Origin of the sequence: Bradyrhizobium betae, from assembly GCF_004123905.1 — a bacterium.
Taxonomy (GTDB): domain Bacteria; phylum Pseudomonadota; class Alphaproteobacteria; order Rhizobiales; family Xanthobacteraceae; genus Bradyrhizobium; species Bradyrhizobium betae_A.
In genome coordinates this window covers 56080-109625 of sequence record NZ_MZXW01000016.1, presented here as the reverse complement: position 1 = coordinate 109625, position 53546 = coordinate 56080, and the positions used below count along the sequence as shown (strand labels likewise).

Annotated in this window: 59 protein-coding genes (2 of these 59 only partly in view); 28 read left to right on the top strand and 31 right to left on the bottom strand. The window is 64.5% G+C overall.

Annotated elements, in window-relative coordinates:
* Both B5V03_RS10675 and B5V03_RS10670 read right to left on the bottom strand, forming a co-directional pair.
* Positions 1-409: the 5' portion of a CopD family protein gene (locus tag B5V03_RS10675; RefSeq protein WP_129269920.1), read on the bottom strand. 5 nt of this gene lie to the left of the window's left edge; only the first 409 of its 414 coding nucleotides appear in the window; it begins with the start codon at positions 407-409; the stop codon falls past the left edge of the window.
* Positions 406-744: a DUF3817 domain-containing protein gene (locus B5V03_RS10670; protein WP_129269918.1), complete on the bottom strand. Its 339-nt coding sequence runs from the start codon at positions 742-744 to the stop codon at positions 406-408. The genes B5V03_RS10675 and B5V03_RS10670 overlap by 4 nt, the downstream gene beginning before the upstream one ends.
* Before the next feature lie 115 nt (positions 745-859).
* Here B5V03_RS10670 and B5V03_RS10665 point away from each other — a divergent pair, with 115 nt between their 5' ends.
* A complete protein-coding gene (locus B5V03_RS10665) occupies positions 860-1897 on the top strand; it encodes a GlxA family transcriptional regulator (protein ID WP_245502193.1) in 1038 nt (345 codons plus the stop codon).
* Positions 1898-1944: 47 nt separating this feature from the next.
* Here B5V03_RS10665 and B5V03_RS10660 read toward each other — a convergent pair whose 3' ends face one another.
* Positions 1945-2700, bottom strand: coding sequence for an SDR family NAD(P)-dependent oxidoreductase (locus tag B5V03_RS10660; RefSeq protein ID WP_129269916.1), 756 nt, complete (start codon positions 2698-2700; stop codon positions 1945-1947).
* 192 nt (positions 2701-2892) lie between these two features.
* On the opposite strand from B5V03_RS10660, the gene B5V03_RS10655 reads away from it, so the two are divergent.
* Both B5V03_RS10655 and B5V03_RS10650 read left to right on the top strand, forming a co-directional pair.
* Positions 2893-3786, top strand: coding sequence for an AraC family transcriptional regulator (locus tag B5V03_RS10655; protein ID WP_129269914.1), 894 nt, complete (start codon positions 2893-2895; stop codon positions 3784-3786).
* 11 nt (positions 3787-3797) lie between these two features.
* A complete protein-coding gene (locus B5V03_RS10650) occupies positions 3798-4571 on the top strand; it encodes an N-acyl homoserine lactonase family protein (protein ID WP_129269912.1) in 774 nt (257 codons plus the stop codon).
* 9 nt (positions 4572-4580) lie between these two features.
* Here the strand turns inward: B5V03_RS10650 and B5V03_RS41415 are convergent, their stop codons facing one another.
* Positions 4581-4868, bottom strand: coding sequence for a hypothetical protein (locus B5V03_RS41415; protein WP_164987916.1), 288 nt, complete (start codon positions 4866-4868; stop codon positions 4581-4583).
* On the opposite strand from B5V03_RS41415, the gene B5V03_RS10645 reads away from it, so the two are divergent.
* Positions 4852-5091 (top strand): hypothetical protein, encoded by a 240-nt coding sequence (locus B5V03_RS10645; protein WP_129269910.1) that lies wholly within the window; start codon positions 4852-4854, stop codon positions 5089-5091. The genes B5V03_RS41415 and B5V03_RS10645 overlap by 17 nt on opposite strands.
* 70 nt (positions 5092-5161) lie before the next feature.
* Here the strand turns inward: B5V03_RS10645 and B5V03_RS10640 are convergent, their stop codons facing one another.
* From B5V03_RS10640 to B5V03_RS10625, 4 genes are all read right to left on the bottom strand, one after another.
* Positions 5162-5581, bottom strand: coding sequence for a hypothetical protein (locus B5V03_RS10640; RefSeq protein ID WP_129269908.1), 420 nt, complete (start codon positions 5579-5581; stop codon positions 5162-5164).
* 227 nt (positions 5582-5808) lie between these two features.
* Entirely contained in the window at positions 5809-6594 is a 786-nt protein-coding gene (locus B5V03_RS10635; RefSeq protein WP_129269906.1) for a hypothetical protein, read from the bottom strand.
* Between the two features lie 80 nt (positions 6595-6674).
* Positions 6675-7280 (bottom strand): 3-isopropylmalate dehydratase small subunit, encoded by a 606-nt coding sequence (gene leuD / locus B5V03_RS10630; RefSeq protein WP_129269904.1) that lies wholly within the window; start codon positions 7278-7280, stop codon positions 6675-6677.
* 167 nt (positions 7281-7447) lie between these two features.
* Positions 7448-7846 carry a metallopeptidase family protein gene (locus B5V03_RS10625; protein ID WP_129269902.1) on the bottom strand — a complete coding sequence of 133 codons (399 nt, stop codon included), beginning with the start codon at positions 7844-7846 and terminating at the stop codon, positions 7448-7450.
* Between the two features lie 158 nt (positions 7847-8004).
* Here B5V03_RS10625 and B5V03_RS10620 point away from each other — a divergent pair, with 158 nt between their 5' ends.
* Positions 8005-8280, top strand: coding sequence for a hypothetical protein (locus tag B5V03_RS10620; protein WP_164988024.1), 276 nt, complete (start codon positions 8005-8007; stop codon positions 8278-8280).
* Positions 8281-8282: 2 nt separating this feature from the next.
* Here the strand turns inward: B5V03_RS10620 and B5V03_RS41410 are convergent, their stop codons facing one another.
* A complete protein-coding gene (locus B5V03_RS41410) occupies positions 8283-8495 on the bottom strand; it encodes a hypothetical protein (protein ID WP_245502192.1) in 213 nt (70 codons plus the stop codon).
* Positions 8496-8738: 243 nt separating this feature from the next.
* Between B5V03_RS41410 and B5V03_RS10610 the strand changes: the two genes are divergently transcribed.
* The 3 genes from B5V03_RS10610 to B5V03_RS10600 all read left to right on the top strand — a co-directional run bounded on the left by B5V03_RS10610 (position 8739) and on the right by B5V03_RS10600 (position 9987).
* On the top strand, positions 8739-8954 hold the full coding sequence (locus B5V03_RS10610; RefSeq protein WP_129269898.1) for a hypothetical protein: 216 nt from the start codon (positions 8739-8741) through the stop codon (positions 8952-8954).
* 69 nt (positions 8955-9023) lie between these two features.
* The gene (locus tag B5V03_RS10605; protein ID WP_129269896.1) at positions 9024-9305 is read left to right on the top strand and encodes a hypothetical protein; all 282 of its coding nucleotides are present in this window, start codon (positions 9024-9026) and stop codon (positions 9303-9305) included.
* A 133-nt stretch (positions 9306-9438) separates the two neighbouring features.
* A complete protein-coding gene (locus tag B5V03_RS10600) occupies positions 9439-9987 on the top strand; it encodes a hypothetical protein (RefSeq protein WP_129269894.1) in 549 nt (182 codons plus the stop codon).
* 51 nt (positions 9988-10038) lie between these two features.
* On the opposite strand, the gene B5V03_RS10595 is transcribed toward B5V03_RS10600, so the two are convergent.
* The 7 genes from B5V03_RS10595 to ffh all read right to left on the bottom strand — a co-directional run bounded on the left by B5V03_RS10595 (position 10039) and on the right by ffh (position 15877).
* Positions 10039-10251, bottom strand: coding sequence for a hypothetical protein (locus tag B5V03_RS10595; RefSeq protein ID WP_129269891.1), 213 nt, complete (start codon positions 10249-10251; stop codon positions 10039-10041).
* A 94-nt stretch (positions 10252-10345) separates the two neighbouring features.
* The gene (gene leuC / locus B5V03_RS10590; protein ID WP_129269889.1) at positions 10346-11752 is read right to left on the bottom strand and encodes a 3-isopropylmalate dehydratase large subunit; all 1407 of its coding nucleotides are present in this window, start codon (positions 11750-11752) and stop codon (positions 10346-10348) included.
* Between the two features lie 325 nt (positions 11753-12077).
* Positions 12078-12458 carry a 50S ribosomal protein L19 gene (gene rplS, locus B5V03_RS10585; protein ID WP_129269887.1) on the bottom strand — a complete coding sequence of 127 codons (381 nt, stop codon included), beginning with the start codon at positions 12456-12458 and terminating at the stop codon, positions 12078-12080.
* A 109-nt stretch (positions 12459-12567) separates the two neighbouring features.
* Complete coding sequence (gene trmD / locus B5V03_RS10580) at positions 12568-13335, bottom strand: tRNA (guanosine(37)-N1)-methyltransferase TrmD (RefSeq protein ID WP_129269885.1); 768 nt, start codon at positions 13333-13335, stop codon at positions 12568-12570.
* Positions 13336-13368: 33 nt separating this feature from the next.
* Positions 13369-13905, bottom strand: coding sequence for a ribosome maturation factor RimM (rimM, locus tag B5V03_RS10575; protein WP_206736150.1), 537 nt, complete (start codon positions 13903-13905; stop codon positions 13369-13371).
* Positions 13906-13911: 6 nt separating this feature from the next.
* Positions 13912-14244 (bottom strand): 30S ribosomal protein S16, encoded by a 333-nt coding sequence (gene rpsP, locus B5V03_RS10570; protein ID WP_014438992.1) that lies wholly within the window; start codon positions 14242-14244, stop codon positions 13912-13914.
* A gap of 85 nt (positions 14245-14329) precedes the next feature.
* The gene (gene ffh, locus B5V03_RS10565) at positions 14330-15877 is read right to left on the bottom strand and encodes a signal recognition particle protein (RefSeq protein WP_129269881.1); all 1548 of its coding nucleotides are present in this window, start codon (positions 15875-15877) and stop codon (positions 14330-14332) included.
* Positions 15878-16326: 449 nt separating this feature from the next.
* On the opposite strand from ffh, the gene B5V03_RS10560 reads away from it, so the two are divergent.
* Positions 16327-17391 carry an MBL fold metallo-hydrolase gene (locus tag B5V03_RS10560; protein ID WP_164987924.1) on the top strand — a complete coding sequence of 355 codons (1065 nt, stop codon included), beginning with the start codon at positions 16327-16329 and terminating at the stop codon, positions 17389-17391.
* A gap of 162 nt (positions 17392-17553) precedes the next feature.
* On the opposite strand, the gene B5V03_RS10555 is transcribed toward B5V03_RS10560, so the two are convergent.
* Both B5V03_RS10555 and B5V03_RS10550 read right to left on the bottom strand, forming a co-directional pair.
* Positions 17554-18273 carry an SIMPL domain-containing protein gene (locus tag B5V03_RS10555; RefSeq protein ID WP_164987923.1) on the bottom strand — a complete coding sequence of 240 codons (720 nt, stop codon included), beginning with the start codon at positions 18271-18273 and terminating at the stop codon, positions 17554-17556.
* Positions 18274-18278: 5 nt separating this feature from the next.
* Positions 18279-19046 carry a GyrI-like domain-containing protein gene (locus B5V03_RS10550; protein ID WP_129269877.1) on the bottom strand — a complete coding sequence of 256 codons (768 nt, stop codon included), beginning with the start codon at positions 19044-19046 and terminating at the stop codon, positions 18279-18281.
* A gap of 201 nt (positions 19047-19247) precedes the next feature.
* On the opposite strand from B5V03_RS10550, the gene dapF reads away from it, so the two are divergent.
* The gene (gene dapF / locus B5V03_RS10545) at positions 19248-20123 is read left to right on the top strand and encodes a diaminopimelate epimerase (RefSeq protein WP_129269875.1); all 876 of its coding nucleotides are present in this window, start codon (positions 19248-19250) and stop codon (positions 20121-20123) included.
* Positions 20123-21376, top strand: a complete 1254-nt coding sequence (gene mtaB, locus B5V03_RS10540) for a tRNA (N(6)-L-threonylcarbamoyladenosine(37)-C(2))-methylthiotransferase MtaB (protein ID WP_129269873.1) — start codon at positions 20123-20125, stop codon at positions 21374-21376. The genes dapF and mtaB overlap by 1 nt, the downstream gene beginning before the upstream one ends.
* A gap of 135 nt (positions 21377-21511) precedes the next feature.
* Here mtaB and B5V03_RS10535 read toward each other — a convergent pair whose 3' ends face one another.
* Positions 21512-22621 (bottom strand): DUF2336 domain-containing protein, encoded by a 1110-nt coding sequence (locus tag B5V03_RS10535; RefSeq protein ID WP_129269871.1) that lies wholly within the window; start codon positions 22619-22621, stop codon positions 21512-21514.
* 164 nt (positions 22622-22785) lie between these two features.
* Positions 22786-23487 (bottom strand): RluA family pseudouridine synthase, encoded by a 702-nt coding sequence (locus B5V03_RS10530; RefSeq protein ID WP_164987922.1) that lies wholly within the window; start codon positions 23485-23487, stop codon positions 22786-22788.
* Positions 23488-23547: 60 nt separating this feature from the next.
* Between B5V03_RS10530 and ftsY the strand changes: the two genes are divergently transcribed.
* Both ftsY and B5V03_RS10520 read left to right on the top strand, forming a co-directional pair.
* Complete coding sequence (gene ftsY, locus B5V03_RS10525) at positions 23548-24495, top strand: signal recognition particle-docking protein FtsY (RefSeq protein WP_129269869.1); 948 nt, start codon at positions 23548-23550, stop codon at positions 24493-24495.
* Between the two features lie 3 nt (positions 24496-24498).
* Positions 24499-25101 carry a septation protein A gene (locus tag B5V03_RS10520; protein ID WP_129269867.1) on the top strand — a complete coding sequence of 201 codons (603 nt, stop codon included), beginning with the start codon at positions 24499-24501 and terminating at the stop codon, positions 25099-25101.
* A 156-nt stretch (positions 25102-25257) separates the two neighbouring features.
* On the opposite strand, the gene B5V03_RS10515 is transcribed toward B5V03_RS10520, so the two are convergent.
* The 5 genes from B5V03_RS10515 to ccmA all read right to left on the bottom strand — a co-directional run bounded on the left by B5V03_RS10515 (position 25258) and on the right by ccmA (position 28395).
* Positions 25258-25851, bottom strand: a complete 594-nt coding sequence (locus tag B5V03_RS10515) for a DsbE family thiol:disulfide interchange protein (RefSeq protein ID WP_129269865.1) — start codon at positions 25849-25851, stop codon at positions 25258-25260.
* On the bottom strand, positions 25848-26033 hold the full coding sequence (gene ccmD / locus B5V03_RS10510; protein WP_129269863.1) for a heme exporter protein CcmD: 186 nt from the start codon (positions 26031-26033) through the stop codon (positions 25848-25850). Before ccmD ends, B5V03_RS10515 begins: the two co-directional genes overlap by 4 nt.
* Complete coding sequence (locus B5V03_RS10505; protein WP_129269861.1) at positions 26030-26815, bottom strand: heme ABC transporter permease; 786 nt, start codon at positions 26813-26815, stop codon at positions 26030-26032. Before B5V03_RS10505 ends, ccmD begins: the two co-directional genes overlap by 4 nt.
* Before the next feature lie 76 nt (positions 26816-26891).
* Positions 26892-27560 carry a heme exporter protein CcmB gene (gene ccmB / locus B5V03_RS10500; protein ID WP_129269859.1) on the bottom strand — a complete coding sequence of 223 codons (669 nt, stop codon included), beginning with the start codon at positions 27558-27560 and terminating at the stop codon, positions 26892-26894.
* A gap of 232 nt (positions 27561-27792) precedes the next feature.
* Entirely contained in the window at positions 27793-28395 is a 603-nt protein-coding gene (gene ccmA / locus B5V03_RS10495; RefSeq protein ID WP_129269857.1) for a heme ABC exporter ATP-binding protein CcmA, read from the bottom strand.
* A 245-nt stretch (positions 28396-28640) separates the two neighbouring features.
* Here ccmA and acnA point away from each other — a divergent pair, with 245 nt between their 5' ends.
* The 3 genes from acnA (at position 28641) to B5V03_RS10480 (ending at position 33179) form a co-directional block, all read left to right on the top strand.
* Entirely contained in the window at positions 28641-31361 is a 2721-nt protein-coding gene (acnA, locus tag B5V03_RS10490; protein WP_129269855.1) for an aconitate hydratase AcnA, read from the top strand.
* 222 nt (positions 31362-31583) lie between these two features.
* Positions 31584-32360: a DUF1223 domain-containing protein gene (locus B5V03_RS10485; protein WP_129269853.1), complete on the top strand. Its 777-nt coding sequence runs from the start codon at positions 31584-31586 to the stop codon at positions 32358-32360.
* Positions 32361-32810: 450 nt separating this feature from the next.
* Entirely contained in the window at positions 32811-33179 is a 369-nt protein-coding gene (locus B5V03_RS10480; protein WP_129269851.1) for a DUF2794 domain-containing protein, read from the top strand.
* A 110-nt stretch (positions 33180-33289) separates the two neighbouring features.
* On the opposite strand, the gene B5V03_RS10475 is transcribed toward B5V03_RS10480, so the two are convergent.
* The 4 genes from B5V03_RS10475 to B5V03_RS10460 form a co-directional block, all read right to left on the bottom strand.
* Positions 33290-33820 (bottom strand): GNAT family N-acetyltransferase, encoded by a 531-nt coding sequence (locus tag B5V03_RS10475; RefSeq protein ID WP_129269849.1) that lies wholly within the window; start codon positions 33818-33820, stop codon positions 33290-33292.
* Between the two features lie 223 nt (positions 33821-34043).
* Positions 34044-34835, bottom strand: a complete 792-nt coding sequence (locus B5V03_RS10470) for a Bax inhibitor-1/YccA family protein (RefSeq protein ID WP_129269847.1) — start codon at positions 34833-34835, stop codon at positions 34044-34046.
* A gap of 270 nt (positions 34836-35105) precedes the next feature.
* A complete protein-coding gene (locus B5V03_RS10465) occupies positions 35106-37676 on the bottom strand; it encodes an ABC transporter permease (RefSeq protein WP_129269845.1) in 2571 nt (856 codons plus the stop codon).
* Positions 37673-38392 carry an ABC transporter ATP-binding protein gene (locus B5V03_RS10460; protein WP_129269843.1) on the bottom strand — a complete coding sequence of 240 codons (720 nt, stop codon included), beginning with the start codon at positions 38390-38392 and terminating at the stop codon, positions 37673-37675. The genes B5V03_RS10465 and B5V03_RS10460 overlap by 4 nt, the downstream gene beginning before the upstream one ends.
* A gap of 55 nt (positions 38393-38447) precedes the next feature.
* On the opposite strand from B5V03_RS10460, the gene B5V03_RS10455 reads away from it, so the two are divergent.
* The 12 genes from B5V03_RS10455 (at position 38448) to B5V03_RS10400 (ending at position 52525) form a co-directional block, all read left to right on the top strand.
* A complete protein-coding gene (locus tag B5V03_RS10455) occupies positions 38448-39083 on the top strand; it encodes an arylesterase (protein ID WP_164988021.1) in 636 nt (211 codons plus the stop codon).
* Positions 39084-39259: 176 nt separating this feature from the next.
* Positions 39260-39796, top strand: coding sequence for an RNA 2',3'-cyclic phosphodiesterase (gene thpR, locus B5V03_RS10450; RefSeq protein WP_129269841.1), 537 nt, complete (start codon positions 39260-39262; stop codon positions 39794-39796).
* Between the two features lie 165 nt (positions 39797-39961).
* A complete protein-coding gene (zapE, locus tag B5V03_RS10445) occupies positions 39962-41146 on the top strand; it encodes a cell division protein ZapE (RefSeq protein WP_129269839.1) in 1185 nt (394 codons plus the stop codon).
* A gap of 247 nt (positions 41147-41393) precedes the next feature.
* Entirely contained in the window at positions 41394-42362 is a 969-nt protein-coding gene (mdh, locus tag B5V03_RS10440; protein ID WP_027533317.1) for a malate dehydrogenase, read from the top strand.
* Positions 42363-42583: 221 nt separating this feature from the next.
* The gene (gene sucC, locus B5V03_RS10435; protein WP_129269837.1) at positions 42584-43780 is read left to right on the top strand and encodes an ADP-forming succinate--CoA ligase subunit beta; all 1197 of its coding nucleotides are present in this window, start codon (positions 42584-42586) and stop codon (positions 43778-43780) included.
* Positions 43781-43784: 4 nt separating this feature from the next.
* The gene (locus tag B5V03_RS10430) at positions 43785-44264 is read left to right on the top strand and encodes a DUF1579 family protein (protein WP_129269835.1); all 480 of its coding nucleotides are present in this window, start codon (positions 43785-43787) and stop codon (positions 44262-44264) included.
* 34 nt (positions 44265-44298) lie between these two features.
* A complete protein-coding gene (gene sucD, locus B5V03_RS10425; protein ID WP_129269833.1) occupies positions 44299-45183 on the top strand; it encodes a succinate--CoA ligase subunit alpha in 885 nt (294 codons plus the stop codon).
* A 137-nt stretch (positions 45184-45320) separates the two neighbouring features.
* Positions 45321-48287: a 2-oxoglutarate dehydrogenase E1 component gene (locus B5V03_RS10420; protein WP_129269831.1), complete on the top strand. Its 2967-nt coding sequence runs from the start codon at positions 45321-45323 to the stop codon at positions 48285-48287.
* 159 nt (positions 48288-48446) lie between these two features.
* Positions 48447-49685 (top strand): 2-oxoglutarate dehydrogenase complex dihydrolipoyllysine-residue succinyltransferase, encoded by a 1239-nt coding sequence (odhB, locus tag B5V03_RS10415; protein ID WP_129269829.1) that lies wholly within the window; start codon positions 48447-48449, stop codon positions 49683-49685.
* 55 nt (positions 49686-49740) lie between these two features.
* A complete protein-coding gene (locus B5V03_RS10410) occupies positions 49741-50502 on the top strand; it encodes an SDR family oxidoreductase (RefSeq protein ID WP_129269827.1) in 762 nt (253 codons plus the stop codon).
* Between the two features lie 57 nt (positions 50503-50559).
* Complete coding sequence (gene lpdA, locus B5V03_RS10405; RefSeq protein WP_129269825.1) at positions 50560-51960, top strand: dihydrolipoyl dehydrogenase; 1401 nt, start codon at positions 50560-50562, stop codon at positions 51958-51960.
* A 34-nt stretch (positions 51961-51994) separates the two neighbouring features.
* Positions 51995-52525 carry a hypothetical protein gene (locus B5V03_RS10400; RefSeq protein WP_129269823.1) on the top strand — a complete coding sequence of 177 codons (531 nt, stop codon included), beginning with the start codon at positions 51995-51997 and terminating at the stop codon, positions 52523-52525.
* A 153-nt stretch (positions 52526-52678) separates the two neighbouring features.
* Here B5V03_RS10400 and B5V03_RS10395 read toward each other — a convergent pair whose 3' ends face one another.
* Positions 52679-53269 carry a DUF4337 domain-containing protein gene (locus B5V03_RS10395; protein WP_129269821.1) on the bottom strand — a complete coding sequence of 197 codons (591 nt, stop codon included), beginning with the start codon at positions 53267-53269 and terminating at the stop codon, positions 52679-52681.
* A 111-nt stretch (positions 53270-53380) separates the two neighbouring features.
* Positions 53381-53546, bottom strand: the final stretch of a protein-coding gene (locus B5V03_RS10390; protein WP_129269819.1) for a tyrosine recombinase XerC. Its footprint extends 800 nt past the window's final position; the window shows 166 of its 966 coding nt (coding positions 801-966); its start codon lies beyond the right edge, outside the window — the gene reads right to left on this strand; it ends in the stop codon at positions 53381-53383.

Below are 53546 nucleotides of genomic sequence, written 5' to 3'. Positions count from 1 at the left end.
GCTTTGCAACAGCAAGAACCGCAATAGCAATCGCGGCGAAAAGAACGAGCGGCAGGGACCTTACCGTCACGGGTGAGGCGCCCGCTCCCAGTCGCCGAAGACGGCCGCTCTGGACGCCGTGCAGACCTGAGATCAGCACGACGAATCCAAGCTTGGCGCTCAGCCAGCCCTGGCCGAACCATGACCCGGACACGGCAAGCCCCGTTCCGAACAGCCAGACCGCGATCATGGCCGGAACTGTCACCCACCGGTCGTAACGGCGCATGCCCGCGACGAATTTCTCGCTCTCCCGGGGCATCGTCGATAGCAAGGCAAGCGTCAACGAGGTTGCAACAACGCCGCTGACGAAAAGCAGCGCGACAGCGACGTGGACGGCTTTCAGCCAAATGTAATAGTCCGCGAGGCTCATTTCGCAGCATATTCCCGATCCAGAGCTTCGATGTGTCGCCGGATGTAGCGAGACGCGAAAAAGCCGGCGAACGGCACGAAGGCCGAGGCGGCAAGCAGGGCGATCTGGCGCCGCGGCCAAACTCCAGCGCCGACGGTTTGCAGCAGCACCCAGCCGTAGAAGATGAAAGCAAGGCCGTGGAGCGGGCCCATCGCCCGCACCGCGCCCGGCCAGTCCCAAAGATGCTTGAGGGGAACGGCAACGCAAAGGAGCAGAGCCAGGGTCGAGGCCTCAATGACGGAGGCGAGCTTGAGTTGGCCGAGCAGAGCGATGTTGATCTTGATCTCTTTTTTCATGGTCTGACCGTTCGCGGCGGGTAATCGCGTTCCCGGAAGTGGTTAGCGGATTTGGTCACGAGCCCAGGAGTGGCGCTTCTGCCTATTAGTGATCGATTCCTGCCAAAGCGTGATATTGAAGGTCGAGGAAACCCGCCGGGAAAAAGACGTCATGGTTCACAGGGTTTGCATTGTCGCGATGGATCAGGTGATTCCCTACGATTTGACGCTTGCTTATGAAGTGTTCGGGCGGCTCAGGGACGATCGCGGCAAGCCGTTCTACGACGTCCGCGTTTGTGCCGAGGCGGCCCGCGTCGATGCCGGCGCATTTGGTCTGGTGGTGCCGTTCGGACTTGAGGTCCTCACTCGTGCCCGCACCGTGATCGTACCGGGAATAGAGAATCCTCTCGCTCCAAGATCGAAAACCATTCTCCGCGCGTTGCAGAGGGCTCACCGCCGCGGAGCGAGAATTGCCTCGATCTGTTCCGGCGCCTTCGTCCTCGCAGAGGCCGGCCTTCTGGACGGGCGCCGGGCCACCACTCACTGGCTGTGTGCCGATCATCTCGCCAGCCGCTATCCGCAAGTGAAGGTCGATCCGAATGTCCTCTATGTCGATGAGGGGGAGATCGTGACATCGGCCGGAGCATCGGCAGGGATGGACATGTGTCTTCACCTCGTGCGGCGTGATCTCGGCCAGGCCGTTGCAACTCATGCCGCGCGGCTGGCTGTTGCTCCCGTCAACCGGGAAGGTGGTCAGGCACAATTCATCCGGCGCGATCCGCCGCGTTCGAGCGGTTCTCTCGCGCCGCATCTCGAATGGATTGCGGCTCATCTGGCGAAGCCGCTCACGGTGGCGCGGATGGCGACTCAGGCCGGCATGAGCGAAAGAAGTTTTGCGCGCCATTTCCGGGAGCAGATCGGGACTACTCCGATGCAATGGCTGCTGAACGCGCGGATCCGTCGGGCACAGGAGCTGCTGGAGAGCAGCACAGCCTACGTGGACCAGATTGCCGCTGCTTGCGGCTTTCAGTCGAGCGTCACGTTCCGTTCGAGCTTTCGCCGGATCGCCGGGGTCAGTCCTGCTGACTACCGGCGCCGGTTCAACGACGCGCAGACATCCGACGCGCCGGGATTAAAAGGGAGTGTCTTGGGGGCCGCAGTGGGCGCGGCATAGCCGCGCCCGGCTCCTAACCCCATTGCGCACTCCAACGGTCGCCGCACTCAGATCGTCTGACCGCCGGACACTTCGATGCGCTGGGCCGTCACCCAGCGATTGTTGGGGCCGAGCAGGCTCGCAACCATTGGCCCGATGTCGTCGGGCAGGCCGACGCGGCCGAGCGCAGTCATTTGCGCAAACTGCTGGTTGAGATCCGGCATGTCCCGAACGGCGCCGCCGAGGAAGTCGGTCTCGATCGCGCCCGGCGCGACGACGTTGGCGGTGATGCCGCGTCCGCCGAATTCCTTGGCCATGTAGATCGTCAGAACCTCGATGGCGCCCTTCGCGGCGGCATAGGCGGAGAAGCCTGGGAACGACACACGCGTCAGTCCGCTCGAGAAATTGATGATCCGGCCCTTGTCGGCAAGTAGCGGCAGCAAGGCCTGTGTCAGAAAGAATGGCCCTTTGACATGCGTGTCGAACAGCGCGTCGAATTGCTGCTCTGTCGTGTCGGCGATCGAAGCCATCTCGCCCTGGCCGGCATTGTTGACGAGATGATCGAACGTTGGAGCGCCCCAATGCCTGGAGAGCGCCTCTCGAACGTTTGCGGCGAACGCCGGAAAGGTCGACACCGATGTGACGTCGAGCTGGAGCGCGACGGCCTTTCGGCCGAGCGCCTCGATCTCGGTGACGACCTCGCGGGCGGCGGTGGCGCCGCTGCGATAGGTCACGATGACGTCACCGCCGTGACGCGCGATGGCGATCGCGGTGTTGCGGCCAAGGCCCCGGCTGGCGCCGGTGACGAGCGAAATGGTGGGCATCGGAAATTCCTCGTGGAGTTGCGGTGAGGTGCTTCTGCCCGCGATCGATCGTCCGATGTTGCCGGATCCTCGGATCGTCTTGCCCAACCCTCCGGAATGCGGCCGGCGGCAGGCTTGCCCAAAATTCCTGTCTTCTTGCCCGATCGCCCGGCGGCGATTGCCCGCGTGCCTGGCTCGGCCTAGAATGGGCCCGTGACAGAAACGCTGCACCAGATCGCCAGCCGTTACTCCGTAGCGCACGCCGACGACAAAGGCCTGGCGTCCACGCCTTTCGCCGGCATCTCGATCATCCGTGAGACCGCGCCGAGTGCGCTGCAATTTGCGGTCTCAAAACCTCTGGTCGCGTTGGTGCTGCAAGGTGCCAAGCGCGTTGCGACCGGCGCCACGTCCTTCGACTTCGGTGCGGGCGATTCGCTGGTGATCGCGAGCGACGTCCCGACGGTCAGCCAGATCACGCGCGCGACGGTCGTTGCGCCCTACCTGTCGCTCGTCGTCGAGCTCGACCCCATTGTCATCGAGGGGCTGGTCGTCGAGATGGGGTCAGCTCCTTATGTTCCATCCCGGCCGCTGCGGGTCGAGCCGACGGAGCAGGAGGTCGCGGACGCGGCGCTGCGGCTGCTGCGTCTGATCGACCGGCCCTCATCCGCGTTGATCCTGCAGAGCCAGCTGGTGCGGGAGCTGCACTACTGGCTGTTGGCCGGCCGGCATGGTGGCGCCATCAGGGCGCTCGGCATTGCCGACAGCCATGCGCAGCGAATCGGCCGTGCGGTTGCGATCATTCGCGCCGATTATGCCAAGCCGTTGCGTGTCGACCGGCTCGCCAGGGCCGCGGGGATGAGCCAGTCGGCATTTCATCTGCACTTTCGCAGCGTCACGTCTCTGACCCCGCTCCAGTTTCAGAAGCAGCTTCGCCTGATCGAAGCCCGCCGCGCGATGCTCGCCGATGGTGCGCAGATCGCAATCGCGGCGCATCAGGTTGGCTATGAAAGCGTCACGCAGTTCACGCGGGAATATTGCCGGCTGTTCGGCATGCCGCCCGGGCGCGACATGCGCGAGGCGAAGCGGCGCGTCGTGTCGGCGGCTTGAAGAGTTCTCCAATGGCGACAATTGACAGGATCTACATCCTCGACGGCGGCATGGCGCAGGTCGACGACGGCTCGATCTACTCGCCGGGCATCAATGTCGGCGTCCCCATGACGTTGAGCTGCAATGCCTATCTCATCAGTCATCGCGGCGAGTGGCTGATCTGGGATACGGGCATCGAGGATGAGCTGGCGAAGCATCCGGAAGGACGCATCATCGCGCATGGCATACGCGGTGTCGTCCATCGTCCCATCGCGGACCAGCTGGATGAAATCGGGGTGCGGCCCCACGATGTCAGCACGATCCTGCTCTCCCATGCGCATTTCGATCATATCGGAAATGTCGATCTGTTCGAAAATGCGAGATGGATCGCCCAGCGAGCCGAGTTCGAGGCGATGTTCGGGCTGGAGCCTGAAGAATTCGGCTATTCGTTGCCGCACTACAAAATGTTGAAGGAGCGGCCTTACGAGATCGTCGAGGGTGACCACGACATCTTCGGTGACGGCGCGGTGCGCATGATCTTCACGCCGGGCCATACGCTCGGGCATTGCTCGTTGATGGTAAGGCTGCCGCGGCGCGGCGCCGTACTGTTGAGTGGCGACGTCGCGCACAACAGGGAGAACCTCAAGCACATGCGGGTCCCGTCGTTCAATGCCGATCCGCAGGCGACGGTCGCGTCGATGGCCAGGGTGGCCGAGCTGCTGCGCGTCGAGAACGCCGAAATCTGGATCAATCATGATACGGCGCAAAGCGAGGGGCTGACATACGCGCCGAAATGGATCGCGTAACGCGCCGTCTCAGCGCGGCGCAAGGTCCGCGCGATCGAGCGATTCCCACGTCGAGGCGTTGCCGCGATAGCCGTGATAGTTCGCCGCTGCTGTGCGGGTCGGCGAGATCACGGTCGCGATTGCCGCAATGGGGAAGGGCCGGGGTGCGCGCTCCGATGTGACTGCGCGTTCTACAGGTTGACCTTCCGCTTTGTGACATCGGGCACATTCATCCGGGGCGAAATCGAGCATTGTCTCGTTCACGCGCTGCATGGTGCAGCCAACAAACTGGAGAACAACCATGACGACCTCCCGCATCGCCCTGTTCGCCCTCACCGCCATCCTCGGCCTCGGCTCGCTGGTCGGCTCCACCACCAGCTCGCACGCCTACACCACCGATTTTCGCTGGGCCAACAATACAGGCTATGTCAATTGCGTGCAGGGCGTGAACCAGCGCGGGCAGGCGATGCGCCCCCAAATGCGCGGCCCGTACGTGGCGGACAACACCGCCCGCTGCAACCGGATGTTCTACGGTCGCTAAGCTCGGTCTCGTTCCCTGGTTCAGAACATCGATCGCCCGCCTCGCGCGGGCGATTCGTTTTGCAGATCGCTCAACGCGGCGCCACGTCCGCGCGATCGAGCGATTCCAGCGTCGAGGCATTGCCGCAATAGCCGTGGTAGTTCTCCGCGGCGGTGCCGTCGGCGAGATCGCGGTCGCACTGGCCCTTGTGATGGCAAAGCGAGCAGACCCGCTCCATGTCGCGCAGCAATAGCGGCTGCGCGCGTCCGAGCCGTTCGGCGCTAATGCCGAGCTGCTCGAGCATCTTCGGCAGTTCGTTGGCGGCGTGCTTGCCGTGGCGGACCAGCTCCTCCAGATCGTCAGGCGCGATCCTGAGATCGTTCGCGATCCGGTCGAAATCGGCGCGGCCGAGCCGCCGCATCTCGTTCAGCTCGCGGCGATACTTCAGCCAGCTCGCGAAGGTATCGATGAGATCCTGGACGCGAGGGTATGGCCTGCTTGCGGTGCTCATTGCGAGGCTCCGTTGGTGATCGTGAATTGGAGCCAGACTAGGCACAATGGTGCAGGAGCGCGTTGCGCTGGATCAAATTGGGAATGAGCCAAGGAAACAGTCTCGTGTCCCGGACGCGCTGCAGCGTGCAACGCTGCTGCGCAGAGCCGGGACCCAGCAATGCGGCGAGATGGGTCCCGGCTCTGCGGAGCGGCACTGCGCGCCGCACCGCGTCCGGGACACGAGAGCTACGGAAACCGCTCCGCCGCCCAGGCATACAGACTGCCGGCAATCGGCTTCTCGCCGCCGCGGCCCTTCGGCGAGATGTGCAGGCCAATGATCTCGGGGTTGGTGACGAGACCGAGATAGCTCGAGGGATCGAAGAACAATTTTGGCTCCGCATGCACGGCGTAGAACGACTGCTTCGGCAGCGCATTCTGCAATTCGCCGGTGCGGCGGGCGAGCGCCGTGAGTGCCGCCGGTCCAAAGATTGCGATGCGAATGTCGGAAAGACGATTCGAGCCGCCGCGCAGACGGCGCATCGCAAACGTGATGCGATGGCGCAGTGACAACCAGTTCGGCGTCAGCTCTTCCTGCTCCATCAGCTCTTCGAATGCGGTGACGATGCCGTGCTCGGGCGGCAGATAGATCACGGAATTGCCGAGCTGGCGCGGCCGCTCCCAGGCGAAATAGGGTTTCGCCGGATCGATCTCGACGGCTTTGAGCAAGAGCACGTCGGCGTCGAGCCAGAGGCCAAGACCCTTCGCCATCAGCTTCATGCGGAAGAAGTCGCTGAACTGCAGCGTGGTCCAGTCGCGCCAGCTGCCGTCCGGCTGCGGCGGCCGCAAGCGTTCGGAGAAGGCGTGTGGCAGGATCGCCTCGGCATCCGCATTGCTGATGCCCGCGGGCAGGCCGGGAATGGTGTCAAAACTGTAGACCGTGACCTTGTGGCCGGCAGCCAGCTGCGAGCGCAGACAGGTCTGGCGCAGTGCGTCCATCGGGCCATGCCAGAAGGTGACGATGTCGGGCAGCATGCGCGAAGCTCTACGGGATAACCAGGGCAAAGAAAAAGCCCCGGCGCTGTCAGCACCGGGGCTCCAAACGAGACTCGAGATCAGGCCCAGGCGCGTTCGCGCTGGAGCTTCTCTTCATAAGTGTCGATCGAGGCCTTCTTCTCCATCGTGAGACCGATGTCGTCGAGGCCGTTGATCAGGCAGTGCTTGCGGAACGGGTCAATCTCGAACTTGACCTTGCCGCCGTCGGGACCGCGGATCTCCTGGTTCGGCAGGTCGATCGTCAGCGTCGCATTGGCGCCGCGCTCGGCGTCGTCGAACAGCTTGTCGAGGTCTTCCTGCGACACGCGGATCGGCAGAATGCCGTTCTTGAAGCAGTTGTTGTAGAAGATGTCGCCGAACGAGGTCGAGATCACGCAGCGGATGCCGAAATCGAGCAGCGCCCAGGGCGCGTGCTCGCGGCTCGAGCCGCAGCCGAAATTGTCGCCGGCGACCAGCACCTTCGCATTGCGATAGGCGGACTGGTTGAGAACGAAATCCGGGTTCTCGCTGCCGTCGTCCTTGTAGCGCTGTTCGGAGAAGAGCCCCTTGCCAAGGCCGGTGCGCTTGATGGTCTTGAGGTACTGCTTCGGAATGATCATGTCGGTGTCGACATTGATGATCTTCAGCGGCGCCGCGACGCCTTCCAGCGTGGTGAACTTGTCCATGGTTGCGCTTTCCCGGGTGGTTCTGGGGGAGGCTCTATTTATCGCGGTCGGGCCCCGAATCCTAGGCCGAATTCGGCAGGTCTCGTTTGCTTTGCTGGATCAAGCCACAGAGGAGGTGCGCTCCCTCCCCCGCAAGCGGGGGAGGGAGCGCACTGCCGTTGCGGCGACTACTCTGCCCGCGCCTCAATCGCGGCCATATCGTCGTCCGAAAGACCAAAATGGTGGCCGATCTCGTGGATCAGGACGTGGCGGACGATGTGGCCGAGGCTTTCGTCGTGCTCGGCCCAGTAGTCCAGAATCGGCCGCCGGTAGAGCCAGACCATGTTGGGCAACCGGGCCACATCGCCAAAACTCTGCTGGGGCAGGCCGACGCCCTGGAACAGGCCGAGCAGGTCGAACTCGCTCTCGCATTCCATCTCGTCCAGAACCTCCTCCGTCGGGAAGTCGTCGACGCGGAGGATCACGCCCTCGCACAGCCCGCGAAACTCCGCCGGCAGGCGTTCGAAGATGTCATGAGCCGTCGCTTCCATCTCGGCCAGCGAGGGGGCCTTCAATTCCGTCCACATGGGCCTGTCTTATCGCGGGTTTCCCGGCGATGCATCCGGCTTTATAAGCGCGGCGAGGTTGACGGGCGCCGCCAAAACGGGGAGCGTACGGCAACCTCCATGGGGACGTTTAGGTGGGCGGTAAAATGCTAGCAAAAACAGCGCTGACGCTACTGTGCATGGGGTTGTTTTCGCCGTTTTGTGGTGGCGCGGAAGCCCAGACGGTCAGCACTGAGGTCCGCATGGCCCAGGCAGGCCCGCCCGACGTCCCGCCGCCGCGCAAGCGACCGGCCCGTTTGCGGGTCACGCCCTATTACAGCCCCGACGGCGTCTATCCCCGCTACAATCCCGGTCCCGATGCGGTCCGCGAGTGCAACGCCACCTATGTGCAAGAATACCGGCCGAGCGGCACGGTGATCGTGCCGCATATGAGCTGCTACTGGCGCCGGGGCTGACCTTACTGTCCGCATAACGCGCCGATCAGGCCGGCGCCAACGACCGCTGCGGACGCGCCATAGACCAGGATCGCCATCACGAGCTGCGTCAGCGGGGTTGCGGTGCCGCCTTCGACGCCTGGTCCTTGCGAGGCAAGCGCCGAGCTCTCGTTGAGCAGGCTTGCCGTGATCGCGAGGCTGGATATGCGCAGTCCGTTTGGCAAGAAACTTGGCATGACCATCTCCCTTAGTCGCTCGACCAGAAGATACGTTCGCCGTTGATCGCCGGTTTTTGTCGGGGTGCGCAATGTTGCGCCGATGCTTTGGGGAACTTCGCCCGTGCCCTCTGCATTCATGTCCGGGGCGCGTTCATCCATACCCGATTCAGGCGCGAGGCTCTAGGGCTCAGCTCTAGTCCTTGCGTCGTAGCGTCCGGTCAGTGCGTGCACCGCAAGAACGATGTCAGGAGATCCAACGAAATGCAGTCCTTGAAAATGCTCGGCCTTGCGGCCGCCGGTGCGCTGTTCGTCCTCGCCGCGCCGGTCGAGCGCGCGCAGGCGGTGTCGCTGATCAATCCGGGTGCCGCGCAATCGGTGCAGGACGAAGTCGCGCCGACCACCGAGGTGCGCTGGCATCGCCGTCACTGGCGCCGTCATCATTGGCGCGGACACCGCTGGCATCACCGCCGCTGGTGATCGGTCGCGTTGAGAACAGGCCCGGATTCCGGGCCTGTTTTAACTTGCAGACGGCCGTGCGATGCCCGCATGTTCGCAGCGGAGGTCGTCATGGCGAAATGGATTGCATTGGCCGTTGTTGTTGGGCTCGCCGCTGCTTCGCCTCGCGCTTCCGCGGCACCGCGTGCAACGAAGCCGGAAGCCTCTGCCGGCACCGCGGTTTTCGATGCGCGGCGGCACCCGCGATACGACGACTTTGCGCGGCCCGCTGCGCGCCATGATCCACGCTACTACGTGCGACCCGTCTACTACCGTCCCTATCCTTACGCCGTGCCTGCACCGTTCGTGTTTGGCTATGGGCCGTGGTGGTGACGCCGCCCTTCATTCATGATGCGTTCACGTCGCTGTCCCTAATTTAATCTTGGGAGCGACTGTAAATGAACAGCGAGGACGCGGGGCGGGAACGCGCGGCGCAACTCCGCTGTCTGGATTCAGGGAGAACGCAATGCTGAGGATGTTGGGTCCCGGTGCAAGCCCGATACGCTTGCTCGGGCTTGCGGCCGTTGCCACGCTGATATTGTCGACCGGGGCTGCGCGTCGCGCCGAAGCGATGACACCGATCAATCCGACGGCGTTGCCGGCGGCGAACGCCGCCAATGACGACATGATCCAGGTTCGTGGCGGCCATGGTGGTGGCGGCCATGGCGGAGGTTTCCATGGCGGAGGTGGTTTCAACGGAGGCGGCTTCCACGGTGGCGGTGGACATTTTGGCGGCTTCCGCGGTGGCGGTTTTCACGGCGGTGGCTTCCGTGCCGCACCGGCCTTTCACGGCGGCGGCTATCGCTACGGCGGATTTCGCCACTATGGCGGTTATCATCGCTACGGGATTTATCGCCCGCATTACGGCTACCGCCACTTCCACCGGCGCTATTATTACGGCGGCTATTATCCCACCTATCACTATCCGCGCCGCTGCCGGATCATCTGGACCTATTACGGCCCGCGCCGCATCTGCCGCTGGCATCGCTGGCACCATCCGTATCGCTATTGGTAAGCACGATCGACATGAAAAGGGCGCCCCGACGGCGCCCTTTGTTGATGTGGCCTAAAGCCAATCCTTCAGCTTCCCCGACGCGGACTTCCATCGCATCAGGTTCTCGATCTTCCACTGTTTGAACATCGCCGGCGGCCAGCGGCTGAGCTTCGATGTCTCCTCGACCTCGGGCTTGGCGACGATGCGCAGCGGCGTCGCGCGGCGCCGGTGCTGGCGCGTGGCGTCGCTGATCAGATCGACATATTCAGGCTTGTTGGTGGCCATGAGATGCGTCCCCGCGAAACCGTCGCGAGGACGCAGTGTCGGTGCTGCCGATTAACGGCGGTTTGCCGCGATCACTACAATTGCTGCGAGTGGCTCAGCGCCACTCCCTGACGTCGACGAAGTGACCCGCGATTGCGGCGGCTGCCGCCATCGCCGGCGACACCAGATGTGTGCGGCCCTTGAAGCCTTGGCGGCCCTCGAAATTGCGGTTCGAGGTCGAGGCGCAGCGCTCTTCCGGAGCCAGCTTGTCCGGGTTCATCGCGAGGCACATCGAGCAACCGGGCTCGCGCCATTCGAAGCCGGCCTTGATGAAGATCTTGTCCAGACCCTCAGCCTCGGCCTGCTCCTTCACGAGGCCGGAGCCCGGCACGACCATGGCGTTGACATGCGCTGAAACGGTCTTGCCCTCGGCGATCTTCGCCGCCGCACGCAGATCCTCGATGCGGCCGTTGGTGCAGGAGCCGATGAAGATGCGGTCGAGCTTGATGTCGGTGATCTTCGTGCCCGCGGTCAGGCCCATATATTTCAGCGCGCGATGCTTGGAGAGGCGCTTGGCTTCATCCGCGATCTGGTCGGGATCGGGCACGATGCCTGTTACCGAGATCACGTCCTCTGGGCTGGTGCCCCAGGTCACGATCGGCGGCAGCTTTGCAGCGTCGAGGCGCAGTTCGTGGTCAAAATGCGCGCTGTCGTCGGAGCGCAGCTTTTCCCAGTAGCGCATCGCTGCATCCCAGTCCGCGCCCTTCGGCGCCTTCGGCCGGCCGCGCAGGAAGTCATAGGCCTTCTGGTCGGGCGCAACGAGGCCGGCGCGGGCGCCGCCTTCGATCGACATGTTGCAGACCGTCATGCGGCCTTCCATGCTGAGCGCGCTGATCGCATCGCCCGCGTATTCCAGCACGTAGCCGGTGCCGCCCGCGGTGCCGATCTCGCCGATAATGGCCAGGATGATATCCTTGCCCGTCACGCCTTCAGGCATTTTGCCGTCGACGGTGACGCGCATGTTCTTGGCCTTCTTCTGGATCAGCGTCTGCGTCGCCAGAACGTGTTCGACCTCGGAGGTGCCGATGCCGTGCGCGAGCGCGCCGAACGCACCATGCGTCGAGGTGTGGCTGTCACCGCAGACGATGGTGGTGCCGGGCAGGGTAAAGCCCTGCTCGGGGCCGATGACGTGGACGACGCCCTGGCGCTTGTCGAACTCGTCGTAATATTCGATGCCGAATTCCCTGGCGTTGTCGGCCAGCGCCTTGATCTGCTCGATGCTTTCAGGATCGGGGTTCGGCTTGGTGCGGTCGGTGGTCGGCACGTTGTGGTCGACGACGGCGAGCGTCTTCTCGGGCGCACGGACCTTGCGTCCCGTGGCGCGCAGGCCCTCGAACGCCTGCGGTGAAGTCACCTCGTGCACCAAATGGCGATCGATATAGAGCAGGCAGGTGCCGTCCTCGGCTTCGTGCACCAGATGATCGTTCCAGATCTTGTCGTACAGGGTGGTCGGCTTGGACATGAGCTTAAGCTCCAGGAATGTGTGTCAGCGATGAGCGCGGTCACGCGCGGGGCAACAGAACAGTCTTCAGCGCAGCCTTTAAGCTGCGGGGCTAAGCTCTGACGTTGCCGAGGTCGCGAAGCGTCCGAAGAACCGGCCAGGCAGCCGCGACCGATCGTCGATGACGACGCGCTTGACGGGCGAGAGGCTGGTCAGATCTGGAAACATTCCAGGAATATATAGCAGGCCGAATTGGAATCGCGAGGGCTTTGACACGCACGGCTGACGCAACAAAAAAGCGCGGAGCCGAGCCCCGCGCTTTCGGAAACTTGCCTGTAAGCGGAGCTTACTCGTTGGCAGCCTTGGCGTGCTCGGTCTTCTCGACGATGCGCGCGGACTTGCCGCGAAGGTTGCGGAGGTAATACAGCTTGGCGCGACGCACCTTGCCGCGGCGCACCACCTTGATCGAGTCGATCATCGGCGACATCACCGGGAACACGCGCTCGACGCCCTCGCCGTAGGAGATCTTGCGGACGGTGAAGCTCTCGTTGAGGCCACCGCCGGAACGGCCGATGCAGACGCCTTCATAGGCCTGCACGCGGGTGCGGTCGCCTTCGACGACCTTCACGTTGACGATCACGGTGTCGCCGGGGCCGAACTCCGGAATCTCCTTGGTGGCGGAGAGCTTCTCGAATTGCTCTTTTTCGAGCTGTTGGATCAGGTTCATGGGTAATCTCCATCGGCGCGCCCAGCCTTGCGAAACGGGGGCTGCGCGAAATTCGTTTATCCAGCCATTGCGGATGTGGCCGCTCCTATAAGGCAAGCTGGAGCGTTTGTCACCCGTCTGTCGTGCTTTTTGGCGTTTTTCGGCGCCCGGCCCGATTCGGGGCTTTGGCCGGGATTTGGGCCCATAAATCAGGCCGCCGGGCCTCGGTGAGGGCCGCGGATTGCGCCCGCCGCCAGCTGGCAACCTTGGCATGGTCGCCCGAGGTCAGGATCTCCGGGATCGGAACCCCCTCGAACAGCTGCGGGCGGGTGTATTGGGGGTATTCGAGCAGGCCGTCGGAGAAGCTTTCTTCGGTTCCCGAGGCCTCTTTCCCCATCACCCCCGGCAGCAGCCGGACGCAGGCGTCGATCAGGGCCAGGGCCGCGATTTCGCCTCCGGAGAGCACGTAGTCGCCGATCGAGACCTCCTCGAGGCCCCGCCCGTCGATCACCCGCTGGTCGATCCCCTCGAAGCGGCCGCAGACGATCAGGGGGCCGGGGCCTTGGGCAAGCTCGACGACGCGGGCCTGGGTCAATGGCCGACCGCGCGGGCTCATCAGGAGCTTTGGCCGGTCTTTTGACAGATCTCGGCCGATCGCGGCGGCATCGATGGCGGCGGCCAGAACATCCGCGCGCAGCACCATGCCCGGGCCGCCGCCGGCCGGGGTGTCGTCGACGCTGCGGTGGCGATCGGTGGCGGAGGCCCGGATGTCCCGCGCCTCGATCTCCCAGAGCCCGGAGGCCAGCGCCCGGCCGGCCAGGCTCACGCCGAGTGGCCCCGGAAACATCTCGGGGAACAGCGTCAGCACCGTCGCGCGCCAGGGGGAGGGATTGGTCATGTCAGTCAGCTTAGCCAAAACCACGGCCTGTGGTTATGGGTCCCCGCGTTCGCGGGTGGGATCGTCGCCCTCGATCTCCTGCGGCAGCGCGATCACGACCCGGCCACCTGCGAGATCGACCTCCGGCACCACCGCGTTGGTGAACGGCAGCAGCATGGTCGGGCCCTTGAGCGGCGCGATCTCGATGATGTCGCCGGCGCCGAAATTATGGATCGCGAGCACGCGGCCGAGCGCGTCGCCGTCGGTGGTGACGGCGGCGAGCCCGATCAGATCGGTGTGGTAATATTCGTCCTCATCCGTCGCGGGCAGTTTTTCGCGCGCGACGTAGAGTTCGATCCCATTGAGACGCTCGGCGTCATCGCGGGTCGTGACGTCCCTGAACGTCGCGACCAGATGATCTTTGGCCTCGCGCGCCGTCGCTACTTCGAACTGCCGCTTGCCGTCCTTGGACAGCAGCGGCCCGTAGCGTTTGATGGCAAAGGGATCTTCGGTGAAGGTCCATAGTTTGACCGCACCGCGCACCCCATGCGCGGCGCCGATCCGCGCGACGCAGACCAGCGCCGACATGATCTAGCCTTAGCCCTTCGCGGCGGCTTCGGCCTGCGCCTTGCGCTCCTTGCGCGGCACGGCCTTCTCGGGGTTGTTGCGCGCTTCGCGCTTCTTGACGCCGGCGGCATCGAGGAAGCGAGACACGCGGTCCGAGGGCTGCGCGCCCTTGGCGAGCCAGGCCTTCACCTTGTCCATGTCGAGCTTCAGGCGGGTCTCGTTGTCCTTCGGCAGCAGCGGATTGAAATAGCCGAGACGCTCGATGAAGCGGCCATCGCGGGGGAAGCGCGAGTCGGCGACGACGACGTGATAGACGGGACGCTTCTTGGTGCCTGCGCGGGCGAGGCGGATAACGACGGACATTTGGTTCTCCTTAAAAGTACAGTTTGTTCGGTTGATTGGTATTTTCGCGTCGCGCGGGACACTGACGACCCTCGCGACGAATTCCTCATTTCTTCTTGCCCGGGAAACCGCCGAGACCCGGCAGCATCGGCTTGCCGCTCAGCCCGGTCAGGCCGGGGGCGTTCGGCAGGCCGGTGCGAAGACCGGCCGGCAAATCCTTCGGCAGGCTGGGCAGACCCTGTCCGCCGCCACCCTGCATTTTTTCCTGCAGCGCCTTCATCTCTTCCGGCGACGGCGGCTTCATGCCGCCGCCAAAGCCCATCGCCTGCGCGATGCCGGCGAGCGGGCCGCGCTTGCCCGAGCCCATGGCCTTCATCATGTCGGCCATGTTCCGGTGCATCTTGAGCAGCTTGTTGACCTGCTCGACGCTTTGGCCGGAGCCTGCGGCGATGCGCTTCTTGCGGCTGGCCTTGAGCAGGTCGGGATGACGGCGCTCGTCGCGCGTCATGGAATCGATCACCGCGACCTGGCGCTTCAGGATCTTGTCGTCGATGCCCGCGGCCGCGATCTGGTTCTTCATCTTGGCGATGCCGGGCATCATGCCCATCAGCCCGCTGATGCCGCCCATGTTCGCCATCTGCGACAGCTGCTCGCGCATGTCGTTGAGGTCGAACTGGCCCTTGCGCATCCGCTCGGCGGTGCGCGCGGCCTTTTCGGCGTCGATATTGGCGGCGGCGCGTTCGACCAGCGAGACCACGTCGCCCATGCCGAGGATGCGGCCGGCGATACGGTCGGGATGGAAATCTTCCAGCGCGTCGGTCTTTTCACCGGTGCCGATCAGCTTGATCGGCTTGCCGGTGACGGCGCGCATCGACAGCGCGGCGCCGCCGCGGCCGTCGCCGTCCACCCTCGTCAGCACGATGCCGGTGAGGCCGACGCGCTGGTCGAACGCGCGCGCGAGATTGACGGCGTCCTGGCCAGTCAGGCTGTCTGCAACCAGCAGCACTTCATGCGGGTTCGCAGCAGCTTTGATCGCGGCCGCTTCCGCCATCATCTCTTCGTCGAGCGTGGTGCGGCCGGCGGTGTCGAGCAGCACGATGTCGTAGCCGCCGAGCTTGCCGGCTTCCAGCGCGCGCTTCGCGATCTGCGGCGGCTGCTGTCCCGCCACGATCGGCAGCGTCGGAATGTCGAGATCGCGGCCGAGCACGGCCAGCTGCTCCATCGCCGCGGGGCGGTAGATGTCGAGCGAGGCCATCAGCACCTTGCGCTTGTCGCGCTGGACCAGGCGGCGGGCGAGCTTCGCGGTGGTGGTGGTCTTACCGGAGCCCTGCAGGCCGACCATCATGATCGGCACCGGCGGCACCGAGTTGACGTCGATGGTCTGGCTCTCGGCGCCGAGCGTGTTGATCAGCTCGTCATGGACGATCTTGACCACCATCTGGCCGGGCGTGACCGACTTGACGACGGTGGCGCCGATCGCCTGCTCGCGGACGCGCTCGGTGAAGCTGTTCACCACTTCCAGCGCGACGTCGGCTTCCAGCAGCGCGCGACGCACCTCGCGCATCGCGGCATCGACGTCCTTTTCGGTCAGCGCACCGCGCCCCGTCAGACGATCGAGAATGCCACCAAGCCGTTCCGACAGATTGTCGAACAATGCAATTGTCCCTTGTCCTGCTCGCGCAGGGTTGCCGCGTTCACCACTGTCATGCCCCGGCTCGACCGGGGCATCCAGTACGCCGCGGCCTCTCGGTCCTAGCCGAGGCGCCTCTGGGATACTGGATCGCCCGATCAAGTCGGGCGATGACCACCTTCTTGGTCAACGATCTTCCAAACACCTTTACGCCCGAGGGCGCATAGCGCTGTCGGGCGTTGGCCTCTGGCCTCTGGGGCCAGTGGGCGGGTCGAAAAGAAAGCCTTTCCGAGAAAGTGCCGGGGTTAAACGCCGCTCCCGCCCAAAAGTCAAGGAAAGTTAGGGTGTCGGAGCGCCGCTTCCAGGGCAAGCCACTGAAAACAGGAGTGTTTTGGCTCCGGGTTCCTTTTGCCCGGGCCGAGCCCATATAGAAAGCCATGTCCTGCCGCTCCGACCATCCCTGAAGCCCGCCCGTGCCGATCACCCGCCGCCGCCTGTTCGGACTGCTCGCCGGGGCCGGCGCATTGGTCGGCGTGCCCTCCCTCTGGATGTCCTTCATGAAAACCTATGACGGCCCGGTCTCCGACCATTTCGACGGCCTGACCTTCTTCGATCCTGACGGTGCGCCGCCGAGATCGCTGCGCGAGGTGCTGCGCTGGCAGTTCGGCGGCAAGCGGCAGCGCGCGACCTGGCCGGATTGGGTGCCCAACCCCCATGCCGACACCCCGCCGGCGCGCGTCGACGGCGACAAGGTGCGTCTCTCCTTCGTCGGGCATGCCAGTTGGCTGATCCAGGCCGGCGGTCTCAACATCCTGGTCGATCCGGTCTGGTCCTCGCGGGTCTCGCCCGTCAGTTTTGTCGGGCCGAAGCGGCACAACGATCCCGGCATCGCCTTCGAAAAATTGCCGAAGATCGATGTCGTGCTGGTCTCGCATGGACACTACGATCATCTCGACGTCGCGACGCTGTCTCGGCTCGCCAAGAATTTTGGCCCACGCGTCGTCACCCCGCTCGGCAATGACGTGACGATGCGCGGCGCCGATGCCGCGATCAAGGTGGAAGCGTTCGACTGGCACGATCGCATCGAGCTTGGCGGCGGCATCGCCGTGCATCTGGTCCCAACGCGGCACTGGACCGCGCGCGGCATGTTCGATCGCAACAGGGCGCTGTGGGCGAGTTTTGTGCTGGAGACGCCGGCGGGGAAAATCTACGTCGTCTGCGATTCCGGCTATGGCGACGGCAGGCATTTTCGCCGCGTCGCCGAGAAGCATGGGCCGTTGCGTCTGGCGATCCTTCCCATCGGCGCCTACGAGCCGCGCTGGTTCATGCGCGACCAGCACATGAACCCGGAAGATGCCGTGAAGGCGCTGGCCGATTGCGGCGCGCAGGAAGCGCTCGGGCATCATCACGGCACGTTCCAGCTGACGGATGAGGCGATCGATGCCCCAGCGAAGGCGCTGGTGGAAGCGCTGGATGCCGCGAAGATTCCGCAGGAGCGGTTCGTGGCGATGAAGCCGGGGCAGGTGGTGGAGGTTTAGTACTCTCCACATACACAGCCCGTGCCCCGGACGCAGCGCAGCGTCTCTTCGACGGTGCGCTGCAGAGCCGGGGCCCATGTCGCCGAGTGTGCCGTGTTGTTTTCTGGGTCCCGGCTCTGCGCAGCAACGCTCTCGCGTTGCAGCGCGTCCGGGACACGAGACTTATTGCTCTTTGGCCTTGATCGCCCAGTTCACGTTCACCGTCACCGACAGCGTTTCCTCACCCGGTGCAACGGCGGCGCCGCCTGCGGCCATTGGAGCAGCAGTCATGCGTCCCTTGAACAGCGGCACCGGGGCGCTGCCTTCAGAGATGCTGAGCGGCGCACCCAGTGTGACGCCAGTGGCTTTGGCATAGACATCAGCCTTGCGGCGGGCGTCGGCCACCGCCTGCTCGCGGGCGCTGTCGAGCAGCTTCGATGCCTGGGTCACCTCGAACGAGATGTTGCCGATGTCGTTGGCGCCCGCGCTGACCAGCGTGTCGATGATGCCGGCCACCTTGGTCACGTCGCGAATTTTGACGGTGACGCGGTTGGAGGCGCGGAAGCCGACCACGGGCGTGGCGCCGGTGGATTTGTTCTGGCCGTATTGCGGCTGCAGCGACAGCCGCGAGGTCTGATAGTCCTTCTCGGCGAGGCCGGCGCCCTTCAGCGCCGCGAGCACCTTGTTCATCGCGGCGTTGTTGGCGTCGGACGCTTCCTTCGCCGTCTTGGCGTCGTTGGCGACGCCAGCGTCGATCTGCGCGAGATCGGGCGCTGCGGAAATCGTGGCTTCGCCGCTCACCGAGATAGCGGAGGGAAAATCATCGGCGAGCACGGGCGTTGCCAGCAGCGTGGCGGCGAAAGCGGCGGCAAGGGACGTAAGAAGTACGGCAGGCTTTTTCATCAGTCTCACTTCAGCGGCACGAAAACATTGATCACGAGCTTGTCCTCCGCCGTCTTCAGCGGATCGGTGAGGTACTCCTCGATAAAAGTGTCCTTGGCTTCCAGCCGCTTGTCGTCGAGGTGATTGGTGATCGCCTCATAAGTGTTGTCCATGTTGTCGTAGGAGCCGCGATGGACGAATTTCAGCGCCTTGCCCTCCGGCGATTTGCCGATGCTCATGTCCTTGGGCAGTTTCTGCGGGTCCTGGTCGACCGGGATCTCGGCGAGGAAGGTGAAGCCGGTGTCGTCGGTCGAGGTGTAGACGATCATCGAATTGCCGGCGTGCTTGATGCCCTGCTTGTCCAGCAGCGTATTCAGCGCCTTGAAGGCGTCGATCAGCGTGTCGAAGGCTGAATCCCAATTGGCGGTGCCCTTGACCATCACGACCTTCTTGGACTCGAGCGTGGTCTCCTGGCCGAAAGGATCGGCGGTCTGCACCGGGGCGGGGGTGGCGGCCGCGGCGGGCGGGGGGGCCGCCGGGCTGGGCGAGGCGCTGGCTGCGGGCGCAGGCGATGCGGCAGGAGCCGGTGAGGCGCTCGCTGCAGGCGAGGGTGTTGCGACGGGGGCTGGCGAGGCACTTGCAGCCGGGGCAGGCGAAGCCGAGGGAGCCGGCGAGGGGTTTGCTGAGGCAGCCGGCGCCGGGCTCGGGGTCTGCGCCAGCGCGCCGGACAGTCCAAGCGACAAGGCCGCTGCCGGGATCAGCGCGGCCAGAGCGAGACGACGGAAACTATTCATTTTATTCTCCCCAGACCTTGCCCACCAAGGCCCTAACCCGACCGCGCATCCCCGTTCGCGCGAACTGCGCCGTTCTAACACGCGAGCGCCGAATTCGTCCCATGACAGATGCGTCATGGCGGCGTCTAGGCCATCGGCGGCAAATCACTGGCCAAGCCGCCAAGGATCGCCATATAAGGCAGGCGAAATTCGGGAATTTTCATGAGCGCGCTGGCCAACCACGCATTTGCCAAGATGAACGGCATCGGCAACGAGATCGTCGTTGTCGACATGCGTGATTCCGCCGGCCCGGTCACGCCGGACGACGCTCGCGCGGTGGCCTCCGCCGACGGCGGCGTGCCCTATGACCAGTTGATGGTGCTTCAGAAGCCGCGGTTCGACGGGACCGAAGCCTTCATCCGCATCTACAACAATGACGGCTCCGAGGCCGGCGCCTGCGGCAACGGCATGCGCTGCGTCGTGCGCCGCATTTTTGAGAAGACCGGACAGACCAGTGCGACCTTCGAGACTGCCGCGGGTCTGCTCAATGCCTGGCAGGGCCCGGCGCCCGATCTCTACACCGTCGACATGGGCGCGCCAAAGTTCGGCTGGCAGGACATTCCGCTGGCGGAGGAGTTTCGCGACACCCGCTACATCGAATTGCAGATCGGGCCGATCGATAATCCGATCCTGCATTCGCCGTCAGCGGTGAGCATGGGCAATCCGCACGCGGTGTTCTGGGTCGACGATGTCAACGCCTACGATCTCGGTCGCATTGGCCCGCTGCTCGAAAACCATCCGATCTTCCCCGATCGCGCCAACATCACGCTCGCCCATATCGTCGATCGCGAGCACATCACGATGCGCACCTGGGAGCGCGGCGCGGGTCTCACCAGGGCCTGCGGCTCGGCGGCCTGTGCGACCGCGGTTGCGGCTGCGCGGCTGAAGCGCACCGAGCGCAAGGTCGAGATGACCCTGCCGGGTGGCAAGCTCGGCATCGAATGGCGCGAGCGCGACGACCACGTGCTGATGACGGGCACCGCGACCTTCGAATACGAAGGCAATTTCGATCCGGCGCTGTTCGCGCCGGTCGGGTAATGCCTGTCGACATCGTCACCTTCGGCTGCCGCCTCAACGCGTTCGAGGCCGAAGTGATCCGCCGCGAGGCGGAGGGCGCAGGCCTCTCCGACACCATCGTCATCAACAGCTGCGCCGTCACCAACGAGGCGGTGGCGCAGGCGCGCCAGTCGATCCGCAAATTGAAGCGCGAGCGGCCGGAAGCGCGCATCGTCGTCACCGGCTGCGCGGCGCAGACGCAAAGCGCCATGTTCGCCGGGATGGCCGAGGTCGATCGCGTCGTCGGCAATGACGACAAGATGCGCAGCCAAGCCTGGCGCGAGACGCGCAGCGCGTTCGACCTTGGCGCCAGCGAAAAAATCGCCGTCAGCGACATCATGGCCGTGAAGGAGATGGCGCCGCATCTGATCGACGGCTTTGCCAGCGGCCTGCCGCGCGTATTCGTGCAGGTGCAGAACGGCTGCGACCATCGCTGCACCTTCTGCATCATCCCCTATGGCCGCGGCAATTCGCGCTCGGTGCCGATGGGCGCGGTGGTCGAGCAGGTGCGAACGCTCGCCGAACGCGGCCATGCCGAGATTGTGCTCACCGGCGTCGATCTCACCAGCTACGGCACCGATCTTCCGGGCGCGCCAAAGCTCGGCATGCTGGCAAAACAGATCTTGCGGCACGTGCCGGAGCTAAAACGCCTGCGCATCTCCTCGATCGATTCGATCGAGGCTGATGCCGATCTGCTCGATGCCATCGCGGACGACGCGCGCCTGATGCCGCATCTGCATCTGTCGCTACAGTCGGGCGACGACATGATCTTGAAGCGGATGAAGCGGCGGCATTTGCGGCAGGACGCGATCGCATTCTGCGATCAGGTCCGCCGCCTGCGCCCGGACATCGCGTTCGGTGCCGACATCATCGCGGGCTTCCCGACCGAGACCGAAGAGATGTTCTCGCGCTCGCTCGATTTGATCGAGGAATGTGGCCTGACGTTCCTGCACGTCTTCCCCTATTCGCCCCGCCCCGGGACGCCTGCCGCGCGGATGCCGCAGGTTGCCGGCGGTGCGATCAAGGAACGCGCGAAGCGGCTGCGAGCTGTCGGCGAAGTGGCGTTGCGACGGAGGCTACAAGCCGAGATCGGCGCAACGCGCGATGTGCTGATCGAGAGCGAGAGCCTGGGCCGTACGGAACACTATCTGCCGGTGGCGATTGCGGGTGAGCGTGTGGGCAGTGTCGTGCCGCTCAGGATTGCTGCCAGCGATGGCGAACGTCTCACCACATAATCAGTGTCGTCGCCCGGCTTGACCGGGCGACCCAGTACGCCGCGGCTTCTCCGTATTTCACTCTCGTCTCTGGAATACTGGATTGCCCGCTTTCGTGGGCAATGACAGCGGAGTCTGGGATGAGCAGCAAGCGCCCTACGACGCCCGCACCTGCCAGAACCGCAGCGTCCGCCGCGCATTCTCCGGCGTCATCCTCGCGTAATGCCCCTGCGCCCTCGCGAGATCCGCTGGCTTCATCGCCCCCGTCGCAAAACGGCTTTCGAGCACGGCGGCGGCGGTTTCCCAGCTGAGCTGCGCCGCCTTGCACGGCACCAGCAGGCCATCCTCGCGCAGGCTCTGCATCAGCGGACGAATCACCTCGACGGTCGAGCCGGACAGTGCCGCCAGGGCCGCGACGGCCTCTTCGTAGCGCCGCTGCCTGGCAAAGCCGAGCAGCGTCGCCTCGGTGAGCTGGCCGGCCGCCTTGAGATTCGCGATCGCCCGCTTGGCGCCTTCGAAATCACGAACCCCGGACATCTCGCGCTCGACGCCGACGGTGACGGCGGCGATGGAGCTCCGGATTTCGTCGAATAGATCGGGCGGCGCGCGCGACAGCAATCGCGTGCGAACAATATCCGTCGCCGTGCGCAGCAATTGGCGGCGCAGGTCCGAGGGCAGGTCGACGCGGACGCCGACACTCACAGCGAGCTCCGGATCGCTTTCGGCCTGTCCGACGATGACGGCAAATCCGTTGCCCGAGACACGTGCGCCCGGATTGGCGGCAAGCCGCCGGCTGACACTGGGATAGCGGCGCGCCAGCAGCGCGTCGGTGACGATCTCCTTCAGCCACCAGCGGCCGGCGACCGCGAGCAGATGTGGCTCGCCCTTGGAGGATGCGATCTTCAGCAACTCGCCATCGTCGAGGCGCGCGGATTCCTGCAGCACGGGACCGGCGATGCGGATCTCGTCATTGTTGGCGAGGCGGCGGATCACGGAGGGCGGCGCCTGCGCGATCGGCGCGAGCTGGGCGCTGATCTCGGCCAGCGCGACGCGCGCGCCGATGTCGGCGATGGCGCGCAACTCGATGGTGCCGATCAGGCGTTCGAGCACGTCGTCGAACAGCGCGATCTGCGCGTCGTCAAAACTTCCGGCGGAGGACAGGAACAGGTCGGTGACGCGCCGGGCGGTTTCGAGGCCTTTTTCCGCCGAGCCGAGCCGAATCGCGGATTCGACCTCGTCGATGATAGATAGCTCGGCCGTGGACATGACGCGTTGCTCGTCCTGAGCGGATTAATGGAAGCTTGTTCTAAGCAACCGCTATCATTAGAGACGAGCCCTGAACGTTTCGTAAACCATGGGAAGTGGCGAGATGCCGCCGCGGAGAAACTGCGCTCCCTCTCGCGCAAGCGGAGAGGTGAACGACGGTGGCGCTATTCCCCATTCCACCCGCAGGCGCGGAGTTTTTCGTGCATGTGGGGCGGGGCCGGCGCCACCACGCGGACCGGCTCCTTGTTCCGGGAGATCGGCACCACGATCTCGCGGGAATGCAAATGCAGCTTCGGCTCGCCGAAGCGCGGGCCGTTGCCGTAAATGTTATCGCCGAAGATCGGCCATCCGGTCGCCGACGAATGCACCCGCAATTGATGGGTCCGGCCGGTCACCGGTTCCATGGCGAGCCAGGTCACGCCGTCGCCCCGGCCCATCACCTTCCAGTTGGTGACCGCCTTTTGACCCTCCGGATCGGGCTTCTGCCACCAGCCGCGTTCGGCATTGAGTCGGCCGAGCGGCATGTCGATGATGCCTTCGTCTTCGGTGGGGCCGCCCTCGACCACGGTCCAGTAGGTTTTGCCGATCTTGCCATGCTTGAACAGCAGGCCGAGCGAGGCGGTCGCCTTGCGATGGCGGCCGAGCACGAGGCAACCTGAGGTGTCCTTGTCCAGCCGGTGGGCCAGCACCGGCGGCCGCGGCAGGCCGAAACACAGCGCGCCGAAGGAATCCTCCAGATTCGCGCCGCCCTTGGGGCCGCGATGCACCGGCAGGCCCGACGGCTTGTCGATGATCAGCATCAGTCCGTCGCGATGGAGCACGCGGGCCACGATCTCGTCGGCGGTCAATGCGGGAACATCGAGCAATTGCAGGACTTTCGGTCAAGACTTTCGTTTACGGGCCGGAACGGCTAACACACCGCCACCATGAACGATACCACGTCAGATCCCCCCAAGCTGAGCTGGTGGCGCCGCCTGTCCAACGGGCTGAAGCGCACCTCGTCCTCGCTCGGGACCGCGGTCGCCGACCTCGTCACCAAGCGCAAGCTCGACCGCGCCATGCTCGACGACATCGAGGACGTGCTGCTGCGCGCCGATCTCGGCACCTCCGTCGCGGTGCGGATCGCTGATGCCGTTGGCACAGGGCGCTACGACAAGGCGATCTCGGCGGATGAGGTCAAGGACGTGGTCGCGACCGAGGTCGAGAAGGTGTTGTCGCCCGTGGCGAAGCCGCTCGAGATCGACGCCGGGAAGAAACCGTTCGTGATCCTCGTGGTCGGCGTCAACGGCTCCGGCAAGACCACCACCATCGGAAAACTCTCGCAAAAATTTGCCTCCGAAGGCCGCAAGGTGATGCTCGCCGCCGGCGACACGTTTCGCGCCGCGGCCATCGAGCAGCTGAAGGTCTGGGGCGAGCGCACGAAGACGCCGGTCATCGCCGGGGCGCAGGGCTCGGATTCGGCGAGCCTCGCGTTCAACGCGCTGACGGCTGCGAAGGAGCAGACCGTCGACGTGCTGCTGATCGACACCGCCGGCCGCCTGCAGAACAAGGCCGAGCTGATGAACGAGCTCGAAAAGGTCGTGCGCGTGATCCGCAAGGTGGACGACACTGCGCCGCATGCGGTGCTGCTTGTGCTGGACGCGACCGTGGGCCAGAACGCGCTGTCGCAGGTCGAAGCCTTCCATCGCACGGCAGGTGTCACCGGCCTCGTGATGACCAAGCTCGACGGCACCGCGCGCGGTGGCATTCTGGTGGCGCTCGCGGAGAAATTCAAACTGCCGGTGCATTTCATCGGCGTCGGCGAAGGCGTCGACGATCTCGCGCCGTTCACCGCGCGCGATTTCGCCCGCGCCATTGCCGGAATCGAAAGCTAGAGAATGGACAAGACCCAGCCGCATCCGCTGTTCAAGCTCGCGACCGAGCTCGGTCCGCTGCTCGTGTTCTTCTTCGTCAACGCGAAGTTCAACCTGTTTGCCGCAACCGGCGCCTTTATGGTCGCGATCGTGGCGGCGATGATCGCCTCCTATGTGGTGACGCGCCACATCCCGATCATGGCGATCGTGACCGGCGTCATCGTGCTGGTGTTCGGCACGCTGACGCTGGTGCTGCACGACGAGACCTTCATCAAGGTCAAGCCGACCATCATCTATGGCCTGTTCGCCGCGATCCTCGGCGGTGGCCTGCTGTTCGGGCGCTCCTTCATCGCCGTGATGTTCGACCAGATGTTCAATCTGACGCCGCAGGGCTGGCGCATCCTCACCCTGCGCTGGGCATTATTTTTTGCCGGCATGGCGGTGCTGAACGAGATCGTCTGGCGCACTCAGAGCACGGATTTCTGGGTGAACTTCAAGGTGTTCGGCGTCACCCCGATCACGATGATCTTCGCCATCGCCCAAATGCCGCTGACCAAGCGCTATGGGGTTGAGCCGGCGTCGCTGGAGGCGAGCGAGGCCGAAGCGGGGGATGTGCGGAAGGGCTGAGCGAAACGTTCGCCCCACATACCGCTGTCATGCCCCGGCTTGACCGGGGCATCCAGTACGTCGCGGCCTCTCCGTATACGATTGACGTCTCTGGAATACTGGATCGCCCGATCAAGTCGGGCGATGACAGTTGAGTGTGTGGCACGAGAGCGGTGATCAGCTGCCCGCCTTCAACGCCTTCGCCATCTGCGGCAGCAACACCGTCCGATAGATCTCCGGCGTGATCGGCCCGACCAGCTTGTAGACGATGGTGCCTTCGGGGCCGACGACAAACGTCTCCGGCACGCCATAGACGCCCCATTCGATCGAGGCGCGGCCGTTGGCGTCGACGCCGACACGGCCGAACGGGTTGCCGTAGCGCCCCAGGAAGCGCCGTGCATTGTCGGGCGCATCCTTGTAGTTGATGCCGACCATCTCGAAGCGTTTATCCCTGGCGAGCTCCGTCAACAGCGGCGCCTCGTCGTGGCACGGCACGCACCAGGACGCCCAGACATTGACGAGGCTGACCTTGCCCTTGAACGCCGCGGGATCGAGCCCCGGCACCTGCGCGTTGCCAGCCTGCAATCCCTCGAGCGGCGGCAGCGTCGTCTGCGGCACGGGCCGACCGATCAGCGCGGAGGGAATTCGCGAGGGATCGCCGCTGCCAAGCCGGAACCAGAACAGCAGCGCCAGCGCGATGAAGGCGAGCAGCGGCAGCACCATCAGGAAGGTGCGGCGCTGTGGCGTCGTTGAGGTCGATTGATCGCTCATGGCGTGTCCACAGCACTGCGGCCGGAGCGGCGGGTCACGCCGCTGCGGTCGAGCTCACGCAGGCGCTGCGTCTGGCTGCGATAGTCGAGCACGATCCAGCCGATCAGGATCACGACGACGAGCGCCACAGCCGCGTAAGACGTCACGATGAAGGACGCGTAGGGACCAAGCGACATGATCATGCGGCCCCTTTTGACGCGGTTTCTTCACGCGAACCGGTGCCCATTTCGCTCGAAAACGCTACGCGGCTCGCCTGCATCATTTGCAGCGAGCGGACGCGCCGGCGCAAAATCTCGTTGCGCATCGCGGCGAGATGCAGCGTGACGAACAGCAGCGTGAACGCGACCGCCATCACCAGCAGCGGAATCAGGAACGATTTGTCGAGCGAGGAGCCGCCCATGCGCATCACCGAGGCCGGCTGGTGCAGCGTGTTCCACCAGTCGACGGAAAACTTGATGATCGGCAAATTGATCGCACCGACCAGCGTCAGCACGGCCGCGGCGCGCGCTGCACGCGAGGGATCGTCGACCGCGCGCCACAGCGCCATCAGGCCGAGATACATCAGGAACAGGATCAGCACCGAGGTCAGCCGCGCGTCCCATTCCCAATAGGTGCCCCACATCGGCCGGCCCCACAGCGAGCCCGTCAGCAGCGCGAGGAAGGTGAAGGCGGCGCCGATTGGGGCTGCGGCCTTGGCGGCAACGTCGGCGAGCGGATGGCGCCACACCAGCGTGCCGAGCGAAGCAATGCTCATCACGCCCCAGACGAACATCGACAGCCAGGCATTGGGCACGTGGATGAACATGATTTTGACGGTCGCGCCCTGCTGATAGTCGTCGGGCGCCAGAGCAGATTGGTAAAGCCCGATGGTGAGCAGGATGACGGTCGCAGCCGCAAGCCACGGCAATACTCGCGCCGTCAGCGCGAGGAACCGGGTCGGATTGGCTAGGTCGATCAGCGTCATGGTAGTCTGATAATCACAGGTCAGCGCTCACGCAATCAGCACGAAAGTCCGCAGCGAAAATTGATCGGGGTCAAGGTCAGTCCAGTCCATGCTTCAGGCTCGCCGCCGCCGCGAACGGGCCGACCACGAGGCTGACCAGCGACAGCGCGCACAGGATCGAGAACGGCGCGCCGAAAGTCATGGGGCCGACGATCACGGCCTGCGAGGCCGCGACGCCGAAAATCAGCACCGGAATCGACAGCGGCAGCACCAGCACCGCCATCAACAGCCCGCCCCGGTGCAGCGTCACCGCCAGCGCCGCGCCGATCATGCCGGTAAATGTCAGCGCCGGGGTGCCGGCCAGCAGCGTCAGCGCCACCGCGCCGGTTGCGACCATGTCGAGGTTGAGCAAAAGGCCGAGCACGGGGGTTGCGACAATCAGCGGCAGGCCCGCCGCCAGCCAATGCGCCAGCGCCTTGGCGGCGCAGGCGAGTTCCAGCGGCGTCCGGCTCATCGTGATCAGGTCGAGCGAGCCATCCTCATGGTCGGCCATGAACAGCCGGTCCAGCGTCAGCAGGCTCGCCAGCAGCGCACCCAGCCACAGGATCGCCGGCCCCAGCCGCGACAGCAGCGCCAGATCCGGTCCGACGGCGAAGGGCATCAGGACGACGACGGTCAGGAAGAACAGCACGCCAATCAGCGCCCCGCCGCCGACGCGGAGCGCGATCCGGATGTCCCGGCGAATGAGGGCGGACAGGGCGGTCATGGGAGGCTCCCATCGCGCCACGCGCGCGGTGCGCTCCCTCCCCCGCATGCGGGGGAGGGCTGGGGAGAGGGTGTCTCGACAACGAAGACTCCCCCAGACGAGAGAACCCTCACCCGGCGCTGCGCGCCGACCTCTCCCGCAACCGGGAGAGGCGAGGGAGCCCGCGGCGACCGCTGCGTCCCGGGTGAGAGAGCCAAATCCAGCCGCTCGAAAAGCTGAGGGTCCCTCCGCTTCATGCCATCCCCCCGATCCGCAGCTCCCGCGAATCGATCCCCAGCGGGGCGTGGGTGGCGGCCACGATCACCCCTCCTCGGCCGAGATGATCCCGCATCAGGCCGCCAAACATGTCCTGCCCCGCGACATCCAGCGCATTGGTCGGCTCGTCCAGCAGCCAGACCGGGCGGCGGACGGTCAGCAGGCGGGCCAGCGAGAGCCGGCGGCGCTGGCCGGCCGACAGGAAGCCCGCGGGCAGGTGGGTGGCGTGGTCGAGCCCGACGGTGGCGAGGCTCTCGGCGGCGTCAAAATGCTCGCCGCCTAAGAAATCGGCCCAGAATGACAGATTTTCGGCCACGCTCAGCGCCGGCTTCAGGGCGTCGCGATGGCCCAGATAGTGGCACTGCTCGGGCAGCGTCAGCTCGGCATCGCCGCCATTGAGTGCGATTGTCCCGCCAGCCGGAATGAGCAGGCCCGCGATCAGCCGCAGCAGCGAGGTCTTGCCCGAGCCGTTGCGGCCGACGACCGCCACGGCCTCCCCCGAGACCGCCTCGAAATCGAGCCCGGAAAACACCTCGCGCCCGCCCCGCACGCAAATCACCCCGCGTCCGGACAGCTGCATCTTGCCTTGGTTCCACCCGCTCAAAGCCAGGCCTCAGGAAAACTTGGGGTAGCGCATCAGAATTTTTGGCTCGCGAATTGCTGCGGTACGATTGCGGCTGTGGCGGCGCGGTTAGAAAGCTTCTATAAGCCGGGAACTACTTGATGCAGCACACTCAACCCGCCCCTGCAAGCGATCCAGCCGGTTTCGCTGACGGTGTTAAAATACCCCCTGCCGGGTATAACTAACAATTGGGATTTCCCTACATGACCTCGCTCGACAGCTTCAAATGCAAAAAGACCCTCAAGGTCGGCGCCAAGACCTATGTCTATTACAGCCTGCCCACGGCCGAGAAGAATGGTCTGAAGGGAATTTCCAAGCTTCCCTATTCGATGAAGGTGCTGCTCGAAAATCTCCTCCGCAACGAAGACGGCCGCACCGTCAAGAAGGAAGACCTGGTCGCGGTGTCGAAGTGGCTGCGCAAGAAGTCGCTGGAGCATGAGATCGCGTTCCGCCCGGCCCGCGTGCTGATGCAGGATTTCACCGGCGTTCCCGCGGTGGTCGACCTCGCCGCGATGCGCAACGCGATGCAGAAGCTCGGTGGCGACGCCGAGAAGATCAATCCGCTGGTGCCGGTCGACCTCGTTATCGACCACTCCGTGATCGTGAACTTCTTCGGTGACAACAAGGCCTTCGGCAAGAACGTCACCGAGGAATACAAGCAGAACCAGGAGCGCTACGAGTTCCTGAAGTGGGGCCAGAAGGCATTCTCGAACTTCTCCGTCGTGCCGCCCGGCACCGGCATCTGCCACCAGGTCAATCTCGAATATCTCTCCCAGACGGTCTGGACCAAGAAGGAGAAGATGACGGTCGGCAAGAAGACCGGCACCTTCGAGGTTGCCTATCCGGATTCTCTGGTCGGCACCGATTCCCACACCACCATGGTCAACGGTCTCGCCGTGCTCGGCTGGGGCGTCGGCGGCATCGAGGCGGAAGCCTGCATGCTCGGCCAGCCGCTGTCGATGCTGCTGCCCACCGTCGTCGGCTTCAAGCTGAAGGGCGCGATGAAGGAAGGCGTCACCGCGACCGACCTCGTGCTGACCGTGACGCAGATGCTGCGCAAGCTCGGCGTGGTCGGCAAGTTCGTCGAGTTCTTCGGCCCCGGCCTCGACAATCTCTCCGTCGCCGACAAGGCGACCATCGCCAACATGGCGCCCGAATACGGCGCGACCTGCGGCTTCTTCCCGGTCGATGCCGCTGCGCTCGATTACCTCAAGACCTCCGGCCGCGCTCCGGCGCGCGTCGCGCTGGTACAGGCCTATGCCAAGGCGCAAGGGCTGTTCCGCACCGCCAAGTCGGCTGATCCGGTGTTCACGGAGACGCTGACGCTCGACCTCGCCGACGTGGTGCCGTCGATGGCCGGCCCGAAGCGTCCCGAAGGCCGCATCGCGCTGCCGTCGGTCGCCGAAGGTTTTTCGCTCGCGCTCGGCACCGAATACAAGAAGACCGAGGAGCCGACGAAGCGTTTTGCCGTGGAAGGCAAGAACTTTGAGATCGGCCATGGCGACGTCGTCATCGCCGCGATCACGTCCTGCACCAACACCTCGAACCCGAGCGTGCTGATCGGCGCTGGTCTCCTGGCGCGTAACGCTGCCGCCAAGGGCCTCAAGGCAAAGCCGTGGGTGAAGACCTCGCTCGCCCCGGGCAGCCAGGTGGTCGCGGGCTATCTCGCCGATTCCGGTCTGCAGGCCGATCTCGACAAGGTCGGCTTCAACCTGGTCGGCTTCGGCTGCACCACCTGTATCGGCAATTCAGGCCCGCTGCCGGAAGAGATCTCGAAGTCGATCAACGACAACGGCATCGTCGCCGCTGCCGTGCTGTCCGGTAACCGCAACTTCGAAGGCCGCGTCTCGCCGGACGTGCAGGCGAACTATCTCGCCTCGCCGCCGCTGGTCGTCGCCCACGCGCTCGCCGGCAGCGTCACCAAGAACCTCGCCGTCGAGCCGCTCGGCGAAGGCAAGGACGGCAAGCCGGTGTACCTCAAGGACATCTGGCCGACGACCAAGGAAATCAACGCCTTCATGAAGAAGTTCGTGACCGCGGCGATCTTCAAGAAGAAGTATGCCGACGTGTTCAAGGGCGACACCAACTGGCGCAAGATCAAGACGGTCGAGAGCGAGACCTATCGCTGGAACATGTCTTCGACCTACGTGCAGAACCCGCCTTACTTCGACGGCATGAAGAAGGAGCCGGAGCCGGTCACCGATATCGTCGAGGCGCGCATTCTCGCCATGTTCGGCGACAAGATCACCACCGACCACATCTCGCCGGCCGGTTCGATCAAGCTGACCTCGCCCGCGGGCAAATATCTCAGCGAGCACCAGGTGCGTCCCGCCGACTTCAACCAGTACGGCACGCGTCGCGGTAACCATGAAGTCATGATGCGCGGCACCTTCGCCAACATCCGCATCAAGAATTTCATGCTCAAGGGCGCGGATGGCAACATTCCCGAAGGCGGCCTCACCAAGCACTGGCCCGACGGCGAGCAGATGTCGATCTACGACGCCGCGATGAAGTACCAGCAGGAGCAGGTGCCGCTGGTGGTGTTCGCCGGCGCTGAATATGGCAACGGCTCCTCGCGCGACTGGGCTGCGAAGGGCACCCGTCTGCTCGGCGTGCGCGCCGTGATCTGCCAGAGCTTCGAGCGCATCCATCGCTCGAATCTCGTCGGTATGGGCGTGCTGCCGCTGACTTTCGAGGACGGCACTTCCTGGTCGTCGCTCGGCCTGAAGGGCGACGAGAAGGTCACGCTGCGCGGTCTCGTCGGCGATCTGAAGCCGCGCCAGAAGCTGACCGCGGAGATCGTCTCCGGCGACGGTTCGTTGCAGCGCGTTTCGCTGCTTTGCCGCATCGATACGCTGGACGAGCTCGATTACTACCGGAACGGCGGTATTCTGCACTACGTGCTGCGCAAGCTCGCGGCCTAAGCGCGAATTTGTGAACGGTGGCTCACTGCGACGTGAGTAGAAGGTTAAACGAAGGCGGCCTATCACAAGGCCGCCTTCGCGCGTTTGCGGCACGATTCAGATGGGCCCTTCCGGGCGGTAACCCCGCCCAGGATGGTTGGATGTGCCGCGCCCGTAAGACTACGGTGACCATCAGGCGATAAGATTTCCCTTTCTCACGAGCAATGGTGTGCGGCGTTCGACATGACAACAATGACGGCTTCTCATCTGGTTTCGCGCTGGTCCGGTGCCTTCTGGTCGGGAGCACTCGGTATCTGCGCGATCGTCGCCGTCATCCGTCCCGCCGAGGCTGATCCCCGCGCCGTGGTCGAGCTCTTCACCTCGCAGGGCTGTTCGTCCTGCCCGCCCGCCGACAAGGTCATCGGCGACCTCTCCAGCGATCCCTCGATCATCGCGCTGAGCATGCCGATCGATTATTGGGATTATCTCGGCTGGAAGGACACGCTCGCGGATTCGCGCTTCTCGGCGCGGCAGCGCGCCTATTCGCGGATGCGCGGCGACCGCGAGGTCTACACGCCGCAAGTCGTGGTCAACGGCTCGGCGCATGTGATCGGCAGTGATCGTGCCGGCATCGAGAGCGCAATCGGCAAGACCGACAACAGCGCCGGCGTTATGAGCGTGCCGGTGACGATGTCCCTCTCGGGCAAGCAGATCAACGTCTCGGTGGCCGCGAGCAAGGAGCCGGCGATCTCGCACGGCGAAGTCTGGATCTGCTCGATCACGAAATCGGTGCCGATCTCGATCGCCAAGGGCGAAAATCGCGGACAGCAACTCACCTATCACAACGTCGTCCGCAACCTGCTCAAGGTCGGCGACTGGAACGGACGTCCGGAAAGCTGGACGGTGCCGCTGGAAAACCTCACGCGCGATGGCGTCGACGGCGCGGTGGTCTATGTCCAGGACGGCAGCCGCGAGAAGCCGGGCCCGATGCTCGGCGCGGCCTACACGTCGCTGCACTGACAGTCTTCGTCATTCCGGGTTCGCGCCAAGAGGCGCGGCCCGGAATGGCGAGAGCCAGAAACATCCCGGTACAAACAAAAAAGGACCAACTTGCGTTGGCCCTCCTTGTCGTGCGTACAGACCCGATCCTGTTCGACCCCGGGGGGCTGGGGGCTGAGGAATCCGGAACCGAAAGGACCGGGTCAACGCACACAGGTGTTTTCGCAGTGCAGGGCGGCAGGCGCTTGGCGGAAAAGCGGCGACACTATGATTCCTGCTAACGATCCCGTGACGGATCGCCGCGACAGAGTTCCACCGTGGCGTGTGTCATGATTCGTAACCGATTCGATGAGTTGAATGAGGAGCCTCTTGCGGAGGGGAACAGTTGGCGCGATCATGCAATTGTCATGATCCGCGGCTCGGGGACGGTCTTCGCGGACGCGATCGTGCTGATACGTCAGGAGGCGTTCCATGAGTCTGTCGGAGGATGCCGATCCGAGCGGGCAGCGCGCGGCGGCGCATCCCGCCGCTGCGACGACGCAGCCGAACCGGGTGACGTTCAACCGGCTCGAGCTGCACCGCATTCTCAATCTCTACGGCCGCATGGTCGCCGACGGCGAATGGCGCGACTATGCCATCGATTTCCTGAAGGACCGCGCCGTGTTCTCGGTCTTCCGCCGCGCCTCGGAGGTGCCGATCTATCGGATCGAGAAGGATCCGCGCCTCGCGCGCAAGCAGGGCATGTACAGCGTGATCTCGGCGACCGGCCTGATCCTGCGCCGTGGCCACGAGCTCGAGCGCGTGCTGCTGGTGATCGATCGGAAGCTGGCGGTGGTCTGACGACACGATCGGTGCCGTAGGGTGGGCAAAGGCGCGTAGCGCCGTGCCCACGTCTTTTTTCAATCGTGACAAATGCGTGGGCACGCTACGCTTTGCCCACCCTACGAGACCTACTTTGTTGGCACTGTCCCCGCACCCTCGCCAAGATCCCGCTGCATCATCACCGTGTCCAGCCAGCGGCCGAATTTCAGCCCGACATTGGGGTGCGTGCCGATCATCTTGAAGCCGCCCCTGGTGTGCACGCCGATCGAGCCAGCATTGGCGGAATCGCCGATCACCGCGATCATCTGGCGGAAGCCGCGCGCCTCGCATTCGGTGATCAGCCGCTCCAGCAGCAACGAGCCGATGCCGCGGCGATGGAAGCCGGGATCGAGATAGATCGAGTTCTCGACCGTGAAGCGATAGGCCGGCCGCGGCCGGTAGGCACCGGCATAGGCGTAGCCGGCCACGCGTCCGTCGAGGATGGCGACGAAATAGGGATAGCCGCCGTCGACCAGCGCGCGATAGCGGCGCGTCATCTCGGTGAGGTCAGGCGGCTCCAGCTCGAACGTCGCGGTGCCCTCGCGGACAGCCTGCTGGTAGATGGCGGTGATGGCGGGAAGGTCGGCCTCAGTGGTGGGCCTGATTTCGGGTGCGGACATGGGGGCGAGATTAATGCCTTCCCACGGCGGCTGGAAGGGCCAACGGCGTTGCCCCTCTCGTCATTGCGAGCGCAGCGAAGCAATCCAGAAATGCATCCGCGGAGGGACTCTGGATTGCTTCGTCGCAAGAGCTCCTCGCAATGACGGGGGAGAAGTCACGAGCCCCAAACAAAAACCCCGGCCTCTCGGCCGGGGTTCGTGTCCGTTCTCTCTGGCCGATCGCTTAGTCGCGCTGGCCGAGGAGCTGCAGCAGCAGCGTGAACAGATTGATGAAGTTCAGGTACAGCGACAGCGCGCCGGTGATGGCCGCACGCTCTGCGATGTCACCCCCGGCCGAAGCGTAGCCGTAGATGTAGTCGTTCTTCAACCGCTGCGTATCCCAGGCGGTGAGGCCCGCGAACACCAGCACGCCGACCACGGAGACGATGAACTGGAGCATCGTGCTGGCCAGGAACAGGTTCACCAGGCTGGCGATGATGATGCCGATCAGGCCCATGAACAGGAACGAGCCCATCCCGGTCAGGTCACGCTTGGTGGTGTAGCCGTAGAGGCTGAGCGCACCGAAGGTCGCCGCGGTGATGAAGAACACCCGCACGATCGAGGTGTGGGTGAACACCAGGAAGATCGACGACAGCGAGACACCCATCAGCGCTGCGAACACCCAGAACAGGATCTGGGCGGTCGAGGGCGCGAGACGGTTGATGCCCGCCGATATCACGAACACCATGGCGAGCGGCGCGAGCATGAACAGCCACTTCAGGGGGCTGACGAACATCGCGTAGCCGAACGGCGTCAGGAACAGCTTGCCGACGCGAACGGCTTCCGGGGTCGGAACGTCGGTCACGGCAGCCATGTAGACGCCGAGCGCGGCCAAGCCGGTGATGGCCAGGCCGATGCTCATGTAATTGTAGATGCGCAGCATGTAGGCGCGCAGGCCGGCGTCGACCGTCGCGGCGTCAACACGCCCGGCGGCCCTGCCGAAAGGAGAAGCGTAGTTACGGTCAAGGTCCGACATGGTCGAATTCCCGTTGGTTAGCCCGGTCCGGCATGAGGGTCGCCATGCCGCCGGTTCGTCAAATTCTATCTCGGATACCGATGCCTGCCGACTAAATTCTGGCTCACAATCGGGGCTCCGAACCCACTCGATATGTGGGAAACTAACACATTCGCTGCAACCGTCCACGCGCGGCCGAATGTCGCCCTTGGCTACAATCCAGACGAGCGGACGTGGTTAATCGCTGGAATCGTGCGATTTCGACACCGCGCGGCCACCCGCTACCATTTGTCACAAATTCCGCAACACCGTGGCGGGCTTTTTGTTCAACGCCAGCAGCGTGCCGGCGAGCCCGAGCCCGACCGTGACGATGAGGGCGGCCACGACGACGCCGGCCGCGCTGCCGGCCTGCCAGACGAAGCTCAGCGTCATCAGCCGCGTCACGATCATCCAGGCGGCGATGCTGCCGGCGATCACGCCGAACATCGCGGTGGCAAGCCCGATCAGGAGGTATTCGAGGGCATAGGCGCCGAGCAGCCGCAGCCGCGTCGCGCCGAGGGTCTTGAGGATCACGGCATCGTAGACCCGGTGGCGATGGCCGGCGGCGAGCGCCCCGCCCAGCACCAGGATCGCCGAGATCAGGGTGATCGCGCTGGCGCCACGGATCGCCAGCGCCAGATTGGTGACTACCGATCCGACCGTCTCCATCACCTCGCGCACGCGCACGCTGGTCACCATGGGGTAGGCGTCGGCGACCTGCTTGATGATCTTGCCGTCGGCCTCGGCAGTGCCGCCGCTTTCCGTCAGCGTCGCGATGTGGGTGTGCGGCGCGCCCTTGAAGGCGTTCGGCGAGAATACGAGGACGAAATTGATGCCGAGGCCCTGCCAGTCGATGGTGCGCAGATTGCCGATCCTGGCGGGGATGTCGCGGCCGAGCACGTTGACCACGATTTCGTCGCCGAGCTTGAGGCCCAGCCCGTCCGCGATCTTCTTCTCCATCGAGACCAGCGGCGGCCCGGAATAGTCCGCGCTCCACCATTCGCCCTCGACCACCTTGGAGCCCTTCGGCAGCTCGGCGGTATAAGTCAGGCCGCGGTCGCTTTGCAGCACCCATTCCGAATCGGTGGTGGGCTTGAGCTCCTCGGCGCGCACCCCGCGCGCTCCGACGATGCGACCGCGCAGCATTGGCACGTCCTCGACCTTCGCACCAGGCGCGATCTGGCGCAAATAATCGTCGAACGGTGCGGCCTGCGTGCTCGGGATGTCGATGAAGAAGAACGACGGCGCGTGCTCGGGCAGCGCGGCCAGGAACTGCCGGCGCAGATTGCCGTCGATCTGGGTGATGGTGACGAGCACGGCCAAGCCCAGGCCCAGCGACAGCACGACCGAGGGCGTCAGCGCGCCGGGCCGGTGGATGTTGGCGACCGCCAGCCGCAGCATCGGCAGCCGCGACCGCGGCAGCCGCCGTGCGATCGTCATCAAGAGGGCCGCGATGCCGCGCAGCAGCGCGAACACGACGACGGATGAGGCCACGAACACGGCGGCGATGCGCTTGTCGAATGAGAGCCCGATCACCACCGCAATGAGCAGCGCGACCACGACGGCCATGAACAGTAGATAGCCCAGGCGCGGCCGGTGCCATTCGGAGCTGATGGTGTCGCGGAACAGCGCTGCGACAGGCACATCATGCACGCGCCCGAGCGGCCACAGGCCGAAGGCGAGCGCGGTGAGCAGGCCGTAGACGAAGGACAGCGCGAGCTCGTCGGCATGCACCGCCGGCACCACCGGCAGCGGCAATAGCTTGCCGAACAGCCCGACGATGGCGAACGGCATGGCGGCGCCGAGCGCCAGCCCGATCACCGAACCGATCGCGGCCAGCAGCAGGACCTGCGCGAGATAGATGCCGAACACGTCGCGGCCGGTGGCGCCGACAGCCTTGAAGGCCGCGATCACCTCGAGCTTGCGGTCGATATGGCTCTTCACGGCATTGGCGACGCCGACGCCGCCGACCAGCAGCGCGGCGAGGCCGACCAGCGTCAAAAACTGGGTGAAGCGGCTGATGTTGCGTTCGAGCTGCGGCGAGGCGTTGGAGCGGCTGCGGACTTCCCAGCCGGCCTGCGGCGCGGCGTTGCGCGAATCCGCGATGAAGGCCTCGGTCGCGCGCTCGCTGTTGGCGGCATCGGGCAGTTTGACCCGGTAGACCCAGCGCACCAGGCTGCCGGGCTGGATCAGGCCGGTGGCCTTCAGGCCCGCCTCGCTGATCAGGAAGCGCGGTCCAAAACCGATGCCGCCGGCGAGCTTGTCGGGCTCGGCTTCGACGGTGCTGCGGATCTGGAACGTCGCGGACCCGACAGTGACGCGGTCGCCGGTCTTGAGCGACATCCGGGCCAGCAGCGTCGGATCGGCGGCGGCGCCGAACGCGCCGTCACGTTCTGCGAGGAGATCGGACATCGGCAGCTGCGGCGCGAGCGTCAGCTGTCCGAGCATTGGATAGGTACCGTCGACCGCCTTCATCTCGACCAGTGCGAGCTGGCCGTCAGCCGAGCGCGCCATGCCGCGCAAGGTCGCCGCGGTCGAGACGGTGCCGCGTGAGCGCAGGAAGGCGACCTCTTCGGGTTTGGCCTCGCGCTGGAACAGCACGAACGAAACGTCGCCGCCGAGCAGCGTGCGGCCCTCGCGGGCGAGACCGTCGGAGAGGCTCGCCGAGACCGAGCCGACGCCGGCGATCGCCATCACGCCAAGCGCGATGCAGGCGATGAAGACGTAGAAGCCGCGCAGGCCGCCGCGCAATTCGCGCAGCGCATAACGCAGCGCCAGCGCGACGCCGTTGGGCTTCGCGAACGGTTCGACAGCTGCGCTCATGCGGGGGCGGACTGCGTGTCGATGCGGCCGGAGCGCAGGCGGATGACGCGGTCGCAGCGGTGCGCCAGCGAGGAATCGTGGGTGACCAGCACCAGCGTCATGCCGCGCTCGGCATGCTTGGTGAAAAGCAGATCGACGATCTGCTTTCCGGTCGTCTCGTCGAGATTGCCGGTCGGCTCGTCCGCGACAAGGATGGCGGGATCGGGCGCCAGTGCGCGCGCGAGCGCGACGCGCTGCTGCTCGCCGCCGGACAGCTGCGTCGGATAGTGATGCAGGCGGTCGCCAAGCCCGACCGATTGCAGCTCCTGCGCCGCGCGCTTCGCAGCATCCGGATTGCCGGCAAGCTCGAGCGGCACGGCGACGTTTTCCAGCGCCGTCATGGTCGGGATCAGATGGAAGGACTGGAAGACGATGCCGACCTGGCGGCCGCGGAAGCGCGCCAGCGCGTCCTCGTCGAGGGCATTGAAAGGTGTGCCTGACACCACCACCTCTCCGCTATCAGGACGCTCCAGCCCCGCCATCACCATCAGCAGCGTGGATTTGCCCGAGCCTGACGGGCCGATCAGGCCGATCGTCTCGCCCGAGCCGACCCGCAAGCTGATATCCTTGAGGATGTGAACGCGTGCCGCCCCCGATCCCAATGACAGGTTGACGTTGGAGATGGCGATGGTGTCCGCCGAGGCGGTGAGCGAAGAGGATTCTATGCGAGTGTCCATGGTCCGGTCATATGGCAACTCCGCACGCGCGGTCGAGAGGCGTTACGGATTCTTCATGCACATAGCCGTGTTGATGCTCGCTTTGATGACGGTCCTAAACCCGGCTTGGGCGGAAGCGACAAAACCGCTCAAGCTTGTCGTTCTCGGCGATTCCCTGAGCGCCGGCCTCGGCCTCCCGGCCCAGCAGGCATTCCCCGCAAAGCTCCAAAAAGCCTTGCAGGCCAAAGGTATAGAGGTCGACATGACCAATGCCGGGGTGTCGGGCGACACCTCCTCCGGCGGCCGCGACCGGCTCGATTGGTCAGTCCCTGACGGAACCGAGGGGGTGATCGTCGAACTCGGCGCCAACGACGCGCTGCGCGGCATCGATCCCGATGTGACGCGCGCCGCGCTGACCGAGATCGTCCAGCGTCTCAAGGCGCGCAAGATCCCTGTGATGCTGTGTGGCATGCTGGCGCCGCCGAATTACGGCGCCGACTACGCCGCGCGCTTCAATTCGATTTATCCGGATCTTTCGAAAAAATTCGACGTGCCGCTCTATCCGTTCTTCCTCGACGGCGTCGCGGCCGACGCCAAGCTCAACCAGGCCGACGGCATTCATCCGACCGCCGCCGGCGTCGACATCATCGTCGGCAACATGATGCCCATGGTGGAGGCATTCCTTGGCACGATAAGCGAGCAACGACGTTGAAAAGCAGGCAACGCTAACCCTAATTCCCAGTGTTTTACCGGAGTGAGGCGCGCGACTCTTCGCAGAGTCACACAAACGCGATAGGAATCAAGGTACAGATGATTCGTCGCCGGCTCTAAAATTTGGATATGATCTCTTCTCAAGGGATCATGCCCAAGCATCGGGAGTGCGAAACGATGCCGCGTTTGTTTACTGGTCTGGAAATCCCGGACGAGGTCTGCCAGACGCTTTCTAATTTGCGAGGTGGCCTTCCAGGCGCCCGCTGGATCGATCCCGAAAATTATCACGTCACCCTGCGCTTCATCGGCGATATCGACGGCCTGTCCGCCAACGAGATCGCCTCGATGCTGTTTCGCGTCGACCGCAAGCCGTTCGAGGTGAAGGTGCAGGGGCTGACGAGTTTTGGCGGCCGCAAACCGAGGGCAGTCGTTGCGACGATTGTGCCGAGCAAGCCGCTGATGGAATTGCAGGCCGAGCTCGAACGCATGATGCAGCGGATCGGCCTCGACCCCGAGGGACGCAAGTTCATCCCGCATGTCACGCTGGCCCGCCTGCACGACGCCACCGACCGCGACGTCGCCGACTATCTTTCGATGCGCGGATACTTTCCGAGCAAGGCGTTCACGGCCGAACGCTTCGTGCTGTTCTCGTCGCGTGCGTCCACCGGCGGCGGCCCGTATGTGGTCGAGGACGCCTACGAGCTATGTGAGTGAGCGCAACTCTCGTGCGCCCCGGACGCTGCGCAGCGTCACCATAGCGCGTTGAAGACGCGCGTGATCGGGCTTTCGGTTCCGCAGCGCGTCCGGGACACGGAACGCATAGCGCCCCGCACCAATTGACGGCTTGCAATTTCCGCCCATCTCTGGCGGTAAAGAGCCATGCTCTCCACGCCAAATTCATCATTCCGCGAGGCATACCAGGCCCAGATCGTATCAGGCGCGATCGAGCCCGATGCTGCGCAGGCCGAGGTCGCCGAGGCCTATGCGGCGCTCGACCAGCGGCTCGCCAACTACAAGCCGCAGCGCAAGCAGGGCCTGCTCGCCCGCCTGTTCAGCAGCGACAAGGACGAGGTGCCGCGCGGGCTCTACATTCACGGCGAGGTCGGCCGCGGCAAGACCATGCTGATGGATTTGTTCTTCCAGCACTCGACCGTCGAGCACAAGCGCCGCGCGCATTTTCACGAGTTCATGGCCGATGTGCACGAGCGCATCTACGATTATCGCCAGGCCATCGCGCGCGGCGAGATCGCCGATGGCGACGTCATGGTGCTCACGGCGAATGCGATCTTCGAGGAGAGCTGGCTGCTCTGCTTCGACGAATTCCACGTCACCGACATCGCGGACGCGATGATCCTCGGACGCCTGTTCGCAAAACTGTTCGAGCTTGGCACCGTCGTGGTCGCAACCTCCAACGTCGCGCCCGACGATCTCTACAAGGGCGGCCTCAACCGTTCGCTGTTCCTGCCCTTCATCAAGCAGATCACCGACCACATGGATGTGGCGCGGCTCGATGCGCGCACCGACTTCCGGCTGGAAAAGCTTCAGGGCGTGCCGATGTGGCTGACGCCGGCGGATGGCGATGCCGACGAAGCGCTCAACCGCGCCTGGTCGAAGATGACAGGCAACGCCAAGTGCAAGTCGCGTGATATTTCGATCAAGGGCCGCATCCTGCACGTGCCGTGCTCGGCCCATGGCGTCGCGCGGTTTTCGTTTGCCGACCTCTGCGAGAAGCCGCTCGGCGCATCCGACTACCTCAGGCTGGCGCACGACTACCACACCATCCTGGTCGACCATATTCCAGTGATGGACGTCTCCCAGCGCAATTCCGCCAAGCGCTTCATCACGCTGATCGATACGCTCTATGACAATGCCGTGAAGCTGATGGCCTCGGCCGATGCCAATCCGATCTCGCTCTACCTCGCCCATGAGGGCAACGAGGCCATGGAGTTCAAGCGAACCGCCTCGCGTCTGATCGAGATGAGCTCGGAATCCTATCTGGCGCTGGCTCACGGCCGCAAGGATTCCACCGCCAGCGGCTCCACCAAGGGCCTGGTGGAGACTTAAGTCCTATTTGCCAGCGCTGTCATTCCGGGGCGCGCGAAGCGACGAGCCCCGAACCCATCCCTCAGCACGGTTTGTTGCCTGATGGATTCCGGGCTCGCGACTTCGTCGCGCCCCGGAATGACAGGGCTGCGTGCTTCAGGCATCAGCAAGCCCGACAATTGGGCATCCACCGACTTGAACGGCGGAAGCGAAAAGGATAACCACCCAGTCAGTTTTCCCTCCTTACGTGTCTAAAGGACAGGTTCACATGGCGCGCGACAAGATTGCTTTGATTGGCTCCGGTCAGATCGGCGGAACGCTGGCTCACCTCATCGGCCTGAAAGAACTGGGCGACGTCGTGATGTTCGACATCGCCGAGGGCGTGCCGCAGGGCAAGGCGCTCGACATCGCGCAGTCCTCGCCGGTCGACGGTTTCGACGCCCACTACACCGGCGCGAACTCGTACGAGGCGCTCGACAACGCAAAAGTCTGCATCGTCACCGCCGGCGTGCCGCGCAAGCCCGGCATGAGCCGCGACGATCTCCTCTCCATCAACCTCAAGGTCATGGAGCAGGTCGGCGCCGGCATCAAGAAATACGCCCCCGACGCCTTCGTCATCTGCATCACCAACCCGCTCGATGCGATGGTCTGGGCGCTGCAGAAGGCCTCCGGCCTGCCGCACAAGAAGGTCGTCGGCATGGCCGGCGTGCTGGATTCGTCGCGCTTCCGCTACTTCCTGGCCGACGAGTTCAACGTCTCGGTCGAAGACGTCACCGCCTTCGTGCTCGGCGGCCATGGCGACACCATGGTGCCGCTGGTGAAGTATTCCACCGTGGCCGGCATCCCGCTGCCCGACCTCGTCAAGATGGGCTGGACCTCGCAGGCGCGCCTCGACGAGATCGTCGACCGCACCCGTAACGGCGGCGCCGAGATCGTGAACCTGCTCAAGACCGGCTCGGCTTTCTACGCGCCGGCGGCGTCGGCGATCGCGATGGCCGAGAGCTATCTGCGTGACAAGAAGCGCGTGCTGGCCTCGGCCGCCTACCTGAACGGCGAATACGGCGTGAAGGACATGTATGTCGGCGTGCCCGTCGTGATCGGCTCCAAGGGCGTCGAGCGCGTCGTCGAGATCGAACTCGCCGGCAAGGACCGCGAAGCCTTCGACAAGTCGGTCGGCGCGGTACAGGGCCTGGTCGACGCCTGCAAGAAGATCGCACCCGATCTTCTCGGCCGCTAAGGTCAAAACAATCCCGCCGAAGATCGAAACCCGGTCTTCGGCGGTTTCACTTCCGGACCCCGGCTGCAACACTTGTTGATGGCTCGGCGGGTTTCCGGGTCGGCAGTCCAGAGATCGATGTCAAAGAATCCGTGTTGCAGTTCCTGTGGTATATGGTATGCCAGCCACAAGACTGAGGTGGGCCCATGTGGTCACCGCCCGCGGGTTCAGGGAGCGACCATATGAATATCCATGAATATCAGGCCAAAGCGCTGCTCAGCGAGTTCGGCGTAGCGATCTCCAAGGGCGTGCCCGTCCTGAAGCCCGCCGATGCAGAGGCCGCCGCCAAGGCGCTCCCCGGTCCGGTCTATGTGGTGAAGAGCCAGATCCACGCCGGCGGCCGCGGCAAGGGCAAGTTCAAGGAAGCCTCAGCCGGCGACAAGGGCGGCGTCCGCATCGCCAAGTCGGCCGCCGAGGTCACCGAGTTCGCCAAGCAGATGCTGGGCGCCACGCTGGTGACGATCCAGACTGGCCCCGCCGGCAAGCAGGTCAACCGCCTCTACATCGAGGACGGCTCCGACATCGACAAGGAGTTCTATCTCTCGATCCTGGTCGACCGCGAGACCTCGCGCGTCTCGTTCGTCGTCTCGACCGAAGGCGGCGTCAACATCGAGGACGTCGCGCACAACAACCCTGAGAAGATCGTGACCTTCTCGGTCGATCCCGCCACCGGCATCATGGGCCATCACGGCCGCACCGTTGCCAATGCGCTGAAGCTCTCCGGCGACCTCGCCAAGCAGGCCGAGAAGCTCACCGCGCAGCTCTACGCGGCGTTCGTCGCCAAGGACATGTCGATGCTGGAGATCAACCCGCTGGTCGTGACCAAGCAGGGTCAGCTCCGCGTGCTCGACGCCAAGGTCTCGTTCGACGACAACTCCCTGTTCCGTCATCCCGACGTGCTCGCACTGCGCGACGAGACCGAGGAAGACGCCAAGGAAATCGAGGCGTCGAAATACGACCTCAACTACGTCACCCTCGACGGCAACATCGGCTGCATGGTCAACGGCGCCGGTCTCGCCATGGCCACGATGGACATCATCAAGCTCTACGGCATGGCGCCGGCCAACTTCCTCGACGTCGGCGGCAGCGCCAGCAAGGAGAAGGTCGCGGCCGCCTTCAAGATCATCACCGCCGATCCCAACGTGAAGGGCATCCTGGTCAACATCTTCGGTGGCATCATGAAGTGCGACGTGATCGCCGAAGGCGTCACGGCAGCCGTCCGCGAGGTCGGCCTCAGCGTGCCGCTGGTGGTTCGCCTCGAAGGCACCAATGTCGAGCTCGGCAAGAAGATCATCCGTGAGTCCGGCCTGAACGTGGTGCCGGCGGACAATCTCGACGATGCCGCGCAGAAGATCGTGAAGGCCGTCAAGGGAGGCTAAGGCCATGACCCAGGACCATCTCGCCGCATCATCCCCGCTTCCCGAGCACGCGCGCCTCGCCGCGTTCGCCGGCGAATGGAATGGCGAAGAGGTGGTCTTCCCGTCGCGCTGGATGGCGGGCGGGCAGGCAACTTCGCGCACTGTCGCGCGCATGGATCTCAATGGATTCTACCTGATCCAGGACAGTGTCCAGATGCGCGACGGCAAGCAGAGTTTTGCCACCCATGGCCTCTTCACCTGGGACCGTGACGACCGGACCTACAAATTGTTCTGGTACGATTCACTCGGCTACACGCCGCCCTCGCCCGCCTCCGGCGGGTGGGTCGGCAAGACCCTGACGCTGGTGCGCGGCTCGCTCCGCGGCAATGCGCGCCACGTCTACGAGATCATCGACGACGATTCCTATTCGTTGAAGATCCAGTTCTCGCCGGACGCGGAAGGTTGGGCTGACGTGCTCACCGGCGTCTACCGCCGCATCCACTGATCTCTCACTCGTTAGTTTCGCGAAAGCAGACCTCATGTCCATCCTGATCGACAAGAACACCAAGGTCATCTGCCAGGGCTTTACCGGCAAGAACGGCACCTTCCACTCCGAGGCCGCGATTGCCTATGGCACCAAGATGGTCGGCGGCACTTCGCCAGGCAAAGGCGGCGCGACGCATCTGGGCCTGCCGGTGTTCGACACCGTGCGCGAGGCGCGTGAGAAGACCGGCGCCGATGCGTCGGTGATCTATGTGCCGCCGCCGGGCGCGGCGGATGCGATCTGCGAAGCCATCGATGCCGAGATCCCGCTGATCGTCTGCATCACCGAGGGCATTCCCGTCATCGACATGGTGCGCGTGAAGCGTTCGCTGGCCGGCTCCAAGTCGCGCCTGATCGGGCCGAACTGCCCGGGCGTCATGACCGCCGGCGAGTGCAAGATCGGCATCATGCCCGCCAACATCTTCAAGACCGGCTCTGTCGGCATCGTCTCCCGCTCCGGCACGCTGACTTATGAGGCCGTGTTCCAGACCTCCCAGGAAGGCCTCGGCCAGACCACCGCGGTCGGCATCGGCGGCGATCCGGTCAAGGGAACCGAGTTCATCGACGTGCTGGAAATGCTGCTGGCCGACCCCAAGACCGAATCGATCATCATGATCGGCGAGATCGGCGGTTCCGCCGAGGAGGACGCCGCCCAGTTCCTCAAGGATGAGGCCAAGCGCGGTCGCAAGAAGCCGATGGTCGGTTTCATCGCCGGTGTCACCGCACCTCCCGGCCGCCGCATGGGCCATGCCGGCGCGATCATCTCGGGCGGCAAGGGCGACGCCGGTTCCAAGACCGACGCGATGAAATCGGCAGGAATTACAGTCTCGCCGTCTCCCGCCCGCCTCGGCCACACGCTTGCCGAAATATTGAAGGGCTAATTCAGTTCTTCGTGCTTTTCCGGGCGAAGTTTCGCAGCAAATAGGATAAATGGTGCCTGTCGCGCTGGGCCTCTGCCGGGGAGCCCAGCGCCAGCGCCGTTTGTTATGCGCGAACCGAAATCGCCAGGAACTCAAGTATGTCTCGCCAAGACGCGAACGCAGCCTTTGCCCTCTCTTCCTTTTTGCAGGGCACCAACGCCACCTACATCGACGAAATCTACGCCCGCTACGAGAAGGACCCGTCCTCGGTCGACGCCGAGTGGCAGGAATTCTTCAAGAGCCTCAACGACCAGCCCGCCGACGTCCGGAAGAACGCCGAGGGCCCGTCCTGGGAGCGGACCAACTGGCCGCTGACCCCGCAGGATGATCTGACCTCCGCCCTCGACGGCAACTGGGCCGAAGTCGAGAAGGCGGTCGGCGCCAAGATCGCCGCCAAGGCGCAGGCCAAGGCGGGCGACAAGGGTGGCATTTCTTCCGCCGACGTGCTTCAGGCCACGCGCGACTCCGTCCGCGCGCTGATGCTGATCCGCTCCTACCGCATGCGCGGCCACTTCCACGCCAAGCTCGATCCACTCGGCATCGAGGCCCCCAAGAATCGCGAAGAGCTCGACCCCCGCACCTACGGTTTCAGCGAAGCGGATTTCGACCGCAAGATCTTCCTCGATCACGTGCTCGGCCTCGAATATGCGAGCCTGCGTGAGATCACCGCGATCTGCGAGCGCACCTACTGCCAGACGCTCGGCGTCGAGTTCATGCATATCAGCAATGCCGCGCAGAAGGCCTGGATCCAAGAGCGCATCGAGGGCCCGGACAAGGAGATCTCGTTCACCCGCGAAGGCCGCCGCGCCATCCTGATGAAGCTGGTCGAAGCCGAAGGCTTCGAAAAATTCTGCGACACCAAGTTCACCGGCACCAAGCGCTTCGGTCTCGATGGCGGCGAATCGCTGATCCCCGCACTCGAGCAGATCATCAAGCGCGGCGGCAATCTCGGCGTGAAGGAAGTCGTGGTCGGCATGCCGCATCGCGGCCGCCTCAACGTGCTGACGCAGGTGATGGGCAAGCCGCACCGCGCGCTGTTCCATGAGTTCAAGGGCGGCTCGGCCAATCCCGACGCGGTCGAAGGTTCCGGCGACGTCAAATACCATCTCGGCGCGTCCTCGGACCGCGAGTTCGACGGCAACCGCATCCATCTGTCGCTGACCGCGAACCCCTCGCATCTCGAGATCGTCGATCCCGTGGTGCTCGGCAAGGTCCGCGCCAAGCAGGACCAGCATGGCGATCCGCCGGACCAGCGCATCTCGGTGATGCCGCTCTTGATGCACGGCGACGCCGCGTTCGCCGGCCAGGGCGTGGTCGCGGAATGCTTCGGCCTGTCGGACCTGAAGGGCTACCGCACCGGCGGCTCCGTGCACTTCATCGTCAACAACCAGATCGGCTTCACCACCTATCCGCGTTACTCGCGCTCCTCGCCCTATCCGTCGGATGTGGCGAAGATGATCGACGCGCCGATCTTCCACGTGAACGGCGACGATCCCGAAGCCGTGGTGTTCGCGGCCAAGGTCGCCACCGAATTCCGGCAGAAGTTCCACAAGCCCGTCGTCATCGACATGTTTTGCTATCGCAGGCATGGCCATAACGAGGGCGACGAGCCGGCCTTCACCCAGCCGGTGATGTACAAGAGGATTGCGGCTCATCCGTCCACGCTCGAGCTCTACGCCCGCCGCCTGATCAGCGAAGGCGTGGTGACCGAGGGCGAGGTCGACAAGGCCAAGGCGGACTGGCGCGCGCGGCTCGACGCCGAGCTCGAAGCCGGCTCCGGCTACAAGCCCAACAAGGCGGACTGGCTCGACGGCAAATGGGCCGGCTTCAAGATCGCCGATCAGGAAGAGGATGCGCGGCGCGGCGTGACCGGCGTCGATATCGCCGAGCTGAAGGATATCGGCCGCAAGATCACCAAGGTGCCGGACGGCTTCCGCGCCCACCGCACCATCCAGCGCTTCCTCGAAAACCGCTCCAAGGCGATCGACGGCGGTACGGGCATCGACTGGGCGACCGGCGAGGCGCTGGCGTTCTGCACGCTGCTCAACGAAAACCACCATGTCCGGCTGTCCGGACAGGATTCTGAGCGCGGCACCTTCTCGCAGCGTCACTCGGTCCTGATCGACCAGGAGGACGAGAGCCGCTACACGCCGTTCAACCATCTCGGCCACGAGCAGGGCCATTACGAGGTCATCAACTCGCTGCTGTCGGAAGAAGCCGTGCTCGGCTTCGAATACGGCTATTCGCTCGCCGAGCCGAACACGCTGACGCTGTGGGAAGCCCAGTTCGGCGACTTCGCCAACGGTGCGCAGGTCGTGTTCGACCAGTTCATCTCCTCGGGCGAGCGCAAATGGCTGCGTATGTCCGGTCTCGTCTGCCTCTTGCCGCACGGCTATGAGGGCCAGGGACCGGAGCATTCCTCGGCGCGTCTGGAGCGTTACCTCCAGATGTGCGCGGAAGACAACATGCAGGTGGTCTATCCGACCACGCCGGCGAACTACTTCCACGTGCTGCGCCGCCAGCTGCATCGCGAGATCCGCAAGCCGCTGATCGTGATGACGCCGAAGTCGCTGCTGCGTCACAAGCGGGCGGTCTCGCGTCTCGAGGAGCTCGCGAAGGGAACGACCTTCCACCGCATCCTCTATGATGACGCCCAGATGCTGCCGAACGAGGCCATCAAGCTCGTCCCCGACGAGAAGATCCGCCGCATCGTGCTCTGCTCCGGCAAGGTCTATTACGATCTCTACGAGGAGCGCGAGAAGCGCGGCATCGACGACATCTATCTGATGCGCGTCGAGCAGCTCTATCCGGTGCCGCTGAAGGCGCTGGTGGCCGAGCTGTCCCGCTTCAAGAAGGCGGAGGTGATCTGGTGCCAGGAAGAGCCGCGCAACATGGGTGCGTGGCACTTCATCGAGCCCTATCTGGAATGGGTGCTGAACCAGGCCAACGGTGTGAGCCGGCGTCCGCGTTATGTCGGCCGCGCCGCTTCCGCCGCGACCGCCACTGGTCTGATGTCCAAGCATCAGGCGCAGTTGAAGGCGTTCCTGGACGAAGCACTGAGCTAGCAATTTTGGACTGTGTCATGCCCCGCGAAGGCGGGGCATCCAGTATTCCGCGGCGTTCGTTCTGATCACGAAGGTTACGGCGTACTGGATTGCCCGCCTCCGCGGGCAATGACGTATGAAATTCATGAACGCACTGGCGATCTCCTTAAGGAAAAGACCATGACTGAAATTCGTGTGCCGACGCTCGGCGAATCCGTCACCGAGGCCACCATCGGCCGCTGGTTCAAGAAGGCCGGCGATGCCGTCGCCGTCGACGAGCCCTTGGTGGAGCTCGAGACCGACAAGGTCACCATCGAAGTCCCGGCGCCCTCAGCCGGCACGCTGAGCGAGATCATCGCCGCCGACGGCACGACCGTCGCGGTCGGCGCGCTGCTCGGCCAGATCACCGACGGTGCTGGTGCTGCGAAGCCGGCCGCTACGCCCGCCAAGCCGGCCGCTGCTGCTCCAGCCGCCGCGGCTGCCGCTCCGGCTCCGGCCGCGAAGGCGCCGCCGGCCGACGCGCCGCTCGCCCCCTCCGTGCGAAAGCTCTCCGCCGAGACCGGCGTCGACGCCTCGACCGTGCCGGGCTCCGGCAAGGACGGCCGCGTCACCAAGGGCGACATGCTCGCTGCGATCGAGCGTGCGGCCTCCGCGCCGACCCCGGTCAACCAGCCCGCCGCCGCCGTACAGGTGCGCAGCGCTTCGCCGGCCGATGACGCCGCCCGCGAAGAGCGCGTCAAGATGACCCGCCTGCGCCAGACCATCGCGCGCCGCCTCAAGGACGTGCAGAACACCGCGGCCATGCTGACGACCTTCAACGAGGTCGACATGACCAACGTCATGGCGCTGCGGGCCCACTACAAGGATGCGTTCGAGAAGAAGCACGGCAGCAAGCTCGGCTTCATGGGCTTCTTCACCAAGGCCGTCGTGCAGGCCCTGAAGGACATCCCGGCGGTCAACGCCGAGATCGACGGCACCGATCTGATCTACAAGAACTATTACCATATCGGCGTCGCCGTCGGCACCGACAAGGGCCTCGTCGTGCCCGTGGTGCGCGACTGCGACAACAAGTCGATCGCCGACATCGAGAAGGGCATCGCCGATTTCGGCCGCCGCGCCCGAGACGGCCAGCTCAAGATCGACGAGATGCAGGGCGGCACCTTCACCATCACCAACGGCGGCATCTACGGCTCGCTGATGTCGACCCCGATCCTGAACGCGCCGCAGTCCGGCATTCTCGGCATGCACAAGATCCAGGAGCGGCCGATGGTCGTCGCCGGCAAGGTCGAGGTCCGCCCGATGATGTATCTGGCGTTGTCCTACGATCACCGCGTGATCGACGGCAAGGAAGCCGTCACCTTCCTGGTGCGCGTCAAGGAGAGCCTGGAAGACCCGGCGCGCCTGGTGCTCGATCTCTGATCGCTGATGCTTTGAAAACGCCGTCGCCCGCATGGGCGACGGCGTTTGTCGAAAGATGGAGGCGGAATTGACGGATAAAGTCGTTGTCATCACCGGCGGCAGCCGCGGCATCGGTCGCGCCACGGCGCTCGCGGTTGCCGCGCGGGGCTTCCGTGTCGTCGTCGGCTATGCCAGCAACAAGCAGGCGGCCGACGAGGTTGTCGCGCAGATCGCGGCCAGCAATGGCAAGGCCATCGCGGTGAAATGCGACGTCGCCGAGGAAGGCGATATCGTCGAGCTGTTCAGGCAAGCCGACAAGTTCGGTACGCTCGGTGCGCTCGTCAACAATGGCGGTATCGTCGGCCAGAGCGGCGTGCGCGTCGACGAGATGTCGGCCGAGCGTATCCAGCGCGTGATGGCGGTCAACGTCACCGGCTCCATCCTCTGCGCGCGCGAGGCCGTGAAGCGGATGTCGACCAAGCACGGCGGCAAGGGCGGCGTCATCGTCAATCTGTCATCGGTTGCCGCCAAGCTCGGCGCGCCCAATACTTATGTCGATTATGCCGCCTCCAAAGGTGCGATCGATTCCTTCACCATCGGCCTCGGTTATGAGGTCGCGAGCGAAGGCATTCGCGTCGCGGGCATTCGCCCCGGCCTGATCGATACGGAAATCCACGCCTCCGGCGGCGAGCCCGACCGGCACCATCGTCTGGCCCATATGGTGCCGATGAAGCGCGTCGGCACCGCCGACGAAATCGCCAACGCCATCGTCTGGTTGATGTCGGACGAGGCGTCTTACGTTACCGCAGCCACTCTCGATGTGTCCGGCGGACGCTGACGCGCCGCGCGGACGCTGACACATCCTCATCACGCTAAACTTACGGGACTTTCTCTCATGGCTACTTACGATCTCGTCGTCATCGGCACCGGACCTGGCGGTTATGTCTGCGCGGTGCGCGCAAGCCAGCTCGGCATGAAAGTCGCCGTGGTCGAAAAGAACGCCACGCTCGGCGGCACCTGCCTCAATGTCGGCTGCATGCCGTCGAAGGCGCTGCTGCACGCGTCCGAAATGTTCGAGGAAGCCGGGCACTCCTTCGCCAAGATGGGCATCAGCGTTCCGGCGCCGAAGCTCGAATTGCCGGCGATGATGAACTTCAAGCAGCAGGGCATCGACGGCAACGTCAAGGGCGTCGAGTTCCTGATGAAGAAGAACAAGGTCGACGTGCTCAAGGGCACCGGCAAGATCCTTGGCACCGGCAAGGTCGAAGTCTCCGCCGACGGCAAGTCGCAGGTGATCGAGACCAAGAACATCGTGATTGCGACGGGCTCGGACATCGCGCGCCTCAAGGGCATCGAGATCGACGAGAAGCGCATCGTGTCGTCGACCGGCGCGCTGTCGCTCGACAAGGTCCCCGGCAAGCTCCTGATCGTCGGCGCCGGCGTGATCGGCCTCGAGCTCGGCTCGGTATGGAAACGCCTCGGCGCTGAAGTCGTCGTGGTCGAATTCCTCGATCGCATCCTGCCCGGCATGGACGGCGAGATCGCCAAGCAATTCCAGCGCATCCTCGAGAAGCAGGGCTTTGCGTTCAAGCTCGGTGCCAAGGTCACCGCCGTCGACACATCAGGCAAGACGCTGAAGGCGACGATCGAGCCCGCCGCCGGCGGCGCTGCCGAGACGATCGAAGCCGACGTCGTGCTCGTCTGCATCGGCCGCGTGCCGTACACCGACGGGCTCGGCCTGAAGGAAGCGGGCGTCGCGCTCGATCCCCGCGGCCGCGTGCAGATCGATCCGCATTTCGCTACCAGCCTGAAGGGCGTCTATGCCATCGGCGACGTCGTCGCGGGCCCGATGCTCGCGCACAAGGCCGAGGATGAAGGCGTGGCGGTTGCCGAGATCATCGCGGGGCAGGCCGGCCACGTGAACTACGACGTTATCCCAGGCGTCGTGTATACCACGCCGGAAGTGTCCTCCGTCGGCAAGACCGAGGAGGAGCTGAAGCAGGCAGGCACAGCTTATACCGTCGGAAAGTTTCCCTTTACCGCCAACGGCCGCTCCAAGGTCAACCAGACGACTGATGGCTTCGTTAAGATTCTCGCAGATGCGAAGACCGATCGCGTGCTGGGCGTGCACATTATCGGCATCGAGGCCGGCGAAATGATCCATGAAGCCTGCGTTCTCATGGAATTCGGTGGCAGTGCGGAGGATCTCGCGCGCACCTGCCACGCGCATCCGACCCGCTCGGAAGCCGTCAAGGAAGCCGCGCTTGCAGTCGGCAAGCGGGCCATCCATATGTAGGAACGCGCCCAGCGCTGAATCGGGCGGGAAACACATGCTGCGCCGCCTTCTTCAACCGGTCTGGGTCTTGCTGGCGATCATCTTCCTGATCGAAGCCTGGCTGTGGGACCATCTCGAACCGATTGTCGCGCGGGTTGTCGCAGCCATCCCGCTCGCGCGCTTCAAGCAATGGCTGACGGAGCGCGTCGATGCGCTGCCGCCGGCGATGACGCTGATCGTGTTCGCGGTGCCGATCATCCCGCTGTTTCCGCTCAAGCTGATCGGCCTGTATCTGCTCACGCATGAATACTGGCTCACCGGCGTCTCCACGTTCCTGTTCGCAAAGCTGCTCGGCGTCGGCGTCACCGCCTTCGTGTTCGACGTGACGCGCGACAAGCTGATGGAGATGGGCTGGTTCGAGCGGCTCTACGCCCTCGTGATGAGGCTGCGCGCAAAGGCAGCCGAGCTGGTCGACCCGATCAAGCGCCGCATCCGCGAGCTGATCGCCGGCAACGGCGAGGGCTGGTCGTCACGGACGCTGCGTTTGATCCAGCGTTTCCGCAAGAGCGTGCACGAAGCGCGCTGACACATATTCGGTGTTATTGCCCGCAAGGCGGGCAATCCAGTAGTCCAGGGACGTCGGTCGAATACCGAAAGGCCGCGGCGTACTGGATGCCCCGCCTTCGCGGGGCATGACACTGTCTGTGTGGCTTCGAGCGTGCGTGATAGCGCAGAACCCTCAATGCAAATGCAGCATATGCGGCATCCACAGGCCGAGCGCGGTCATGAAGATGCCGGCGAGCGTCAGGATGCCGGCGACATAGGCGAGCGCGATCATGCCGGTGATGATGGTGGCCGAGGCCAGCACGATGCCGATCTGGAAGGCGGCCGACGCCAGCTCGAAATGGTGGTATTTCGCGGTCGCCTCGTCGCGCTCGTGCTCGGCGTGCTTGGCCTTCTCGGCCAGCTGCTCGGTGCCTTCGCCGGTCTCGGGCTCGGAGCGGTAGCGCGCCGCCGTCTTGGTCCAGTCGTCGATCTGCTTCTGCACCGCCGCCTTGGTGGCGTCGTCGGTTGCGAAGCCGAGCGTGAGCTTGCCCTGCTCGGCCGCAGTCTGCACCACGGTGCGGCGGATACTCTTGGCCTGGAAGAAGGCCCAGAGATTGGCGCCCTCGACGTTCTTGCTGATCGATTCGGTCTGGGCGCCCTTGCCGAGCGTCTCCGAGATCGCCAGGAATAGCGCGAGAACCGCGATCAGGAGGGCGATCTTCTTGTTCGAGCCGGACGCGTGTTCGGCGTGCTCGGCATGCTCCATGCTTTCATGTGCGCTCATGATTCCCCTCCTGTTCGGTTGCCAACGATTGACCGAACCGCAGGCACCGCGCAAGAGGCACGCATGCCAGAGAGCCTGCTATGACAGCTTCATGTCAGGATTAAGCGCGGTCTACCGCCGCGGATGCGCGCTCGCATAGACTTCCAGCAGGCGTTCAGAATCGATGCCGGTGTAGATCTGCGTGGTCGAGAGCGAGGAATGGCCGAGCAATTCCTGGATCGCGCGCAGGTCGCCGCCGCGCGACAGCAGATGCGTGGCGAAGGAATGCCGCAGCGCA

What these genes read in the sequence shown, in the direction of transcription:
- B5V03_RS41410 (WP_245502192.1), bottom strand. Translation starts at nt 8,495, where the DNA reads ATGCCAAGTTTCTTGCCAAACGGACTGCGCATATCCAGCCTCGCGATC.
- B5V03_RS10640 (WP_129269908.1), bottom strand. Translation starts at nt 5,581, where the DNA reads ATGAGCACCGCAAGCAGGCCATACCCTCGCGTCCAGGATCTCATCGAT.
- B5V03_RS10625 (WP_129269902.1), bottom strand. Translation starts at nt 7,846, where the DNA reads ATGTGGACGGAATTGAAGGCCCCCTCGCTGGCCGAGATGGAAGCGACG.
- rplS (WP_129269887.1), bottom strand. Translation starts at nt 12,458, where the DNA reads ATGAACCTGATCCAACAGCTCGAAAAAGAGCAATTCGAGAAGCTCTCC.
- ccmB (WP_129269859.1), bottom strand. Translation starts at nt 27,560, where the DNA reads ATGACCGCCCTGTCCGCCCTCATTCGCCGGGACATCCGGATCGCGCTC.
- B5V03_RS10400 (WP_129269823.1), top strand. Translation starts at nt 51,995, where the DNA reads ATGCTGCGCCGCCTTCTTCAACCGGTCTGGGTCTTGCTGGCGATCATC.
- sucD (WP_129269833.1), top strand. Translation starts at nt 44,299, where the DNA reads ATGTCCATCCTGATCGACAAGAACACCAAGGTCATCTGCCAGGGCTTT.
- B5V03_RS10485 (WP_129269853.1), top strand. Translation starts at nt 31,584, where the DNA reads ATGACAACAATGACGGCTTCTCATCTGGTTTCGCGCTGGTCCGGTGCC.
- B5V03_RS10475 (WP_129269849.1), bottom strand. Translation starts at nt 33,820, where the DNA reads ATGTCCGCACCCGAAATCAGGCCCACCACTGAGGCCGACCTTCCCGCC.
- B5V03_RS10505 (WP_129269861.1), bottom strand. Translation starts at nt 26,815, where the DNA reads ATGACGCTGATCGACCTAGCCAATCCGACCCGGTTCCTCGCGCTGACG.
- B5V03_RS10465 (WP_129269845.1), bottom strand. Translation starts at nt 37,676, where the DNA reads ATGAGCGCAGCTGTCGAACCGTTCGCGAAGCCCAACGGCGTCGCGCTG.
- B5V03_RS10620 (WP_164988024.1), top strand. Translation starts at nt 8,005, where the DNA reads ATGGGGTTGTTTTCGCCGTTTTGTGGTGGCGCGGAAGCCCAGACGGTC.
- trmD (WP_129269885.1), bottom strand. Translation starts at nt 13,335, where the DNA reads ATGACCAATCCCTCCCCCTGGCGCGCGACGGTGCTGACGCTGTTCCCC.
- odhB (WP_129269829.1), top strand. Translation starts at nt 48,447, where the DNA reads ATGACTGAAATTCGTGTGCCGACGCTCGGCGAATCCGTCACCGAGGCC.
- B5V03_RS10670 (WP_129269918.1), bottom strand. Translation starts at nt 744, where the DNA reads ATGAAAAAAGAGATCAAGATCAACATCGCTCTGCTCGGCCAACTCAAG.
- lpdA (WP_129269825.1), top strand. Translation starts at nt 50,560, where the DNA reads ATGGCTACTTACGATCTCGTCGTCATCGGCACCGGACCTGGCGGTTAT.
- leuD (WP_129269904.1), bottom strand. Translation starts at nt 7,280, where the DNA reads ATGGACAAGTTCACCACGCTGGAAGGCGTCGCGGCGCCGCTGAAGATC.
- sucC (WP_129269837.1), top strand. Translation starts at nt 42,584, where the DNA reads ATGAATATCCATGAATATCAGGCCAAAGCGCTGCTCAGCGAGTTCGGC.
- zapE (WP_129269839.1), top strand. Translation starts at nt 39,962, where the DNA reads ATGCTCTCCACGCCAAATTCATCATTCCGCGAGGCATACCAGGCCCAG.
- B5V03_RS10650 (WP_129269912.1), top strand. Translation starts at nt 3,798, where the DNA reads ATGGCGACAATTGACAGGATCTACATCCTCGACGGCGGCATGGCGCAG.
- B5V03_RS10460 (WP_129269843.1), bottom strand. Translation starts at nt 38,392, where the DNA reads ATGGACACTCGCATAGAATCCTCTTCGCTCACCGCCTCGGCGGACACC.
- B5V03_RS10480 (WP_129269851.1), top strand. Translation starts at nt 32,811, where the DNA reads ATGAGTCTGTCGGAGGATGCCGATCCGAGCGGGCAGCGCGCGGCGGCG.
- B5V03_RS10395 (WP_129269821.1), bottom strand. Translation starts at nt 53,269, where the DNA reads ATGAGCGCACATGAAAGCATGGAGCATGCCGAGCACGCCGAACACGCG.
- thpR (WP_129269841.1), top strand. Translation starts at nt 39,260, where the DNA reads ATGCCGCGTTTGTTTACTGGTCTGGAAATCCCGGACGAGGTCTGCCAG.
- mdh (WP_027533317.1), top strand. Translation starts at nt 41,394, where the DNA reads ATGGCGCGCGACAAGATTGCTTTGATTGGCTCCGGTCAGATCGGCGGA.
- B5V03_RS10420 (WP_129269831.1), top strand. Translation starts at nt 45,321, where the DNA reads ATGTCTCGCCAAGACGCGAACGCAGCCTTTGCCCTCTCTTCCTTTTTG.
- B5V03_RS10520 (WP_129269867.1), top strand. Translation starts at nt 24,499, where the DNA reads ATGGACAAGACCCAGCCGCATCCGCTGTTCAAGCTCGCGACCGAGCTC.
- B5V03_RS10645 (WP_129269910.1), top strand. Translation starts at nt 4,852, where the DNA reads ATGACGACCTCCCGCATCGCCCTGTTCGCCCTCACCGCCATCCTCGGC.
- B5V03_RS10550 (WP_129269877.1), bottom strand. Translation starts at nt 19,046, where the DNA reads ATGAATAGTTTCCGTCGTCTCGCTCTGGCCGCGCTGATCCCGGCAGCG.
- mtaB (WP_129269873.1), top strand. Translation starts at nt 20,123, where the DNA reads ATGCCTGTCGACATCGTCACCTTCGGCTGCCGCCTCAACGCGTTCGAG.
- B5V03_RS10635 (WP_129269906.1), bottom strand. Translation starts at nt 6,594, where the DNA reads ATGCTGCCCGACATCGTCACCTTCTGGCATGGCCCGATGGACGCACTG.
- B5V03_RS10410 (WP_129269827.1), top strand. Translation starts at nt 49,741, where the DNA reads ATGGAGGCGGAATTGACGGATAAAGTCGTTGTCATCACCGGCGGCAGC.
- B5V03_RS10600 (WP_129269894.1), top strand. Translation starts at nt 9,439, where the DNA reads ATGCTGAGGATGTTGGGTCCCGGTGCAAGCCCGATACGCTTGCTCGGG.
- ccmD (WP_129269863.1), bottom strand. Translation starts at nt 26,033, where the DNA reads ATGATCATGTCGCTTGGTCCCTACGCGTCCTTCATCGTGACGTCTTAC.
- B5V03_RS10535 (WP_129269871.1), bottom strand. Translation starts at nt 22,621, where the DNA reads ATGTCCACGGCCGAGCTATCTATCATCGACGAGGTCGAATCCGCGATT.
- B5V03_RS10605 (WP_129269896.1), top strand. Translation starts at nt 9,024, where the DNA reads ATGTTCGCAGCGGAGGTCGTCATGGCGAAATGGATTGCATTGGCCGTT.
- leuC (WP_129269889.1), bottom strand. Translation starts at nt 11,752, where the DNA reads ATGTCCAAGCCGACCACCCTGTACGACAAGATCTGGAACGATCATCTG.
- rpsP (WP_014438992.1), bottom strand. Translation starts at nt 14,244, where the DNA reads ATGTCCGTCGTTATCCGCCTCGCCCGCGCAGGCACCAAGAAGCGTCCC.
- B5V03_RS10470 (WP_129269847.1), bottom strand. Translation starts at nt 34,835, where the DNA reads ATGTCGGACCTTGACCGTAACTACGCTTCTCCTTTCGGCAGGGCCGCC.
- ftsY (WP_129269869.1), top strand. Translation starts at nt 23,548, where the DNA reads ATGAACGATACCACGTCAGATCCCCCCAAGCTGAGCTGGTGGCGCCGC.
- acnA (WP_129269855.1), top strand. Translation starts at nt 28,641, where the DNA reads ATGACCTCGCTCGACAGCTTCAAATGCAAAAAGACCCTCAAGGTCGGC.
- B5V03_RS10515 (WP_129269865.1), bottom strand. Translation starts at nt 25,851, where the DNA reads ATGAGCGATCAATCGACCTCAACGACGCCACAGCGCCGCACCTTCCTG.
- B5V03_RS10555 (WP_164987923.1), bottom strand. Translation starts at nt 18,273, where the DNA reads ATGAAAAAGCCTGCCGTACTTCTTACGTCCCTTGCCGCCGCTTTCGCC.
- dapF (WP_129269875.1), top strand. Translation starts at nt 19,248, where the DNA reads ATGAGCGCGCTGGCCAACCACGCATTTGCCAAGATGAACGGCATCGGC.
- B5V03_RS41415 (WP_164987916.1), bottom strand. Translation starts at nt 4,868, where the DNA reads ATGCGGGAGGTCGTCATGGTTGTTCTCCAGTTTGTTGGCTGCACCATG.
- ccmA (WP_129269857.1), bottom strand. Translation starts at nt 28,395, where the DNA reads ATGCAGCTGTCCGGACGCGGGGTGATTTGCGTGCGGGGCGGGCGCGAG.
- B5V03_RS10430 (WP_129269835.1), top strand. Translation starts at nt 43,785, where the DNA reads ATGACCCAGGACCATCTCGCCGCATCATCCCCGCTTCCCGAGCACGCG.
- B5V03_RS10455 (WP_164988021.1), top strand. Translation starts at nt 38,448, where the DNA reads ATGCACATAGCCGTGTTGATGCTCGCTTTGATGACGGTCCTAAACCCG.
- B5V03_RS10660 (WP_129269916.1), bottom strand. Translation starts at nt 2,700, where the DNA reads ATGCCCACCATTTCGCTCGTCACCGGCGCCAGCCGGGGCCTTGGCCGC.
- B5V03_RS10595 (WP_129269891.1), bottom strand. Translation starts at nt 10,251, where the DNA reads ATGGCCACCAACAAGCCTGAATATGTCGATCTGATCAGCGACGCCACG.
- B5V03_RS10610 (WP_129269898.1), top strand. Translation starts at nt 8,739, where the DNA reads ATGCAGTCCTTGAAAATGCTCGGCCTTGCGGCCGCCGGTGCGCTGTTC.